Below are 57015 nucleotides of genomic sequence, written 5' to 3'. Positions count from 1 at the left end.
ACCCGCAGCTTCGCCACGGCCCTGCGCTCGGCCCTGCGTGAGGACCCGGACGTGATTCTGGTGGGCGAGATGCGAGATCTGGAAACCATTCGCCTCGCGCTGACAGCAGCCGAAACCGGGCACTTGGTATTCGGTACGCTGCACACCACCTCGGCGGCGAAAACCATCGACCGGATCGTCGACGTGTTTCCGGGGGACGAGAAATCCATGGTGCGCTCGATGTTGTCCGAGTCGTTGCTGGCGGTGGTGTCGCAGACCCTGGTGAAGAAGATCGGCGGCGGGCGCATTGCCGCTCACGAGATCATGCTGGGAACATCGGCGATTCGTAACCTGATTCGCGAAGACAAGGTGGCGCAGATGTACTCGTCCATCCAGTCGGGTGGGTCGTTGGGGATGCAGACGCTGGATATGGGCTTGAAGGATTTGGTGACCAAGGGCTTGGTCAGTCGTGAGCATGCGCGGGAGAAGGCGCGGTCACCGGATGGCTTTTGAGGATTGAAATGCTCAATCGCCACAAGTGCCCGCCTCAGTGGGCGGGCGGTTTCAGATCAGCGCTGAACGACCCGCAACGCGTTCTGTTCTTTCGGCAGAACCCGCTTGGCCACTACGTAGTGCTTTTCCCAATACGGTTTCTTCAAGGTGTCGATGGTCACCGATTTGCCACGACGTGGTGCGTGGATGAAGCGGTCGTTGCCCAGGTAGATGGCAACGTGGTTGACTCGACGGCTCTTGATGTTGAAGAAAATCAGGTCGCCGGGCTTGAGGTCCTTGCGATCGACTTTCTCGCCATGACCGCTGGCCATGGCATTGGACGTACGTGGCAGGTCGAAGGTAGCGTCGTTGAACGCGTACTTCACCAGGCCGCTGCAATCGAAGCCTTTGCTCGGGCTGCTGCCGCCCCAACGGTACGGCGTACCGAGGACGTTGACGGCGCGGCTCAGCACATTGCTGCTTTCCTTGGTGGCCATTGGCGGCACCAGGCTGCTTTTGCTGACCAGCTCAGGAGCGGTTCTGACTGCTTTTTTGCTTTTGCTCGAAGGAGCAGAAGCATGGGATTTTGGGGTGTAACCATTAACGTTTGGAAGACGTTGCTCACGATTGGTGGCGTGGGCGGCCAGTGGCATCAAAAGGCAAATGGTTAGCCATGTCTTGAAAAATGAACGCATTAGGCAAGGCTCGAATAGGTGAACGCGCAACTTTATAACAGCTTTTTCCGCCCTTCCGAGGCCGTTGGTCGATTGAACCTGGAGGTCAACGGAACCAAACAAGCGGCAAACGGACGCAATTGTCGGACAGAAGTCAGGTGGTATAAGGCTTTGACGGAAGTGAAGGTAACATTTGCCGTATGTCGGGTGCCTGTAAAAAAGTCACAAAGAATTCAAGAATATTTATCTATCGTGTGAATCGAGGTCATCCATGAACACCTATCAACCCCCCGTTCCGTATCAGGACACCCACAGCAAAGTGATCGGATATTTGCTGTGGATTTTCGGTTTCACCGGCGCTCACCGGTTTTATTACGGCAAGCCGGTGACCGGGACGATCTGGTTTTTCACCTTCGGATTGCTGGGCATTGGCTGGTTGATCGATCTGTTCCTGATCCCTGCCATGGACCGTGAAGCGGACCTGCGTTTTACCGCCGGGCCAATCGAATACAACGTGGCGTGGATTCTGCTGACGTTCCTGGGTGTGTTCGGCGTGCACCGGATGTATCAGGGCAAGTGGATCAGCGGGTTGCTGTACCTGGTGACGGGCGGGTTGTTCTTCCTGGGGGTTTTGTATGACTTCTGGACGCTGAATGATCAAGTGTCGGTGCGTAACGCGCAAAACAGAGGCGCCTTTCAGTAAGTTGTGGCGAGGGAGCTTGCTCCCGCTGGACTGCGTAGCAGGCCCATCTTGAGGCCGCTGCGCCCCCTGGCGGGAGCAAGCTCCCTCGCCACAGGGTCTTAAGCCTGGTGGCTGATCCGCCCATCCACCAGGGTGTAGCGCACCAAACCCGGCAAACTGTGCCCAATGAACGGGCAGTTCTCGCCCTTGGACAGCCAGGTTTCACCGGCCACGGTCGAGGCTGCCGGGTCGAACAGCACGATGTCCGCCGCGCCGCCTACTGCCAGCTTGCCTGCCGGCAGGCGCAAGGCTTCGGCAGGACCGGCGCCGAGGCGGGCCAGCAGAGTTGGCAAGTCCAGCAAACCGTCTTCCACCAGCGTCATTGCCAATGGTAAAAGCAGCTCGACACTGCTGATGCCCGGCTCGGTCGCGCCGAACGGCGCCAGTTTGGCATCGCGTTCGTGGGGTTGGTGATGGCTGGAAATCGCCGAAACCACGCCCGACTTCACTGCCGCACGCAGACCATCGCGGTCGGCGCGGGTGCGCAGGGGGGGCTGGACGTGATAGAGGCTGCTGAAGTCGATCAGCGCTTCATCGGTCAGGATCAGTTGATACAGCGCCACATCCGCCGTGACCTTCAGGCCACGAGCCTGCGCCTGGGCGATCAGGGCGACGCCGCGAGCGCTGGTCAGCTGGCTGAAGTGCGCGCGTACGCCGCTTTGCTCGACCAGCAACAGGTCGCGAGCCAGGGCCACGGTTTCGGCGGTTTCCGGAATGCCCGGCAGACCGAGGAAACTGGCGGTCGGGCCTTCATGGGCCAGGCCGCCTTCGGCCAGATCATGATCCTGGGAGTTGAAAATCACTGTCAGGTCGAAGGTCGCCGCATATTCCAGTGCCCGGCACAGGGTGCGGGTGTTGCGGAAGCTCTCCAGGCCATTGCCGAAGGCCACGCAACCGGCATCGCGCAACGCGACCAGCTCGGCCAGTTGTTCACCGTCCAGGCCTTTGCTCAGGGCGCCAATCGGGAAGACTTTGGCGTTGCCGGCCTCGCGGGCGCGGTCGAGGATCAGTTCGGCCACGGCCGAAGTGTCCAGCACCGGTTTGGTTTTCGGTGGGCAGCACAGGCTAGTGACACCGCCGGCCGCTGCGGCACGGGTTTCGCTGATGATCGAGCCTTTGCGGCTGTAGCCAGGCTCGCGCAGGGCGACGTTGAGGTCGACCAGGCCCGGGGCGGCCACCAGGCCTGTGGCGTCGATGGTGTCGACTGCGACAAAACCGGCCGGTGCGGCGCCGAGGGCGACGATCTTGCAGGCTTCAATGTGAATATCGGTGACTTGATCCAGGCCGCTGGCCGGGTCGATGACGCGTGCGCCGAGAATGCTGAGCTTCACTGAACGTTCTCCTGCTCGAATTGGCGCTGGGCCGTCTGCCCGCTCATGGCCATGGACAGCACGGCCATGCGAATCGCGATGCCGTAGGTCACTTGATTGAGAATCACCGAGTGCGGACCGTCAGCCACCGCCGACTCGATCTCCACCCCCCGGTTGATCGGCCCCGGGTGCATGACGATGGCATCGGGTTTGGCGCCGGCCAAACGTGCGGTGGTCAGGCCGAACAGGCGGTAGAACTCGCCTTCGCTTGGCAGCAGGCCGCCGGTCATGCGTTCACGCTGCAGGCGCAACATGATCACCACGTCGACGTCTTTCAGGCCTTCGGTCATGTCGGTATAGACCTTCACGCCGTATTGCTCGATGCCGATCGGCAGCAGGGTTTTCGGCGCGATCACGCGGATGTCCGGGCAGCCAAGGGTTTTCAGGGCCAGCATGTTCGAGCGAGCGACCCGCGAGTGCAGGATGTCGCCGACGATGGCCACCGAAAGGTTTTCGAAGCCGCCCTTGTGCCGGCGGATGGTCAGCATGTCGAGCATGCCCTGGGTCGGGTGCGCGTGCCGGCCGTCGCCGCCGTTGATGATCGCCACTTGCGGGCAGACATGTTCGGCGATGAAGTGCGCGGCACCGGAATCACCGTGACGCACAACGAACATGTCGGCGGCCATGGCTTCGAGGTTGCGCAGGGTGTCGAGCAGGGTTTCCCCCTTGCTCGCCGAGGATGTCGACACATTCAGGGTGATCACGTCTGCCGACAGGCGCTGGGCTGCCAGTTCGAAGGTGGTGCGGGTGCGGGTCGAGTTCTCGAAGAACACGTTGCACACGGTCTTGCCGCGCAGCAACGGGACTTTCTTCACGGCCCGGGCGCCGACTTCAAGGAACGAATCGGCAGTGTCGAGGATTTCCGTCAGCAACTCGCGGCGCAGACCGTCGAGCGAGAGGAAGTGGCGCAGCTGGCCCTGATCATTGAGCTGCAGCGGGCGCTTGGTGTCTAGAGGCGTCATCGCGAGGGGGACTCTCAATAGGGCAAATTAAAGGGCAAGGTCTTGCAGTTCGAGGGCAAGCTCCGGGCCGGACAGTTTCACGCGTTCGTGGGCGGCCAGCGACAGGGTCGCGCCGAGCACGTTCGGGCGGATCGGCAGCTCGCCGGCGTCCAGGTCCAGCAGGCACACCAGCGTCACGCTGGCCGGGCGTCCGTAGTCGAACAGTTCGTTCATGGCGGCGCGGATAGTGCGCCCGCTCATCAATACGTCATCGATCAGCACCAGGTGCTGGCCTTCGATTTCGAACGGCAGGGCCGATGGGCGCACTTGCGGGTGCAGGCCGTTCTGGCTGAAATCGTCGCGGTAGAAGGAAACGTCGAGTATGCCAAGAGGTTCCGCGCTGCCCAGCTCTTTGAGCAAGGCCTGGGCGACCCAGACGCCGCCGGTACGGATACCGATGTAGCGCGGTTCGCTGATACCACGGTGTTCCAGGTGTGCCTTGAGATCAGTGGCCATCTGGCTGATCAGTTCGGCGGGATTGGGCAGGCTCATGGTTGCTCCTTCTTGGGCCCGAGGCGGCTTGTGCTTGAGGTGGCTCGGGTTGTTACTGAAAGAGCTGCTTCGCGACTCTTCAGGATTGGGTATATCAGGATTCGAACAGCGCGCCATTTTCGTCGAGCCAGCCTTGCAGCAGCAGGGCGGCGGCGATGGCATCGACCGGGTTGTCGCGGTAACTGCCTTTTTGCCCTCCGCGATCACGTCGTTCACCTTTGGCTTCGAAGGTGGTCAGGCGCTCATCGTGGGTATAGAAGGGCAGGTTGAAGCGGCCGTTGAGGCGGCGGGCGAATTTTTCCGCGCGCAGGCACATGTCACTGGGGGTGCCGTCCATGTTCAACGGCAGGCCGACCACTACAGCGTCGGGCTTCCACTCTTTGATCAGGGCTTCGACCTGATCCCAGTCGGGAATGCCATTCTGCGCTTTCAATGTGCACAGCTCGCGGGCCTGGCCGGTAATCACCTGACCGACCGCGACGCCGATCTGTTTGGTGCCGTAGTCGAATCCGAGAATCAGCCGCAGGGCCATCAGGCGTGCCCCGCCTGGCTGGTCAACAGGCTGAGGTTGACGCCCAGGTGCCTGGCGGCCGCTTCCAGGCGCAGTTCACTGCTGGTGTTGAACAAAATGTCGGCGTCGAACGGGCAGGTCAGCCAGGCGTTTTGCGCCAGTTCGGCTTCCAGCTGCCCGGCTTCCCAGCCGGCATAACCGAGGGCGATCAGGCTTTTCGCTGGGCCCACGCCATCGGCGATGGCGAACAGCACGTCCTGTGACGTCGACAGCGAGAGCTCGCCTTCCAGATCAACGGTCGCCTGAAAGGTTTTCCCCGACGGATGCAGGACAAAGCCGCGATCGGTCTGCACCGGCCCGCCGATGAAGATCGGCACATGCTGGCAGAGGACCGGCGGTTCGATATCGGGGCGTAATTGCTCGAGGATGTCGGCCAGGTTCAGGTCTTGCGGGCGGTTGACCACCAGCCCCATGGCACCGTTGGCCGTGTGCTCGACGATGTAGGTCAAGGTGTGCGCAAAGTTCGGGTCGGCCATGTGAGGCATGGCGATCAGGAATTGATGCTTGAGGTAGCTGGGGCTGACGTTTTTCATGAGCGCTAGTGTGGCGTTGGAGGGGCGAACTGACAAGCTGGGGATGTGTAGGAAATGCCGCAAATGTCGGGAATCGATTCACAACCCTGGGGGATTGGTGATGGTCAATTACTGGAAAGCCTGTCCCCTCGGGCAAACTTCCACGTGCGAATGATTTCCAGCCGGTCGATATCCGACAAATCCCCGGTAAACGGTGCAAACGGCGCCGCCAGCCGCACAATGCGCTGGGCTGCCTGATCCAGCAGTGGCTGGCCGGAAGACTCCAGCACCAGCACTTCATACAGCGAGCCATCGCGGTTGATCGACACCATCAGGCGCAAATTGCCGTAAATCTGTTTACGCCGGGCTTCGTCCGGATAGTTGAGGTTGCCGATGCGCTCGACTTTCTTGCGCCATTCGTCCTTGTACCAGGCACCCTTGTCTTTCATCGTCGAGGCGGCGCTCAGACGGTGGATGCGCGGGCGTTTGGCGTACAGCTGTTGTTCCTGGGCCAGTTCCGCTTCCAGGCTGGCGATGTCGCTGGACAGCTGTTCGGTGTCGAACGTCGGCGCGGCCACCGCAGGTTTGGTGACAGGTTTGGGTTCTTCGGTTTTGGCAGGGGCTTTTTTCGGCTTCGGCGCGACGGTGGTCACGGCAGCCTTGGGCGCGGCTTCCTGCTGTTCAGGCTTGGCCGCTGGCGGTGGCGTGACTTTTTGCACCTTGTTGTCCTGGAAAGGCGCGACCTCGGTGGTCTTGGGGATCGCCTTTTTATCCAGTGTGCCGCTGCCCTGCTGATTCTCCTGAGCGAGGAAGTCAGCCTTTTCAGGCTTCTTTTCGCTTTTGAACGTAGCGAGGGTGATTTCCAGGGTTTTGCTGATCTGTTTGGGCTCGACCACGGCGAACCCGACGCCCAACAGCAGGGCCAAGTGAATCAAAGCCGCCAAAAACAGGGTAAAACCGAGGCGATCGGCCGGGCGCACGCCACGCTGGGCGAGTTCAACAGGCAGATCGGACGGGAGGGTCATGACAAGGAAACCAACATCGCGTTTTCACAGGCCGCGCATGATAACGCAATGTTGGTTTGGCTTTTCAACGTGCCTTGAGCTTCTGATCGATGGCATCCATCAGCATGCCGCCAATGTCGGTGCCGAAGGCATTGTCGATCTCGCGGATGCAGGTCGGGCTGGTGACGTTGATTTCCGTCAGGTGCTCGCCGATCACGTCGAGGCCGACGAACAGCAGGCCTTTTTCGCGCAGGGTCGGGCCGACTTGTGCGGCAATCCAGCGATCTTTGTCGGTCAATGGACGGGCTTCGCCACGGCCACCGGCAGCGAGGTTGCCACGGGTTTCGCCAGCAGCGGGAATGCGCGCCAGGCAGTAATCCACCGGTTCGCCGTCGATCATCAGGATGCGTTTGTCGCCATCGACGATGGCCGGCAGGTAGCCCTGGATCATGATCTGCTGCTGACCGTGCAGGGTCAGGGTTTCGAGAATGACCGACAGGTTCGGGTGGCCGGCGGTGTGACGGAAGATCGAGGAACCGCCCATGCCGTCCAGCGGCTTGAGAATCACGTCGCCATGATGGTCGGCGAATTCGCGCAGTACGTCAGGGCGACGGCTGACGATGGTCGGTGGCGTGCACTGCGGGAACAGCGTGGCGAACAGTTTTTCGTTGCAGTCGCGCAGGCTCTGCGGCTTGTTGACCACCAGTACGCCAGCGCTCTCGGCCTGTTCCAGCAGATAGGTGGAATAGACGAATTCCATGTCGAATGGCGGATCCTTGCGCATCAGGATCACATGCAGATCGCTCAGCAGCGAGTCTTGCTCGGCACCCAATTCGAACCATTTTTCCGGGTTGGCGAACACTTGCAGCGGACGCATCCGCGCCCGAGCCTGACCTTCGGCCTGGTACAGGTCGCGCTGTTCCATATAGAACAGTTCCCAGCCACGTTTCTGCGCGGCCAGCAGCATGGCCAGCGAGCTATCCTTTTTATAGGAGATGCTGGCGATAGGGTCCATGACAATCCCGACGCGAACGCTCATGGGTTTTTCCTCGAAATGGGGGTGGCTTGATAGCGATCAAAAAGTGGCGTCAGAGTGGCGCTGAGCGGGTTCCCGGTCAAGGAAAAACCACCGCGCCGGTCGGCCGATAGATTGGTGCTGGAGACTGTGCTAAAAAGACTGCCTAGTGATGCTGGCCCTTGCGTATCAAGGGTTTCGAGCCTCCGTTAACCGGCAAACGGACAAATTGATTCACAAAGGCGACGGTAGAGCATTTATGGAACAGCACCCCAGCGCCTTGAAGGTCATGGTGATCGACGATTCGAAGACGATTCGCCGCACCGCCGAAACGCTGCTGAAAAACGTGGGTTGTGAGGTCATCACGGCCATCGACGGTTTCGATGCCCTGGCCAAGATCGCCGACAATCATCCCGGCATCATCTTTGTCGACATCATGATGCCGCGCCTGGATGGCTATCAGACCTGCGCTTTAATCAAGAACAACAGTGCTTTCAAGTCCACGCCAGTGATAATGCTGTCGTCCAGGGACGGGCTGTTCGACAAGGCCAAGGGGCGCATCGTCGGCTCCGATCAGTTTTTGACCAAACCTTTCAGCAAGGAAGAACTGCTGAACGCGATCCAGGCCCATGTTCCGGGCTTCGCCGCCGTTTTGCCGCAGTAAGACACCTACAGTGACGCTCGGCCAACGGGCCTTGCGTCGACAAGAATGGGGAAGACCATGGCACGTATTCTGATCGTCGATGATTCGCCGACTGAAATGTACAAATTGACCGGCATGCTGGAAAAGCACGGTCATGAAGTATTGAAAGCTGAAAATGGCGCCGACGGCGTGGCCCTGGCCCGCCAGGAAAAACCCGACGCCGTGCTGATGGACATCGTCATGCCCGGTCTCAACGGATTCCAGGCCACCCGTCAGTTGACCAAAGACCCGGAAACCGGACACATCCCGGTGATCATCATCACCACCAAGGATCAGGACACCGACAAGGTCTGGGGCACGCGCCAAGGCGCCAAGGATTACCTGACCAAACCGGTGGATGAAGAAACCCTGCTTAAAACCCTGAACAACGTGCTGGCCGGTTGATCGTCCGGCCATGACCGAGTCGCTGACGGCTTTTGAACTGCTGCTGCAGATCGACCAGCGCTGTCGCGTGCTGGCGGCGGACTTGCCGTCCCAGCCGACCCGTCAGAACAGTTGGAGCGGCATCGGTTTTCGCCTGGGTGAATACTGGTACGTCGCGCCGATGGGCGAGGTCAGTGAAGTGTTGCACGAGCCGCGCTTCACCCAGGTGCCGGGGGTCAAGCCTTGGGTCAAGGGCGTCGCCAATCTGCGTGGACGCCTGCTGCCGATCATGGACCTGTGTGCCTTCCTTGGACACGAACTGTCGGTGGCGCGCCGCCAGCGGCGGGTGCTGGTGGTGGAGCATCAGGACGTGTTCGCCGGGCTGATGGTCGATGAGGTGTTCGGCCTTCAACACTTCGCCCAGGGGAGTCTGGAGCCTGTTGCCGCCAATGCGGTTCAAGGCCCCATGGCGGCGTTTGTCGAAGGCTGCTTTGAGGGCGAACAGACCTGGTGGGTGTTCAGCCCGTTTGCGCTGGCGCGGTCGCAGGGGTTCATGAATATCGCGGTTTAAACCTGGCTTTTTGTAGGAGCGAGCCTGCTCGCGATGGTGTATCAGCTGCAAATGTGTCGACTGACACTCCATCGCGAGCAGGCTCGCTCCTACAGGGGGCTTCGGCAAGGTTCAAAAGGTGTGGTTTAACAGGCGAAGACCGATGATAAAAGCAAAAACAGGCAAGCCAATGGAAGGGTCGCGCAGTCGGTCGCAGATCATCGTGCTGTTCATCGCGTTGATCATCTTCATCATGCTGTTGTTCGCCAACTTCGCGTACCTCAACACCCAGGCCACCTACGACAAACAGTACATCGGCCACGCCGGTGAGCTGCGCGTGCTGTCCCAGCGCATTGCCAAGAACGCCACCGAAGCCGCCGCCGGCAAGGCTGCGGCGTTCAAGTTGCTCAGCGATGCGCGCAACGATTTTGCTCAGCGCTGGAGCTATCTGAAGAAAGGCGACCCGTCCACCGGCCTGCCTCCCGCACCGGCCACCGTGCGCCCGGAAATGCGCGCCGTGCAGCTGGACTGGGAGCGCCTGCTGAAAAACACCGACGCCATTCTCTCAAGCGAACAGACCGTGCTGTCGCTGCATCAGGTCGCCGCGACCCTGGCCGAAACCGTCCCGCAGTTGCAGGTCGAGTACGAGAAAGTGGTGGAAATCCTCCTGCAACGCGGCGCGCCGGCCACGCAGGTAGCGATGGCCCAGCGTCAATCGTTGTTGGCCGAGCGCATTCTGGGTGCCGTGAACACGGTGCTGTCGGGCGATGAAAGTTCACAGCAGGCGGCCGATGCTTTCGGTCGCGATGCGGCGCGTTTCGGTCAGGTGCTCAACGGCATGCTCCAGGGCAATGCGGCGCTCAAGGTCAGTCAGGTCGAGGACCAGGATGCGCGCGCGCGGTTGAGCGAAATTTCCGAGTTGTTCGAATTCGTTTCCGGCTCGGTGGATGAAATCCTTGAAACCTCACCGGAGCTGTTCAAGGTGCGCGAGTCGGCCACCAACATTTTCAGCCTGTCGCAAACCCTGCTCGATGAAGCTTCGCACCTGGCCAGTGGTTTCGAAAACCTCGCCGGCGGACGCAACACCGACACCATCGGCGGGTATGTGTTGGGCCTGGCGGCACTGATGTCGATCATCCTCATCGGCCTGGTGATGGTGCGTGAAACCAATCGGCAGCTGCGGGAAACCGCCGAGAAGAACGAACGCAACCAGAACGCGATCATGCGGCTGCTCGATGAGATCGAGGACCTGGCCGACGGCGACCTGACCGTGACCGCTTCGGTGACTGAGGACTTCACCGGCACCATCGCCGACTCGATCAACTATTCCGTGGACCAGCTGCGTGATCTGGTGGCCACGATCAACCTCACTGCCGGACAAGTCGCCGCCGCCGTACAGGAAACCCAGGCCACCGCCATGCACCTGGCGCAGGCTTCCGAGCATCAGGCGCAGCAGATTTCCGAAGCGTCCACCGCGATCAACGACATGGCCCAGTCCATCGATCAGGTATCGGCCAACGCCGCTGAATCTTCGGCGGTGGCCGAGCGTTCGGTGGAAATCGCCAACAAGGGCAACGAGGTGGTGCACAACACCATCCACGGCATGGACAACATCCGTGAACAGATCCAGGACACCGCCAAGCGGATCAAGCGCCTGGGCGAGTCGTCCCAGGAAATCGGCGACATCGTCAGCTTGATCGATGACATTGCCGACCAGACCAACATCCTCGCGCTCAACGCGGCGATCCAGGCGTCCATGGCCGGTGACGCCGGGCGCGGTTTCGCAGTGGTCGCGGACGAAGTGCAACGCCTGGCCGAACGCTCATCGGCGGCCACACGCCAGATTGAAACCCTGGTGCGGGCGATTCAGACCGACACCAATGAAGCGGTGATTTCCATGGAGCAGACCACCACCGAAGTGGTGCGTGGTGCCCGTCTGGCGCAGGATGCCGGTGTGGCCCTGGAAGAAATCGAAGGTGTCTCGAAAACCCTGGCGGCACTGATCCAGAGTATTTCCAACGCGGCACAACAACAGACGTCGTCTGCCGGTCAGATTTCCCTGACGATGAACGTGATCCAGCAGATCACCACGCAGACTTCGTCCGGTTCCACCGCCACCGCCGAGAGCATCGGCAACCTGGCGAAAATGGCCAGCCAGTTGCGGCGCTCGGTGTCCGGGTTCACCTTGCCCGCCACCAGGGCGCAGGTGGCGGACAAGGCTTGAACCGGCCCAAGGGGCAGGCATCTTGAAAGAAGTGGGGACTGGAGTGGTTATGGGTGATCGGCACGACTATGTGGCCCTCGAGTGGGTCAAAGGCGAAATTGCCGAAACGCTGAAGCAGGCTCATCACGCGATCGAAACCCGGCTTGATGACCCGCAGGCGACACACGCCCTGAGCGAATGCCTGGCGTGCATCCATCAGGTGCATGGCAGTCTGCAGATGGTCGAATTCTACGGCGCGGCCCTGCTCGCCGAAGAAATGGAACAACTGGTCATGGCGTTGCAAGAAGGCCGCGTCAGTCACCTCGACGAAGCGCTGCACCTGATGCTGCAGGCACTGGGGCAACTGCCGATTTACCTGGACCGCGTGCAAGGCGCCCGCCGCGATTTGCCTTTGGTGGTGCTGCCGTTGATCAACGATTTGCGCAGTGCCCGGGGCGAGAGTCGGTTGTCGGAAACCAGTCTGTTCAGTCCGCAGTTGCCGGACCTGCCGCCTCTGTCTGAAGAAACCCTGGCGCTGCTGGAACCGGCTGAATTGCCAAGCGTGCTGCGCAAGTTGCGGCAAATGTTGCAGATGGCGCTGGTCGGCCTGTTGCGCGAGCAGGATGACGACACTCATCTCGGTTATCTGGCCAAAGTCTTCAGCCGTCTCGAAAGCTTGTGCGCTAACGCGCCGCTGAGCCCGCTGTGGCAGGTCACTTCGGCATTGGTCGAAGGCATGCGCGGTGGCGCCATCGCCAACAGTCCGGCGTTGCGCAGCCTGTTCAAGGATGCTGACAAAGAACTCAAGCGCCTGCTCGAACAGGGCATGCACGGCGTCAATCAGCCACCGCCAGCCGAGTTGCTCAAGAGTTTGCTGTTCTACATTGCCAAGGCCGAACACCCCACCGGGCAGATGCTGACCATGAAAGATCGCTACGGACTGGACGACGCGCTGCCCGACAGCGCGATGGTCGATGAAGAACGTGCACGGCTGGCCGGTCCCGACCGCGATGCGATGCGTTCGGTATTGGCCGCGTTGTGCGAAGAACTGGTGCGGGTCAAGGAGCGCCTCGACCTGTTCGTGCGCAGCGACCGGCAACACGCCTCCGATCTGGAAAGCCTGTTGGCACCCTTGCGACAAATCGCCGATACCCTGGCGGTGCTGGGGTTTGGTCAGCCGCGCAAAGTCATCATTGATCAACTGGCGGTGGTGCTGAGCCTCGCCCAGGGCCAGCGCGAACCCGACGATGCGATCCTCATGGATGTCGCCGGGGCCTTGCTCTATGTGGAAGCCACGCTGGCCGGCATGGTCGGCACGGTGGAGCCCGAAAGCCAGGAAGACAGCCGCCTGCCGACCACCGACCTGACGCAGATCCACCAGATCGTGATCAAGGAAGCCCGCATCTGCCTGCAAGAGGCCAAGGACATGATCGTCGACTACATCGACGCCGACTGGGACCGTCAGCATTTGCAGCCTCTGCCGGCGCTGCTGACCCAGGTGCGTGGCGCGTTGGCGATGATCCCGTTGAGCCGGGCGGCGAGCCTGATCGAAACCTGCAACCATTTCATCCGCGAACACCTGCTGCTTGATCCGGGGCAGCCGGGCTGGCAGGAGCTCGACAGCCTGGCCGACGTCATCACCAGCCTCGAATATTATCTGGAACGCCTGAGCGATGATCCGCAAGCGCTTGGCGAACAGCTGCTCGACATCGCGGAAAAAAGCCTGGCATCGCTCGGCTTCTTCCCTAATGAAGGGGCCGGTGAACAGCAGGTGCCGGTGCTTGACGATGTGCTGAGTCCCGGCGAAGCGCAGGTCATGCAGCAACGCCAGGAGCAGGATGCGCCGGCCATCGTCCAGACTCTCGCCGATGTGCTGGCCAGTCCGGTGTCGGCCCTTAACCCGCCCGCGCTCAGTACGCCCGGCAGCCTGTTGCCGCCGCCGTCTGGTGAAGAGCCGGTGGACGATGAGTTGCGGGAAGTCTTCCTCGAAGAAACCGATGAAGTCCTGGAAGTGCTTCGCGAATACTTGCCGCGCTGGTCGATCAACTCCGACAACCGTTCGGCCCTGAGTGAGTTGCGCCGGGCATTTCATACCCTCAAGGGCAGTGGTCGCATGGTTCGCGCATTGGTCTTGGGCGAGCTGGCCTGGGCGGTGGAAAACCTGCTCAACCGAGTGCTCGAACAGAGTGTTGAGCCAGGTGCCACGGTGCAGCAATTGCTCGGTGATGTGCTCAACCTGTTGCCGGAACTGGTGGCCGAATACGCCGCCAATGCGCAGCGTCAGCGCAACGATGTCGACCAGTTGGCCGCGCGTGCCCATGCCCTGGCCAAGGGGGAGGAGCCGGCCAGTGACGAAGACACCCAGGACGTCTCGGCCCTCGATCCGCTGTTGCTGGAGATCTTTCGCAAAGAAGCCGAAAGCCATTTGAGCAGTCTCAATCGCTATCTCGATCAGGCAGCCGAGCATCTGCCGCTGCCGGCCAGTGACGAGTTGCAGCGAGCCTTGCATACCCTCAAGGGCAGCGCGTCGATGGCGGGGGTGTTGCCGATTGCCGAACTGGCCGCGCCGCTGGATCAACTGGCGCGCGAGTACAAGGCGCATCAGGTGGCGCTGGATCTGGATGAAGTCGACCTGTTGCTGGAAGCCGAAGGCTTGTTCCGACTGGGTTTGCGCCAACTGAGGTCTGATCCGCTGGCGGAAATTCCACACGCCAAAGCATTGATCGAGCGGGCTCAGGCGATGCTGGCCGAGCGTCTGCAAAACCTCTCGAATGCGCCGAGCACCGGGCAGCGGGTCAAGCGTGATCCGCAGCTGATCAACAACTTCCTGGCCCAGGGCATGGACATCCTCCTGGATGCTGAAAGCCTGTTGCAGCGCTGGCAGCAGCATCCCGGCGAACGCCAGGAACTCAGTGCGCTGCTGGACGAGTTGACCACCCTCGGCGAAGGCGCGCACCTGGCCGACCTGCATCCGGTCGACGAACTCTGCGAGGCGTTGCTCGACCTTTATGGCGCCGTGGAAGAAAGCAGTCTGGCAGTCAGCGAAGCGTTCTTTCACGAGGCACAAAGTGCCCACGAAGCGTTGATCAACATGCTCGATGAACTGGCTGCCGGCCAGGAAGTCAGCCCGCAACCGGAGCGGGTGCGCGCCTTGCACGCCTTGCTCGACCAGAGCCTCGATCCATCGGCCATGGGCCTGATTCGCAGTGACGGCAGCCGCACCCTGAGCATCCGCGACTTGTCCGATGCCACCGCCGAACTGGCTCAGAGCACTTTGGCAGACCTGGCACCGACCACTGTGGGAGCTGGTCATCGTTAACGCGCATCGCTGGCAAGCCAGCTCCCCCAGTGGCACGCTGGACGACGAAATTGTCTCCATCTTCCTCGAAGAAGCGGTGGACATCCTCGACAGCGCGAACCAGGCCTTGCAGCGATGGTTGAACGACCCACAAAACGCCGCACCGCTGTCGTCCCTGCAACGTGACCTGCATACCCTCAAGGGCGGCGCACGGATGGCCGAGGTCGAACCGGTCGGTGATCTGGCCCATGAGCTGGAAAGCCTTTACGAAGGGTTGGTGGATCGCCGCTACAGCTACAGCGATGTGCTGGTGCAATTGCTGCAAAACAGTCATGACCGTTTGGCGCAACTGCTTGAGCAATTGCAGAACCATCAAGCACTGGGCGACCCGGGGGAGTTGATCGAGGCGATTCGCGCGTTCCGCCAAGGTCACATGGCTCACGCCGAAGTGATCGAACCTGCGGCCGGCAACGATTTCGCCCATCACGACAGCGAACTGCTGGACATCTTCCTCGAGGAAGGTTTCGACATCATCGAAAGCTCCAGCGCGGCACTGGTGCGCTGGCAGGCTGAGCCTTCGAGTCGTCAGGAAGTGGAAACCCTGTTGCGCGACCTGCACACCCTCAAGGGCGGTGCGCGCATGGTCGAAATCGCGCCGATCGGCGACCTGGCCCATGAGTTGGAGTTTCTCTACGAAGGCTTGTCGAGCGGCGAGCTGAAGCCCACCGGCGCGCTGTTTGAGTTGCTGCAGCGCAGCCACGACCGGCTGGCGCAGATGCTGGATGCCGCCCGTGCCGGTGAGCCGCTGCCGCCGGCCGACCGGCTGCTGGACGCGATCAAGAACTTCAGCCACCCGGCCGTGCCTGCCCCCTCCGCACCAGTCGCACTGCCGGCAGCAAAAACCGAAACGCCAGTGCTGCAACCGGACGCCGGCGCGGACATGGTCAAGGTCTCGGCGGAACTGCTCGACGACCTGGTCAACCTGGCCGGCGAAACCTCGATCTTTCGAGGCCGGATCGAACAGCAAGTCAGCGATGCCCAGGTGGCGCTGAACGAGATGGAAACCACCATCGAGCGGATGCGTGATCAGTTGCGCCGCCTCGACACCGAAACCCAGGGCCGGATCCTCAGCCGTCAGCAGGTCGACGCCGAACGCCTGGGTTATGAAGAATTCGACCCGCTGGAGATGGACCGTCACTCGCAATTGCAGCAACTGTCGCGGGCACTGTTCGAGTCCGCCTCTGACTTGCTGGATCTCAAGGAAACCCTCGACCGGCGCAATCAGGATGCGCAAAACCTGCTGCAACAGCAGGGCCGCATCAACACCGAGTTGCAGGAAGGCCTGATGCGCACGCGCATGGTCCCGTTCGAACGGATGCTGCCGCGCTTGAAGCGCATCGTTCGTCAGGTGGCCGGCGAACTGGGCAAGGACGTCGAGTTCATCGTCGGCAACGCCGAAGGCGAGATGGATCGCAACGTGCTTGAACGCATGGCCGCACCGCTGGAACACATGCTGCGCAATGCCGTGGACCATGGCCTTGAATCCGCCGAAGTGCGGGTCGCCGCGGGGAAACCGGCGCAAGGGCGAATCACCCTGGACTTGTTGCGCGAGGGCGGCGACATCATTTTCGATATTCGCGACGACGGTGCCGGCGTGCCGCTGGACGCCGTGCGGCGCAAGGCGATCAAGCGCGGCCTGCTCGATCAGGACAGCGAAATCAGCGACCGCGACGTCCTGCAATTCATCCTGCAGCCGGGGTTTTCCACGGCCGAGAAAATCACCCAGATTTCCGGGCGCGGTGTCGGCATGGACGTGGTGCACGAAGAAGTGCGGCAACTGGGCGGCACCATGAGTATCGATTCGGTGCCGGGACAAGGTGTGCATTTCCGCATTCGCCTGCCGTTCACGGTTTCGGTCAACCGGGCGTTGATGGTGCACTGTTTTGAAGATCAGTACGCGATCCCGCTGAACACCATCGACGGCATCGTCCGCGTGTTGCCCAACGAACTCGAAGGGCATTTCCGCCTCGATCCGCCCACCTACGAATACGCCGGTCAACGCTACGAGCTGTGCTATCTGGGCGAGCTGCTGAAAACCAGTCCCCGCCCCAAACTCTTGGGCCAGAGCCTGCCGTTGCCGGTGTTGCTGGTTCAATGCAACGATCGGCACATCGCGGTGCAGGTCGACGCCATGGCCGGCACCCGCGAGATCGTGGTGAAGAGCCTTGGGCCGCAATTCGCCGCCGTGCAGGGGGTGTCCGGGGCGACGATTCTCGGGGATGGCCGGGTGGTGTTGATTCTGGATCTGTTGGCGCCGATCCGCGCCATGCAGGCCCGCGTGCCACAACGTCCGGAAAGTCATGAAGTCGAGACCGAACCGCAGCGGCCATTGCTGGTGATGGTGGTCGACGACTCCGTCACGGTGCGCAAGGTCACCAGCCGTTTGCTCGAACGTCACGGCATGAACGTGCTGACCGCCAAGGACGGCGTCGACGCCATGCTGCTGCTGGAAGAGCACATGCCGGACCTGATGCTGCTGGACATCGAAATGCCGCGCATGGACGGCTTCGAAGTGGCGACCCAGGTGCGCAACGATGAGCGCTTGCAGCACTTGCCAATCATCATGATCACCTCGCGCACCGGCCAGAAACACCGCGACCGGGCGATGGCCATCGGTGTCAACGACTACCTCGGCAAGCCGTACCAGGAATCGGTATTGCTTGAAAGCATTGCCCTGTGGAGCAAAACCCATGCTTGAGCGGCTGATCAGCCAGCGCACCAGCCACCTCACCGGCCTGTTGTTGCCTCTGGCCGACCGTAACCTGATCTTGCCCAACGTCGCGGTCGCCGAGCTGATCGACTACCAGCCTGCGGCGTTCGATCTGGACACGCCGCCGTGGTATCTGGGCCGGGTGACGTGGCGCAACCGGCAGATTCCACTGCTCAGTTTCGAGTCGGCCTGCGGGCAGAAAATCGTCATTGGCGAGCGGGCGCGGATCGTCATTCTCAATGCGCTGGGAGGGCGGCCGGCGCTTAAGTTCATTGCGATGCTGGTGCAGGGAATTCCACGCTCGTACAAGCTCGACAGTCAATTGAGCTATGTGGATGTGCCGTTGTGCGGGTTGGAGAAAGCCGCGGTGCAGGTGGCGGATCAAGTCGCCAAGGTCCCGGACTTGTTGGCGCTGGAGGAGTTGCTTGTGAATGCCGGGTTGTCCTGACTGGCCCCTGTGGCGAGGGAGCTTGCTCCCGCTGGGGCGCGGAGCGGCCCTAAATCCAGGCGACCGGGTTGCTTCAGAGACACCTCATGGGCAGATTGACGACTGCTTCGCAGCCGAGCGGGAGCAAGCTCCCTCGCCACATAGGGGTTGTTCGTTACGGTGACCGTAACTATCCACCACTCTGCTTGATTGATGCCCCACACCCAACACTCCTAAGGTAGCTCCACGACAGCGAACCCGTGGAGTGGTCATGACTACAACAATATCCCCCGACGCGCGATGGACGCGGCGGCGCAGCGAAAAGCAGCGGCGTCTCGAGCTGGTGCGAGGTCTTGCCGACGGTGTGGTGCTGCCCACCGACAACATCGTCGCGGCACTCGAGGCGTTGATCCTGCCGGGCGATCGCGTGGTGCTGGAAGGCAATAACCAGAAGCAGGCGGATTTTCTTTCCCGCTCCCTGGCCAAGGCCGACCCCGCCAGGCTCCACGACCTGCACATGATCATGCCCAGTGTCGGTCGCTCCGAGCACCTGGACCTGTTTGAACGCGGCATCGCCCGCAAGCTCGATTTCTCTTTCGCCGGGACCCAGAGCCTGCGCATCAGCCAGCTGCTTGAAGACGGCCTGCTGGAAATCGGCGCGATCCACACCTACATCGAACTCTATGCACGGCTGGTGGTGGACCTGATTCCCAACGTCGTGCTCTCGGCCGGTTTCATGGCCGACCGCGCCGGCAACATCTATACCGGCCCCAGTACCGAAGACACCCCGGCACTGATTGAACCGGCGGCCTTCAGCGACGGCATCGTGATTGTTCAGGTCAACCAGTTGGTGGACGACGTCAGCGATCTGCCACGGGTCGACATTCCGGCCTCGTGGGTCGATTTCGTGGTGGTGGCGGACAAGCCGTTCTATATCGAACCGTTGTTCACCCGCGACCCACGGCACATCAAGCCTGTGCACGTGCTGATGGCGATGATGGCGATCCGCGGCATCTACGAAAAACACAACGTGCAGTCGCTCAATCACGGCATCGGTTTCAACACTGCCGCCATCGAGTTGATCCTGCCGACCTACGGCGAATCCCTTGGATTGAAAGGCAAGATCTGCCGCAACTGGACGCTCAATCCGCACCCGACATTGATCCCGGCGATTGAAAGCGGCTGGGTCGAAAGCGTGCATTGCTTCGGCACCGAACTGGGGATGGAAAACTACATCGCCGCCCGGCCCGACGTGTTCTTTACCGGACGCGACGGCTCCCTGCGTTCCAACCGGATGTTCAGTCAGTTGGCTGGGCAGTACGCGGTCGACCTGTTCATCGGCGCCACGCTGCAAGTCGATGGCGATGGCCATTCCTCCACCGTGACCCGCGGGCGGCTGGCCGGTTTCGGCGGGGCGCCGAACATGGGCCACGACCCGCGCGGTCGTCGTCACGGCACGCCAGCCTGGCTGGATATGCGCCACGCCGACGCCGCCGAACCAATGCTCGAACGCGGCAAGAAACTGGTGGTGCAAATGGTCGAGACCTTCCAGGAGGGCGGCAAACCGACCTTCGTCGAAACCCTCGACGCCGTTGAAGTGGCGAAGAAAAGCGGCATGCCGCTGGCGCCGATCATGATCTACGGCGACGACGTTACCCACCTGCTGACCGAAGAAGGCATCGCCTATTTGTACAAGGCGCGCTCGCTTGAAGAGCGCCAGGCAATGATTGCTGCAGTCGCGGGCGTGACCGCCATCGGCCTGCGTCACAACCCCAAAGACACCGCCCGCATGCGCCGCGAAGGCCTGATCGCCTTGCCCGAAGACCTCGGCATCCGCCGCACCGATGCCACCCGTGAGCTGCTTGCCGCGAAAAGCGTGGCCGATCTGGTCGAGTGGTCCGGTGGCCTCTACAACCCGCCCGCCAAGTTCAGGAGCTGGTAATGCACGCACTCAACCTGCAACCGAAAACCCTGAGCCTGGCCGACCGGCTGGCGGACCTGGCAGTGGACGCGCTGATCGACGAAGCGGACCTGTCGCCGAAACCGGCGTTGGTCGACCGTCGCGGCAATGGTGCCCACACCGATTTGCACCTCGGGCTGATGCACGCCTCGGCGCTGGCCTTGTGGCCGGCGTTCAAGGAAATGGCTGAAGCGGCCATCGAGCTTGGCGAAATCGGTTTGCCGCTGCGCGAAGCCGTGGGCCGTATCGGTCGCGACGGCGAACAAGCGATGCTCGCCACCACCCATGGCGTGAATACCCATCGCGGGGCGATCTGGGCGTTGGGCCTGTTGGTCGCTGCCGCCGCCCTGGAGCCGGACTCCACCGCCGCCAATGCCATTGCGTTGCGCGCGGCGAGGCTGGCCTTGCTCGACGATCGCTACGCACCGCGACCACTCAGCCACGGCGCGCAAGTTGCCCAACGCTACGGGGCGCGGGGTGCCCGTGAAGAAGCGCAACTGGCTTTCCCGGCGGTGATCCAGCGCGCGCTGCCGCAGCTCAAACGCAGCCGCGCCGACGGGCATGGCGAACAGAACGCACGGCTCGATGCCTTGCTCGCGATCATGACGAATCTGGCCGACACCTGCGTGCTGTATCGCGCCGGAGAAGAAGGCCTGCGCACCATGCAACTCGGCGCCCAAGCGGTGCTCGATGCCGGTGGCAGCGCCAGCCTCGCCGGACGTCGTCGCCTGCACGAGCTGGACCAGCAACTCATCGCATTGAACGCCTCGCCCGGCGGTGCTGCCGACCTGCTCGCAGCCTGCCTGTTTATCGACCGTATCGAGTCGGGCGGCGACAGCCTCATTCAGGGAGCGCTTTGATGGAAACTTTATCTTTTGAATTCCCCGCCGGACAGCCGCCACGCGGCCGCACGCTGGTGGGGTGTGTCGGCTCCGGCGATCTCGAAGTGCTGATCGAACCAGGGCAAGCCGGCAAGCTGACCATCACCGTGCAGACTTCGGTCAACGGCAGTGAGCAACGCTGGCAGCACCTGTTTGCACGGATGTTCGACGGCCAGACGCCAGCGGCGATGGACATCGATATCCACGATTTCGGTGCCACCCCCGGCGTGGTACGCCTTCGTCTGGAGCAAGGCTTCGAGGAGATCGGCCATGACTGACAGCGCAGCGTTGCTGACCAAACACAGCTTCGTCGAACTCGGTGCCCGGCAGCGGGCAAAAGCCTTGCTCGATGCCGGCACCTTTCGCGAATTGCTCGACCCGTTTCAGCGGGTCATGTCTCCGTGGTTGTCCCGCCAGGGCGTGGTGCCGCAAGCCGATGACGGTGTGGTGATCGCCAAGGGCAGCGTCGCTGGCCTGCCAGTGGTGATTGCCGCCATCGAAGGCGCTTTCCAGGGCGGCAGCCTCGGTGAAGTCGGCGGGGCAAAAATTGCCGGTGCGCTGGAACTGGCCGCCGAAGACAACCGCAAAGGCCTCCCGACCCGCGCCGTGCTGTTGCTGGAAACCGGTGGTGTGCGTTTGCAGGAAGCCAACCTGGGCCTGGCGGCGATTGCCGATATCCACGCGGCGATTGTCGACTTGCAGCAGTACCAACCTGTGGTCGCAGTGGTGGCAGGCAGCGTCGGTTGCTTCGGCGGCATGTCGATTGCCGCCGGGTTGTGCAGCTACTTGCTGGTGACCCAGGAAGCACGGCTTGGCCTCAACGGTCCGCAGGTGATCGAACAGGAAGCCGGGCTTGAGGAATACGACTCCCGGGATCGTCCGTTCATCTGGAGCCTGACCGGTGGCGAACAGCGTTTTGCCAGTGGCTTGGTGGATCGTTATGTCGCTGATGACGTCGCGCAGATCCAGCAGCAGGTCGGTGAGTTGCTCAAACAAGGCTTGCCGGCACAGCTGCGCAGCCGACAGGCCGACCTGTTCCTGCAACGCTTGGCGTGTCTGAATGCTGAACCGCAAATCGAACCCTCCGTGGTTCGCGACCTGTATCAAGGAGAGCGCTCATGAGTGCGTATTCCCTCAGAGGCTTGAACTGGTTCAACGCCTTGAGCGCCGATGCCAGACCGGTCGCCGGTTTGCCGGCCTCGCTGAAAGTCGCCGATGGTTTATTGGTCGGGCAACCGGTGCGGTTTATCGCCGTGGTGGCCGACCCGGAAAACCGTTTTGTCCGCGCTCGCCATGGTGAGGTCGGTCTGCTCGAAGGCTGGGGTCTGGCCAAGGCGGTGGATGAGGTCATCGCCGCTGACCAGGACAAACCGCAGAAACGCGCCCTGATCGCTATCGTCGATGTGCCGAGTCAGGCCTATGGTCGGCGCGAAGAAGCCCTCGGCATCCATCAAGCCCTGGCCGGTGCGGCGGACAGTTATGCCCGTGCACGTCTGGCGGGTCATGCGGTAATCGGTCTGCTGGTGGGCAAGGCGATGTCCGGGGCATTTCTCGCTCACGGTTATCAAGCCAACCGCTTGATCGCCCTGCGTGATCCGGGGGTGATGGTGCATGCCATGGGCAAGGCCTCGGCGGCGCGGGTGACCTTGCGCAGTGTCGAAGAGCTGGAAAGCCTGGCCGCCAGCGTGCCGCCGATGGCCTATGACATCGACAGCTACGCCAGCCTTGGCTTGCTGTGGGAAACCTTGTCGGTGGAGCAGATCGAACAGCCGACTTCGGCGGATCTGGCGCGGGTGACTGACTGCCTGACGCAAGCGATTGGCGATGTGGCGCACAAGGGCGCCGATCTCAGCGGTCGTCTCGGTGCGACGAACCGTGCGGCATCAAGCAAGGTCCGCCAATTACTGAGAGAGCAGTGGTGAACACATTTCAGGCCCACGACCTGCTCTGGGGCATGACCCCGGCGCAGGTGCCCGCGGACGCGCCTGCGTGGGTGGTCGAGTCGCTCACTGCCGGCCAACCGGTGGTGGTGCGGCGGGCGGTGTCGACGGCGGGTCGGATCGCGGTTGGCGTGCGTGGCCGTTTGCGTGAGCAGCGTTTTGCGACGTCGATGGCGATTGCCGCGATCACCCGTCGCGTCACGCCGGAAGAACTCTGCCACATCGACACTGAACGTCACTTGCCGGCCCTTGAAGCCTTGGTTCAATTGCGTCCTGCTCTGGATGCCTGTGGTTGGGCCTGGGGTGTCAGTGGCAGTGCCGGGTTCGAACTGGCCAGCGGTTTTGCAGCCCTTCATCAGGGCAGCGACCTGGACCTGATCCTGCGCACGCCGCAACCGCTGGCTCGGGATCAGGCGCGTGAGCTGCTGGCGTTGCTGGGTGCAGCGCCCTGCGTGGTCGACATGCAACTGCAGACGCCGTTGGGTGGTGTCGCCTTGCGCGAATGGGCTGGCACTTCGCATCGGGTCCTGTTGAAAAACACCCGCGAAGCCTGTCTGGTGTCGAACCCGTGGACTGCGCAGGAGCAAGCAGCGTGAGCAGCTTGCTGGTGTTCCCGGGGCAAGGCGCGCAGCAGCCGGGCATGCTTCAGCGTTTGCCTGCGCATACCTTGAGCGAGGCAAGCGACGTACTCGGTGAAGACGTGTTGCTGCTCGATTCTGTCGAGGCACTGCGGTCGACAAGGGCGGTGCAGCTTTGCCTGTTGATCGCTGGCGTGGCGGCTTCACGGCAGTTGGCGATGGCTCCGGATTACGTCGCCGGGCTTTCCATCGGCGCCTATCCGGCAGCGGTGGTGGCCGGTGCCCTGGAATTCAGCGATGCGCTGCAGCTGGTCAGCCTGCGCGGTGAACTGATGCAGCGGGCGTATCCACAGGGCTACGGCATGACCGCGATCATCGGTCTGGACCTGGCCACCGTGGAAGGGTTGCTGGCACAGGTTCACAGCGTCGACACACCGGTTTACCTGGCCAACATCAACGCCGATAACCAGTTGGTGATTGCCGGCAGTGACGGCGCGATGAGCACCGTGGCCGAGCTGGCAAGAACTTGCGGGGCAGGGCTGGCCAAGCGTCTGGCAGTGAGCGTGCCATCGCACTGTCCGCTGCTGGACACGCCTGCGAAAACCCTTGCCGAAGCCTTCGCCAGGGTGCCGCTGCAAACACCCGGGATCGGCTACCTGAGCGGCAGCCGTGCGCGGCCAGTGACCCGGGTCGATGCCCTGCGCGACGACCTCGCCTTCAACATGTGCCGTGTGGTGGATTGGCGCGGCACCGTGCAAAGCGCTTACGAGCGTGGCGTGCGTCTACAGATCGAACTGCCGCCCGGTGCGGTGCTGACCGGGCTGGCGCGCCGGGTGTTCGAGCAAGGCACCGTGATTGCCTTCGACGGTGCGCGCCTCGATACCCTGCAGGCGCTGATGCGTGAGGAGGGAAGCCGCCAATCCTAGACCACCCGACTTAAGGCTTCGAACAACAAAAACAACATTCGACGATGCACTTTGAGGACAACAACAATGATTATCTACGGTGTGGCATTTCTCGGCTTTTGTACCCTGGTGGGTATTTTCATTGGCGAGCTGCTCGGCAAACTGATTGGCGTACCGGCCAACGTCGGCGGCGTCGGGATTGCGATGCTGCTGCTGATTGGCCTGGGCAGCTATCTCAATAAAAACGGTTGGTTCAAAGGCAAGACCGAGCAGGGCGTGGAGTTCTGGAGTGCGGTCTATATTCCGATTGTCGTCGCCATGGCGGCCCAGCAAAACGTGTATGGCGCGCTCAAGGGTGGGCCGATGGCGATCCTGGCGGGGACGGCGGCAGTGGTCATCGCCTTTGCCTTGGTACCGGTACTGGTGCGTATCGGCAATAAACAGCCGGTGTCTGGCAATCCTGCGAAGACAGTAGGGTGATCGCCATGTACGAATCGATGATAAAGGTGATTACCGGTTACGGGCTGATCAGTGGCTTTCTGATTGTCGGCGTGACCATGTGGGTGTCCTACTGGATTTCCAATACGTTCACCAAAGGTCGCCTGCATGGCTCGGCCATTGCCATTCTTCTGGGGCTGCTTCTGTCCTATGTTGGCGGTGCGTTGACCGGAGGCCAGAAAGGCGTGGTGGACATTCCGTTGTTGTCCGGGATCGGTCTGCTGGGCGGGGCGATGCTGCGGGATTTTGCCATCGTGGCAACGGCATTTGGCGTCAGTGTCGATGAGCTCAAGCGTGCCGGGTTAGTCGGCGTGCTGGCATTGTTCGTCGGTGTCGGCACGTCATTCATCGCGGGTGTCGCGGTGGCGATGGCGTTCGGTTACACCGATGCGGTGAGCCTGACCACCATCGGTGCCGGTGCGGTGACCTACATTGTCGGCCCGGTGACCGGCGCGGCCATCGGTGCCAGTTCCGAAGTCATGGCGCTGTCGATTGCGGCGGGATTGATCAAGGCGATTCTGGTGATGGTGATGACACCGTTCGTGGCGCCGCTGATCGGTTTGAACAACCCGCGTAGCGCAGTGATCTTCGGGGGATTGATGGGTACTTCCAGTGGTGTGGCCGGCGGGTTGGCGGCGACTGATCCGAAACTGGTGCCTTATGGTTGCCTGACAGCGGCGTTTTACACGGCGCTGGGTTGTCTGCTCGGGCCTTCGCTGCTGTATTTGATTGTTCGCGGGATTTTTGGCTGATGAGCTAATGCTTTTGTGGCGAGGGGGCTTGCTCCCGCTCGGGGGCGAAGCGCCCGCAAAAATGGGTCTGCTGCGCAGCCCAGCGGGAGCAAGCCCCCTCGCCACAAGGTCTCAGACTTGCCGATTGGCATACATCCGACATTCCGCCAGCAACGCCAGCAGATTCGGGTCGCGCTCCTTGGCCTTCAGGAACACCACGCCAATGTGCTGCTGCAACCGATACTTTTCCTGCAACGGAATCAGCTTCACCCGGTTCTCGTACACCGCCGCAATCCTCCCCGGCAGCAGCGCATAACCCACGCCCGAGCTGACCATGCTCAACAGCGTGAAGATGTCGTTGACCTGCATGGCCACCTTCGGCTCGAACCCCGCCTGCTCGAATACCCGCTTGCCATCCTGGTGCGTGGCAAAGCCCTGGGTCAGGGTGATGAAGGTTTCATCGCGGACCTCGGCGAGGTCGACTTCAGTCCGTTGTGCGAACTTCGAATCGGCCGGTGTGGCGAGGAAAATGTCGTCGGAGAACAGCGGGATGTGTGCCAGGTCCGGGTCGATGATGCTGTCGTCCAGGGACACCAGGATCGCGTCGACTTCCATGTTTTTGAGCTTGTACAGCAGGTCGAAATTCGAGCCGAGAATCAGATCGATGTTCAGCTCGCTGCGACGGATTTTCAGGCCCATGATCAGTTGCGGCACGGTCTTCACCGTCAACGAATACAGCGAACCCAGTTTGAAGCGCTCGGCGGAAAAGCCGGCGGCTTCGCGGGTCAGGCGCACACTTTCGACGACGTCCTGAATCAGCTTTTGCGCCCGCTCCTCCAGCACATAAGCACTCTCCAGCGGCGTCAGGTTGCGGCCTTCGTGCTTGAACAGCGGGCAGCGCAGGGCGCTTTCCAGCGAGTGGATGGCACGGTGAACGCTGACGTTGCTGGTCTGCAACTCGACGGCGGCCCGGGCCAGGTTACCGGTGCGCATGAAGGCCAGGAACACCTCGAGTTTTTTCAGGGTCAACTCTTCATCGATCAGCATGGCGCGGACTCTTATTGGAATGACCCGATTGTGCCCAATTCAACCGGGCGCGTCGTTCGGAAACATTGCGCTTTTACGCTTGAAGCCTGAGCCTTGCGCATTGCGGTAAAGCATCTTGAGGTAAGCAAGACATGTATCACGGGGAAAGATTGAACGCCTGGACGCATTTGGTCGGGGCAGTAGCCGCGATGGTCGGGGTGGTATGGATGTTGGTGATCGCCAGCATGGACGGCAGCCCATGGAAAATCGTCAGCGTGGCGATCTACGGTTTTACCTTGATGTCGCTCTACAGCGCTTCGACCGTGTACCACAGCGTGCGCGGGCGCAAGAAAGCGATCATGCAGAAGGTCGATCACTTTTCAATTTACCTGTTGATTGCCGGCAGCTACACGCCGTTCTGTCTGGTGACCCTGCGTGGGCCTTGGGGCTGGACGTTGTTCGGGATCGTCTGGGGGCTGGCGCTGATCGGCATCCTGCAAGAGATCAAGCCACGTTCGGAGGCGCGGATTCTGTCGATCGTGATTTACGCGGTGATGGGCTGGATCGTGTTGGTGGCAGTCAAGCCATTGCTGGCGGCATTGGGCAGCGCCGGGTTTGCCTGGCTGGCGACGGGTGGTGTGTTGTACACCGTGGGGATTATCTTTTTTGCCCTCGATCATCGCCTGCGCCATGCCCATGGGATCTGGCATTTGTTTGTGATCGCGGGGAGTTTGCTGCACTTTGTGGCGATCTTCTTCTACGTTTTGTAAATCGAGTCGCGGCCAATCGCTGGCAAGCCAGCTCCCACAGGATTGTGGTTGGAACACGGATAATGTGTTCGACAAAAAACCTGTAGGAGCTGGGTTGCCAGCGATAGGGCCTTAGAAGTCCCCCCACAACTGTTGAGCAACCGCCAACGCCACCACCGGCGCGGTCTCGGTCCGCAGCACCCGCGGACCAAGCCGGGCGGCATGAAAACCGTTGGCCTTGGCCTGTTCGACTTCGGCATCCGACAATCCGCCTTCAGGGCCGATCAGGAAGGCCAATGTCGCAGGCTTGGCATGACTCACCAGCGGCTCAGCCACCGGATGCAAGACAAGCTTCAACTCAGCCTGCGTCTGCTTCAACCAATCCGCCAACAACAGCGGTGGATGAATCACCGGTACCCGAGAACGCCCGCACTGTTCGCACGCGCTGATCGCCACCTGACGCCAATGCAGCAGGCGCTTGTCGGCGCGCTCGTCCTTGAGCCGGACTTCGCAGCGATCGCTGAAAATCGGCGTGATTTCAGTGACACCCAGTTCAGTGGCTTTCTGAATCGCCCAATCCATGCGCTCGCCACGGGACAAGCCCTGGCCGAGGTGGATCTGCAACGGCGATTCGACCTGGCCGGCGAAGCTTTCATCGATCTGCACCACCACGCGCTTCTTGCCGACTTCGAGCAGCCTGGCGCGAAATTCCTGGCCCGAGCCGTCGAACAACTGCAACGCATCGCCCTCGGCCATGCGCAGCACGCGGCTGATGTAGTGGGCCTGGGCTTCGGGCAATTCGTGTTCGCCGGTGCTCAGGGGGGCGTCGATGAAGAAGCGGGACAATCTCATGTTGGTTCTCTGAAAGTATGTAAAGCGTCTGAAGGTCGTGCCGACCTTATCGCTGGAAGCCAGCTCCTGCAGGATTCGGTTTGCAGCAAAGGGTGTGTGCGACATCTAACTGGTAGGCGCCTGGCTTGCCAGCGAAGGCGGCAGTCCAGGCACCCACGAAATCAAGTGAAGTCGATCAGCCCGGATCACGGAAACCGGGGTGAAAGTCCTTCGGCACCGACACGCTAGTGCTGTCGCGAGTGGCGATGTCGATCCCTTCGCTCGCCACTTCGGCCAGGAAGTCGATCTGTTCAGGGGTAATGACGTACGGCGGAAGGAAATACACCACGCTGCCCAACGGCCGCAGCAAGGCACCACGCTCCAGCGCATGCTGGAACACCTTCAGGCCGCGACGTTCCTGCCACGGATAAGCTTCTTTGGTCGCCTTGTCCTTGACCATCTCGATTGCCAGCACCATGCCGGTCTGGCGCACTTCAGAGACGTTCGGGTGATCGACCAGATGCGCGGTGGAGGAGGCCATGCGCTGGGCCAGGGCCTTGTTGTTCTCGATGACGTTGTCTTCTTCGAAGATGTCCAGCGTCGCCAACGCCGCCGCGCACGCCAGCGGGTTGCCGGTGTAGCTGTGCGAGTGCAGGAACGCGCGCAGGGTCGGGTAGTCGTCGTAGAAGGCGCTGTAGACCTCGTCGGTGGTGATGCACGCCGCCAGCGGCAGGTAACCGCCGGTCAGGGCCTTGGACAGGCAGAGAAAATCCGGGCGGATGCCGGCCTGTTCGCAGGCGAACATGGTCCCGGTGCGACCGAAGCCGACGGCGATTTCGTCGTGAATCAGGTGCACGCCGTAGCGATCGCAGGCTTCGCGCAGCAGCTTGAGGTACACCGGGTGGTACATGCGCATGCCGCCGGCGCCCTGGATCAACGGCTCGACGATGACGGCAGCGACGCTGTCGTGGTTCTCTGCCAGGGTCTGTTCCATCGCCGCGAACATGTTGCGCGAGTGTTCTTCCCAGCTCATGCCGTCGGGACGCAGGTAGCAATCCGGGCTCGGCACCTTGATGGTGTCCAGCAACAGCGCTTTGTAGGTTTCGGTGAACAGCGGCACGTCGCCCACCGACATCGCCGCCATGGTTTCGCCGTGGTAGCTGTTGGTCAGGGTGACAAAACGTTTCTTGTTCGGCTGGCCGCGGTTGAGCCAGTAGTGAAAGCTCATTTTCAGCGCGACTTCGATGCAGGACGACCCGTTATCGGCGTAGAAGCATCGGGTCAGGCCTTCCGGCGTCATCTTTACCAGGCGTTCGGACAGCTCGATCACCGGTTGATGACTGAAACCGGCAAGGATCACGTGTTCCAGTTGATCGACCTGGTCCTTGATGCGCTGGTTGATCCGCGGATTGGTGTGGCCGAACACGTTGACCCACCAGGAACTGACCGCGTCGAGGTAGCGCTTGCCTTCGAAATCCTCCAGCCAGACGCCTTCACCGCGCTTGATCGGGATCAGCGGCAGTTGCTCGTGATCTTTCATCTGGGTGCAGGGATGCCACAACACCGCGAGATCGCGTTGCATCCACTGATTATTCAGGCCCATTTCTTCTCTCCTCGAGGCGGTCCGCGGCAGGCGCGAACAAACAATCGCGCAAGCCTATGCAATGCTCGCCACCGGGACAACCCATTGTGTCGATTGAGCTACTTTGTATAGGCCGATAGACGTTGCTGGCGGGCGTCTGAAGCCTGACGTATCCTTCGCGGTTCTTGAGTCGTCTGGCTCGCAAAACCGCTATTTTTGTGTATTTCCGGAGTTCGCTGAATGTCTGTCGGTTGGCTGCGCGCCTGTGCGCTGGTGATGTTGGGGCTGTTCAGCGTGTCTGCGCTGGCCAAGGATAAAACCGCGATCGTGATCGGCGGCGGGGTCTCGGGCCTCACGGCGGCGTATGAGCTGCAGAACAAAGGCTGGCAGGTCACGCTGCTGGAAGCCAAATCGAGCCTGGGCGGTCGTTCCGGCATGGCCACCAGCGAGTGGATCGGCAACGACAAGACTCAACCGGTGCTGAACAAATACCTATCGACCTTCAAACTGAGCACCACGCCGGCCCCTGAGTTCGTGCGGACTCCAGGCTACTTGATCGACGGCGTGTATTACACCGCTGCCGATCTGGCCACCAAGGATCCGACCACTGCCGAAGCGCTCAAACGCTACGAAAAGACCGTCGACGACCTCGCGCGCTCGATCGACGACCCACTGAACCCGTCGGCCAACAGCACCCTGCACGCCCTGGACCAGATCAACGTCTCCAACTGGCTGGATCGCCTGAGCCTGCCGGCCACTGCCCGTCAGTTGGTGAACCAGCAGATTCGTACCCGTTACGACGAACCTTCGCGCATCTCGCTGCTGTACTTCGCGCAGCAGAGCCGCGTATATCGTGGCGTGTCCGACCGTGACCTGCGTGCGTCGCGTCTGGTCGGTGGCAGTCCGGTGCTGGCCCAGGCCTTCGTCAAACAACTGAAAACCATCAAGACCAGCTCGCCTGTCTCGGCGATTGTCCAGGACAAGGACAGCGTCACCGTCAAAGTCGGCAGCGTCGGCTATCAGGCGGACTACGTGGTGCTGGCCGTGCCATTGCGCGCCCTGAACAAGATCCAGATGACTCCGGCGCTGGACGCCCAGCACCTGGCGGCTATCAAGGGCACCAACTACGGTTGGCGCGACCAGATCATGCTGAAGTTCAAAACGCCGGTATGGGAGCCCAAGGCTCGCATGTCCGGTGAAATCTACAGCAACACCGGTCTGGGCATGCTGTGGATCGAACCGGCCTTGAAGGGCGGCGCCAACGTGGTGATCAACCTGTCCGGCGACAACGCGCGGGTGATGCAGGCGTTCGGCGACAAGCAGATGGTTGACCAGGTGCTGATTCGCCTGCACGCGTTTTATCCACAGGCGCGTGGCTCGTTCACCGGTTATGAAATCCGTCGCTACAGCACCGACCCCTCGATGGGCGGCGCTTACCTGGCCTTTGGCCCGGGCCAGATCAGCAAGTTCTGGCGCCTGTGGGAACGCCCGATTCAACGCGTAGCCTTTGCTGGCGAACACACTGACGCCCTGTACCCGGGCACTCTGGAAGGTGCGTTGCGTACCGGTCAGCGCGCGGCCAGCCAGGTTGAAGATCTGGCGGCCGGCAAGTCGTTTGACCCGGTGAAGGCCGCTCCAGTGGCTGCCGCCGCTGCAGCCGGCGCGGTGGCGGCGAAGAAGGGTAACTTCTTCACCAACCTGTTCGGCGGCTCGGATGACGAGAAAAAGCCAGAACCGGTCAAGGCGCCAGAGCCTGTTGCTCCGCCAGCTCCGGCGCCTGCTCCAGCCCCGGTCGCTGCCCCGGCACCGGTTGCAGCGCCGAAGCCTGCAACCCCGGTGAAAGCCGAGCCTGCGAAGAAGGCCCCGGCTAAAACCCCAGCCAAACCGGCGGCCAAAGCCGAGGCCAAAAAAGCGCCGGCCAAGGCTCCGGCAAAGAAGGCCGAGCCGGCGAAGAAGCCATCGGCCAAACCGGCGGCGACTACTGAGACCAAGGCTCAGTAAAGCCCCGGTGTAAAAAAAAACGCGGCTCAGGGCCGCGTTTTTTTACGCCTGAAAAAATCGAGAGCGAAATCGAATAAACCTTTTGATACAGGTGTTCTCTATTTTGTATTCATTTTTTTTCACAATTTCGGCTTTAATCTTTCCTTAACTTGCTTGCTCCAGGCTCTTGATCGCATTTCTCGATATTTCAGAGCGAAATTTTCGGCTTTAATTCGATAGATAAATCGATAGTCTTGGGCCAGCACTTACAGGATCTAGGCAATGCAGCTACGTAACTCTACTTCCCGCTACGGCTGGGTCAGCATTTTCATGCACTGGGGCGTGGCGCTGGTGGTCTTTGGCCTGTTCGCGCTTGGGCTGTGGATGGTCGGGCTCGACTACTACAGCAGCTGGCGCAAAGACGCGCCGGACCTGCACAAGAGTATCGGCCTGGTGTTGCTGGGTGTGATGGTGCTGCGGGTGTTGTGGCGTTTTATCAGTCCGCCGCCACCGACCCTGTCCAGCTACAGCCGCATGACGCGCCTCGGCGCCAAGTTCGGCCATGGCTTTCTGTATCTCAGTCTGTTTGCTGTGATAGTTGCCGGTTACCTGATTTCCACCGCAGACGGTGTCGGTATTCCGGTGTTTGGTTTGTTTGAAGTGCCTGCGCTGGTCTCCGGACTGCCGGACCAGGCAGATACCGCTGGCGTGATTCACTTCTACCTGGCATGGGTGTTGGTAATTTTTTCCGGCCTCCATGCGTTGGCAGCATTGAAGCACCACTTTATCGACCGTGATGTGACCCTCAAGCGCATGCTGGGTCGCAAAGCCTGAAATTCAACCTCGACTCCAAAGGAAAACAAAGCATGTTGAAAAAGACTCTGGCCGCTCTGGCAATCGGTTCGGCCCTGTTGTCCGCCGGTAACGTAATGGCCGCTGACTACGTCGTCGACAAAGAAGGCCAGCACGCCTTCGTTGACTTCAAGATCAGCCACCTGGGCTACAGCTTCATCACCGGTACTTTCAAGGACATCGACGGCAAGTTCAGCTTCGACGCTGCCAAGCCTGAAGACAGCAAGATCGAGTTCAACGTGAATACCGCCAGCGTGTTCACCAATCATGCCGAGCGCGATAAGCACATCGCCAGTGGTGATTTCCTCAACGCAGGCAAGTTCGCCAAAGCCACCTTCGTTTCCACCAGCGTCAAATCCACCGGCAAGAACGCCGCTGGTAAAGACACTGCCGACGTGGCTGGCGACCTGACCATCGCAGGCGTGACCAAGCCAGTCGTGGTCAAGGCCACTTTCCTGGGTGAAGGCAAGGATCCATGGGGCGGCTACCGTGCCGGTTTCGAAGGCACCACCACCATCAAGCGTTCCGATTTCGGCAAGCAGAAAGACCTGGGCCCAGCGTCCGATGCAGTTGAGCTGTACGTATCCTTTGAAGGTGTGAAGGCGAAGTAATGCTGAGAATGTAGGAGCCGGCTTGCTGGCGATAGCGTTTTTTGCAACACAGCAGAAACCGAGTCGCCCCAATCACCAGCAAACCGGCTCCTGCAGCCCATAAAAAAATGCCCCGGTTCTCACGAGCCGGGGCATTTTTTATGGCAGCAATAACTCAGCGATTGCGGGTCAGCAACGCCGGTTTTTCACCACGAGGACGGCTTGGCAGTTGATCGAGCTGCTCAGGTGTCGGGAAGCGGTCAGCCTTCGACTCCTTGTGCATGATCTTCGGCGCCGGACCACGCGGGTTCTGCACGGCCGGTTCCGAACGCGGCTGGTCGTCACGGGCCGGGCGACGGTTGCGCGAGTCTTCGCGACGGGCCTGGCCGTCACGTGGTGCGCCGTTGCGTGGGCCACTGCGCTTGGCAGGTGGTGTGCCGGTGCTGGCGCCATCGCTGTTGCGTGGACCGTTCTGACGACCCTGTGGCTTGCCGCCGCGTGGTGCGCCCGAGCCCGCTGCCGCGCCTTGTGCCGGAGCACCCGGACGGCGGCCACGGCCTTGAGCCGGTTTTTGTTGCGGCACGTAGTCGACGCGGTTGCCGAAGTTATCGATATCGTCGTCCAGGAACTCGTCTGGAGCACGGTCAGCGGCAGCGCGCGGCGGCTGGCTTGGTTGACGCTGTTCACGGGCCGGGGTGCCTTCGCGTGGCTTTTGCTGACGGGCTGGACGCTCGCCGCGTTCGCCCGATGCCGGTTTTTCCTTGCCTTTGTCCTTGCCCTTGTCTTTACGACCGCCACCGCCACCACCGCCGTTCGGACCGTCGCCGCGCGGGCCACGTGGATTGCGCGGGTTGCGCATGTCCGGACGCTCGCGTGCTTCAGGCTTCTCAGCTTCTACGGCGCTGGCATCGAAGCCCATCAGGTCGCCGTCGGCGATTTTCTGCCTGGTCATGCGTTCGATGCTTTTCAGCAGTTTCTCTTCGTCCGGGGCTACCAGCGAAATCGCCTCGCCCGAACGACCGGCACGGCCGGTACGGCCGATGCGGTGCACGTAGTCTTCATCGACATTCGGCAGCTCGAAGTTGACCACGTGAGGCAACTGGTCGATGTCCAGACCGCGAGCGGCGATGTCGGTGGCTACCAGGATGCGCACGGTGCCGGCCTTGAAGTCGGCCAGGGCTTTGGTGCGGGCGTTCTGGCTCTTGTTACCGTGGATCGCGACGGCGCTCAGGCCGTGTTTGTCCAGATACTCGGCCAGGCGGTTGGCGCCGTGTTTGGTGCGGGTGAACACCAGCACCTGTTCCCACGCGCCTGCGGTGATCAGATGCGCCAGCAGCGCACGCTTGTGGCTGGCAGGCAGGCGGAACACACGCTGTTCGATACGCTCGACCGTGGTGTTCGGCGGCGTGACTTCGATGCGTTCCGGGTTGTGCAGCAGCTTGCCGGCGAGGTCGGTGATGTCTTTGGAGAAGGTAGCGGAGAACAACAGGTTCTGGCGTTTGGCCGGCAGACGGGCCAGGACTTTCTTCACGTCATGGACAAAGCCCATGTCGAGCATGCGGTCAGCTTCGTCCAGCACGAGGATTTCCACGTGGGACAGGTCAACGCTGCCTTGGCCGGCCAGGTCGAGCAAACGACCAGGGCAAGCGACGAGTACGTCTACGCCACGGGACATGGCCTGAACCTGCGGGTTCATGCCGACGCCGCCGAAGATGCAGGCGCTGACGAACTTCAGGTCACGGGCATAGACCTTGAAGCTCTCATGCACTTGCGCCGCGAGTTCGCGAGTAGGGGTCAGGACCAGTACACGCGGTTGGCGCGGGCCGTGACGCTGGGATTTGTCCGGGTGACCGTTGGGGAACAACCGTTCCAGGATCGGAAGGGCGAAGCCGCCGGTTTTACCGGTACCTGTCTGTGCCGCAACCATCAGGTCGCGACCTTGCAACACGGCGGGAATGGCCCGCTGTTGCACCGGAGTAGGCTCGGTATAGCCCGCTGCCTCGATGGCGCGGACTAAAGCCTCGGAGAGACCGAGGGAAGCAAAGGACATGAGTAATCCTGTTCTAAGTTAGGGCTTGGCCCAATGGGAGTCTTGCCTGGCGCGAATAGCGTTTAAGAGGAACGCAATCCCGTCCGGTCCTGCTTCGGTCACGAAGGCTCGTCTGGAGCGCTCGCGCGGGCTGAAAAGCTGCGCTGTAGCGGGGTCGAGATACCTTTACGATTCCGAGCGTCCGGGCGTGAGCCTGGCGGGAACGCCGGAGTATAACAGAGCAATCACTGCGCGCCGCTTTCCTGCTGCTCAACGGTTTTTGCGGTGGTGGCCGTGGTCTTTACGGAGTTCAGGGCGTTCGGCGGTGCCGCGCCATAGCGGGCACTGAGCTCCGCGTAGGCCGGCTCGCGTTTGAAGCGCTTGAGTTCGGCACCAAAGCGCTGCACCAGCAAGTCCATGCCGGCATTGCGGCGCACCGCCAGAAACTGGCTCTGCTGGCTGATAATGGCCGGGTTTTCGGTGATCTTGTCGCGGATGTTCAGTTCATCGAGCAGATGCTGGCCGACCCGGCGGTCGGTGATCAACAGGTCGATCCGGCCGCGTATCAGCTTGCCGAAATTCGCTTCATGGCTGGGAGCCGGTTCGCGAGTGAACAGCGTCGACTCCCGGAAATCCTTGCTGTACAGGTAACCCGGCGAGGTGCCGATGGTCAGGCCGCGCAGTTCGTCGAGGGTGCGAAATGGATGAGGTCGGTCGTTGGCGTAGAACATCACGAACTGCACTTGCGACAACGGTTCGCTGGGGTAGAGCAGGGTCGCATCGCGTTCATCGCTGTGGAAAATGTCCAGCGCGCCATCCGCCTGGCCCGTTTCCAGCATCGACAGGCAGCGTTTCCATGGCAGGAATTGCCACTCCACTTCGATGCCCAGGCGCTTGAAGACAATGGCGGTGGTTTCGTAGTCCAGGCCCAGGGATTTGCCGTTCTCCTCGTACACGTAAGGAGCCCAGGGTTCGGTGACAATGCGCAGCTTCTCGCCTCGAGCGGCAAAGCTCAGGCAAGTGAAAACGAGCAGGGCGAATAACTGCGTGATCAAGGGCATGGGCTGAGATTACGACGAGAAACGCGAAAGAGCCAGAAACTGCCGGCAGATGCTCTAACTCCGTGGATTGGCGCACATATACGGTACGTTGAAAACAAAAAGATCGCAGTCTTCGGCAGGCCCCTGCAGGAGGTCATCATGCAGGAGCCTGCCGAAGGCTGCGATCCTTTGATCTTGCGGTGCTTAACGCGGCAACTTCAGATTGTTCCACACCGCCAGACTCGCTTCAGCCTGGTTCAGTGTGTAGAAGTGCAGGCCCGGTGCGCCACCTTCCAGCAGGCGATCGCACATCTCGGTGATAACCTGCTCGCCGAAACGCTGAATGCTCTGGGTGTCGTCGCCGTACGCTTCCAGTTGCTTGCGGATCCAGCGCGGGATTTCCGCACCGCAGGCATCGGAAAAGCGCGCCAGCTTGCTGTAGTTGGTGATCGGCATGATCCCCGGAACGATCGGGATATTCACGCCCAACGCCCGCACACGCTCGACAAAATAGAAGTAGCTGTCGGCGTTGAAGAAGTACTGAGTGATCGCACTGTCGGCACCGGCGTTGGCCTTGCGCACGAAATTGGCGATATCGTCTTCGAAGTTGCGCGCTTGCGGATGCATTTCCGGGTAAGCGGCGACTTCGATGTGGAAATGCTCGCCGGTCTCTTCACGAATGAATTCAACCAGGTCGTTGGCGTGACGCATTTCGCCGCTGGCCATGCCCATGCCGGAAGGCAGGTCACCGCGCAGGGCAACGATACGCTTGATGCCGGCCGCCTTGTACTGGCTCAGCAGGCCGCGCAGGTCGTCCTTGCTGTCGCCTACGCAGGACAGATGCGGAGCGGCAGGAACTTTGACTTCGCTTTCCAGCTGCAAAACGGTGTTCAGCGTGCGATCACGGGTCGAACCGCCAGCGCCGTAGGTGCAGGAGAAGAAATCAGGGTTGTAAGTGGCCAACTGGCGAGCAGTGGCAAGCAGCTTTTCATGCCCAGCGTCGGTCTTCGTAGGGAAGAACTCGAAGCTGTAGCGACGATCTTGGGACATGGTCATATCCTTGGAAACGCGTAAGCCTGTGGGGCCATGTTGTCCGCAATTGCCAGCAAGCCGGCTCCTACAAGATTGACGTCGTATGGGTTATTCGCATACGACCGCTCCCTTGCAGGAGCCGGCTCGCTGGCGAAACAGGCGACGCGGTGTATCAGAACACCGCATCCCCGGTCCGCGAATCAGTAGCGGTAAGCGTGCGGCTTGAACGGACCTTCGACGGTCACGCCGATGTAGTCGGCCTGGGTCTTGGTCAGTTGAGTCACGACGCCGCCGAAGCCACGGACCATTTCCAGGGCCACTTCTTCGTCGAGTTTTTTCGGCAGTACTTCAACGGTCAGACGCTCGGCTTTCTGGGCTGGCGACAGGTCGGCGTACTTCTGGCCGAACAGGAAGATCTGTGCCAGAACCTGGTTGGCGAACGAACCGTCCATGATGCGGCTCGGGTGGCCAGTGGCGTTGCCCAGGTTAACCAGACGGCCTTCAGCCAGCAGGATCAGGTAGTCGTCGTTCTGGGCATCGAATGCGCCAGCGCCGGTACGGTGGATCTTGTGAACCTGTGGCTTGACTTCTTCCCATGCCCAGTTCTTGCGCATGAAAGCGGTGTCGATTTCGTTGTCGAAGTGGCCGATGTTGCAGACAACAGCGCGCTTCTTCAGGGCTTTGAGCATGTTCGAGTCGCAAACATTGACGTTGCCGGTGGTGGTCACGATCAGGTCGATCTTGCCCAGCAGTGCTTTGTCGATGCTGGCTTCGGTGCCGTTGTTGATACCGTCGATGAACGGCGATACCACTTCGAAACCGTCCATGCAGGCTTGCATGGCGCAGATCGGGTCGACTTCGGAGACTTTAACGATCATGCCTTCCTGACGCAGGGACTGAGCGGAGCCCTTGCCCACGTCGCCGTAACCGATGACCAGTGCTTGCTTGCCGGACAGCAGGTGGTCAGTACCGCGCTTGATCGCATCGTTCAGGCTGTGACGGCAGCCGTACTTGTTGTCGTTCTTGCTCTTGGTGACCGAGTCGTTGACGTTGATGGCCGGGATTTTCAGCTCGCCCTTGGCCAGCATGTCCAGCAGGCGGTGTACGCCGGTGGTGGTTTCTTCGGTCACGCCGTGGACGCGATCCAGAACCTGCGGGTATTTCTTGTGCAGCAGCTCGGTCAGGTCGCCGCCGTCGTCGAGAATCATGTTGGCATCCCAAGGCGCGCCATCTTTGAGGATGGTTTGCTCCAGGCACCACTCGTATTCTTCTTCGGTTTCACCTTTCCAGGCGAAAACCGGGATACCGGCAGCGGCGATGGCAGCAGCAGCCTGGTCTTGAGTCGAGAAAATGTTGCAGGACGACCAGCGTACTTCGGCACCCAGGGCAACCAGGGTTTCGATCAGCACGGCAGTCTGAATGGTCATGTGGATGCAGCCGAGGATCTTCGCGCCCTTGAGTGGCTGCTCGGCGGAATACTTGCTACGCAGACCCATCAGTGCCGGCATTTCGGATTCGGCGATGATGGTTTCGCGACGGCCCCAGGCAGCCAGGGACATGTCGGCAACTTTGTAGTCGTTAAAATCTGCAGGCGTGATAACAGCGCTCATGAAGAGCCTCCATTCGTAATGTATGCGAATGGGCGCCGTTGTGCGTTTAGTGTCCGGCCATGGAAGGTCGGGCAACGCCCCATCCGAGCCTGACAGGTCTAGCCTGCTGCAGCGCCCCTCGGACAGGTGGCGGGAAAACGGTATCAATGGATCGTTACCGTTTTGAAACGGAGGCGATTATAGCGGGCTATGCTGATCTTCCAAAGCCTTTCTGTTGGTCAATGTCCGAACGGTAATCGAGGCCATAGGCGATGCCTGATAGAGCTCTAGGTCGGGCTCTGCCATGATGGTCAGCATCATTCGGCAAGACGCTCAGGAGTGACCATGAATTTCCACACCCGCAAATGGGTTAAACCCGAAGACCTCAACCCCAACGGTACGCTGTTCGGTGGCAGCCTGTTGCGCTGGCTCGACGAAGAAGCGGCGATCTACGCCATCGTCCAGTTGGGTAACCAGCGTGTGGTGACCAAGTACATTTCCGAAATCAACTTCGTCAGCGCCTCGCGCCAGGGCGACATCATCGAGCTGGGCATCACCGCCACCGAGTTCGGTCGCACCTCGATCACCCTCAAGTGCGAAGTGAGGAACAAGATCAGCCGCAAAAGCATCCTGACGGTGGAGAAGATTGTCTTCGTCAACCTGGGGGAGGACGGGCTGCCAGCGCCGCACGGCCGGACTGAGATCAAGTACGTCAAAGACCAGTTCAAGGATGAAGGCGCCGTCGAATAATTTGAAGTTGACGAACGGAATCTGAGCCGCGCGGGTCGTAACTACATCGCACACCAGCGGTTCAGGAATCCCATGGACACTAAAAAAGACGGCAAGACCCCCGACCTCTCGGCTAAAGAACAGCACGAGGTCGAAAAAAACCAGCCGCCACGCGCGGCGGTGTTGCACGAAATCATCCGTACCCAGGGCGATCAGGAACTGGAGCGAAGCGTCGCTGCACTTTGGTGGTCGGCATTGGCCGCCGGTCTGACCATGGGGCTTTCGTTGATGGGCATGGGTTTGCTCAACTCTCGACTGCCGGACGGCGAAGGGTTCAAGGTGATCGCCAGTTTCGGCTATTGCGCCGGATTTCTCGCGGTGATTCTTGCGCGTCAGCAACTCTTCACCGAAAACACCCTGACCGCCGTGCTGCCGATCATGAGCAAGCCCACGCCTGGAAACTTCGGTCGCTTGCTGCGGCTGTGGGCGGTGGTTCTGGTGGGCAACCTCTGCGGCACCTTGTTGGTGGCTTACGTCATGCTGGAGTTGCCTATTTTCGACAGCAAGACCGACGTAGCCTTTCTCGACATCGGTCGCAAGGTCATGGAAAACGACGTCAGTCAGATGTTCGCCAAGGGCATCATCTCAGGCTGGATGATCGCGACCATGGTCTGGATGATCCCGTCCATGGAGAGTGCCAAGATGTGGATCATCATCCTCATCACCTATCTCATGGCCTTAGGGGATTTCACGCACATCGTGGTCGGTTCGCTGGAGGTCGGTTATCTGGTGTTTGCCGGTGAGCTGCCGTGGAAAGATTTTTGGCTGGTGTTTGCCGGGCCGACACTGGCGGGGAACATTGTGGGTGGCAGCTTTATCTTCGCGTTGATCAGTCATGCGCAGATTCGCAGTGAAAGCGGTGCACCGAAAGACGATGGCGGCAAGACCGGCCCGGACTCTGCCAATAAAACCAATGGACGGTAAAATCGAGCGAGACAATAGGTGGTTGCTCGCCCGACTCGGTCCGGCGTTACGTTTACTGAGCGGGAATCAGCCATGCCCGTGCTTGAGTGATCGTGGTCGAGTTGAATGGACCCGACGAACTCAGAAGGCTGCGCGAGATATATTGATCAGCAATCCGATTGAGTACAGCGTTAAAGCCCGCGGGATTCGTCGACTCGCGTAATTCGAGTATTGCCTTGTTTAACAGCTTGACGTTCGAATCAGGCTGGCCATGACGGTATAGAGAGGGATAGATCACTTCACGGATGAAGTTTTCGGCCTTGGTCTTGATATCACGCACGCCCATTTCCTCGATCGCCCGAGTCATCACCACGGATTTGGGGCCTGCCAGCCGGGCATCCATGCGTTTAACGGTTTGTAGCAGCTCCATGTAATCTGCAGCGTTTCCATGGTTTAGTTTATTTGCCAGCCATTCAATTTTCCCCGACCTGTCGGCGAGTTGATCAAGACGGTCGATGGCAACTTTCAGTGGAGCAGTAAGGTCGAGCTTGTCGGAGCCGGTGGCTTTCGCTTCGATCAGGGCCTGGGTCAACTCGGCCAATGTCTGATGAGCCGCTTGGCGGAACTGGATGACTTCTGCGCAACCCGGATCGTTTTGCAGCTCATTCGCCGCCGCGTCGAATAATCGGTCATCGAGGGCGAGCAGGGCGCCGCCGATTGAATTGAACGTGTAGGTTTCGCTGCTCTCACGGCGCCGCAGGTGTTCACCCACCGCACCTTCCAGTTTTTGCTGCAAGTGGTTCTTGTGTTCCAGCGGCATGCTGAAGTTGACGGTGCCGTTTAACGTCGTCGTAAAGTCTCCTTCTGTTGTCTTCAATGGAACGATGACTGTTTGCTTATCAAAGGCTTTAATGCCGCTCGCTTCTAGTGCGTCCCGCGCCGCGTAGTTCACACCGACGAATCTATCGGTGATGTTCGAGCCCAGTGTTCCACGATCTTTTTTTGTGCCGCCATTGCCGCTCTCGAACTTGAGAATCAACTGATCGTGTTCGGGAATCGAGCTCATCGGAAATTGCAATTCGTAAAGGTCCACGACCGGGGTGTTGAGCATGATTCCGCCGTCCTGGAAGGCGGTCAGCTCTGCGTCAGTCTGGAAGGGCAATCCCTGTTCCGAAGGCTGCTGGAAGACAACGGGCAGCGAGCCTGAAATATGGGCGGCGCGGGCCACGTCCATCTCCGGAGTCAGGCTGGCGTTGAACACCACCATTTGTGGCCGGCCGTCGAGCATGGCGGTTCCGGTGATATGCAGTAGTTTGATTTCCGGCATCTCCTTGCTCAGTGTCGCCAGATCACCGAATGTCACATAGCCATTGGTTTTTATGTGTTCTACGCAGTCTCTGCTTTGCTGCGAAAGCTGTCGTTGTGGGTCGCCAGAGGCCTGTTTGAAGCGCGACTGAACCGACTCCACCATTTTCTCGTGAAGCAGTTCTTCCAATGGTGCGGCTTTGGACTGAAGACGAGGCATCAGATCGAACAACAGTCGTCCTATGTTGCCAGTCTTTCCCGGGATCTTGGCGATGCCTTTGCCAATCGCTGAACTGACTTGCTGTATCGGTCCCAGAATCTTGTTGTGACTGTCGAGCAGCGCTACGAGGTTAGTCTCGTCCGACATCTTGTCGAAGTCTGCGTGAGTCATGCCGCTGGCCAGAAAAGCTGCCGAAATAGCGCCGGCCGATGAGCCGGAAATGCTTTTTACTTTGCCCAGCGCCCCATGATCTTCCATTGCTTTGACCATCCCTGCGAACGCCACGCCCTTTGCACCGCCGCCGCTAAGTACCAGGTGTTCGATGGCGGGGCGCTTGAGGTCCATTTCGACCACCCCATCTGAAAACTGCCGGATCGTCAGCTCCCGGTCGCCCAGGGATTGCACCAGTATTTCAGAACTGCCTTGGCCGATTCGAATGTTATCCCGCTTGAAATCACTCCAATCACTGGGGTTCGGTGCTGTCGGTGTGCGACCTCCCTGGATGGCTGAAGAGCGGGGTGTGGGCATTGCCGTGTTGAAATTGATCATGGATGCCTCTTCCTTTGAGAACGATTGCGGTAGTCGTACTTTAGGAGACTCGAGGACGCTCGGGTGCGTGGTGAAATGAGTTGAGACACATGGCTGAAACCGCGTCGGGAAGTGGCGGGGCAAGGCTGAAAGGCCCTGGAGTGGGTCTTTCAGCCGGGCATCAAAAGCGCGGTGTAAGGGGCAGAGGAAACTTCATACGACTCGCGTCCGAATTGGCCGGGTCTTTCATTCCGGTTTTCTCGTCGCGATTTAACCGACCATTTCTGGCACAGCGGCATTGCGCCGTTGCAGATAAATGAAAAACAGGGCCGTCAGCACGGTCAGGCCGCTGACCAGGGCGCCGGTCCAGGGCAGGTCCGCGAGGTCTGCGCCGCTGGCTACGACCAATCCGCCAATCCAGGCGCCCGCCGCATTGCCGAGGTTGAAGGCGCTTTGGTTCAGCGTCGAGCCAAGGTTCGGTGCTTCATGGGCTTGATCGATGATCAGCAGTTGCAGGATCGGGCACAGGGCGAACGCGAAAATGCCCCATAGCACCAGCGTGATCGCTGCCGGGACAACCGAATGGCTGGTCTGGCTGAACGCGGCCAGGACCACCACCACGGCCAAGGCCATGCCGACCAGTGAAGGCAACAGGCGACTGTCAGCCAAGCGTCCGCCGAGCATGCTGCCCGCGGTCAGGCCCACGCCGAACAACAGCAGCATGATCGTCACGCCATGGGGACTGACGCCGGTGATGTCCTGGAGGATCGGCGCGATGTAGGTGAACACGCTGAACAGGCTGGTCGAAGCCAATACGCTCATGCCCAGGGCCAACAGCACGTTGGCCTTGCCCAGCACTTTGAATTCGCTGGCGAGATTGGCTTTGTCCATCGCGATGTTTTTCGGCAACCAGACCCATTGTGCAATGGCGGCGATGACACCGATGACCGACACCGCCCAGAACGTCGAGCGCCAGCCGGCGTATTGCCCAAGTGCGGTCCCCAGGGGGACGCCCAGTACATTGGCGAGAGTCAGGCCGGTGAACATCATGGCAATCGCCTGGGCGCGTTTGTTCGGTGCGACCAGGCCGGCGGCGACAACCGAACCAATGCCGAAGAACGCTCCATGACACAGCGCCGTCACCACCCTGGCGGCCATCAGCGTGGCGTAATTCGGTGCCAGGGCGCAGAGCATGTTGCCGAGAATGAACATCAGCGTCATGCCCAGCAGCGTGGCTTTGCGTGGCATGTTGGCGGTGCCGACCGCGAGGATAGGCGCGCCGAACACTACGCCCAGGGCGTAGCCGGTGATCAGCAGCCCGGCGTGGGGAATGCTCACGGCCAGGTCGCGGGCGACATCGGGGAGCAGGCCCATGATGACGAATTCAGTGGTGCCGATGCCGAACGCGGCAACAGCGAGGGCAAGCAAAGCGAGTGGCATGCGCAAGGTCTCTGTCGGTAGTCTTGACGCTTTGATCAGGCATACGCATGCCGGGGGCTGTTCTCGATGAGAACAGGCCAAGGCAGTTTTTATTGGAATTGGTCTGTGTGCGGCTGAGTGTGGCGTGGTCGCTTGCAGTATAAACAGCCACTGACATATGGCGAATCAATTCTCTACCAAAAAGGAGTGTGCCGTGCTTGCGACGGCTTTGGTGTTGGTGGCGGCGCTGTTGCACGCGGCGTGGAATACCCTGATCAAATTCAGTGCCGAACGACTGTTGGTCGTGGCCTGCATGGACAGCGTGGCTCTGTTGTTTGTCGTGGTGATGTTGCCGTTCGTGGCGTTGCCGCCGCTGGATATCTGGCCGTGGATTCTGGCCTCGGCGGCATTTGAGTTGCTCTACCGCTATTTACTTATCCAGGCGTATCGGGTCGGTGACCTCGGGCTGGTCTATCCGCTGATGCGCGGGCTGTCACCCCTGGTGGTGCTGGCGCTGACGCTGATCTTTGCGGGTGAGGTGCTGACCAACCAGCAGATCTTCGGGATCCTGTTGATCCCGCTCGGCATGCTGTGCCTGCTTTGGCAGGGCGGCGGCGGTGCCCGTCTGCCGTGGTCGATGCTGCCGGTGGTGGTGTTGATCGGCCTGTGCATCGGTTGTTACACCTTCATCGACGGGCAGGCGCTGCGGCGTTGGTCACACCCGCTGGATTACCTGGTCTGGGTGACTCTGCTCAGCGCCTGGCCGTTTCCCTTGTTGGCCTGGGTGCGGAAACGGCCGGCGTTCAGGTTGTTCTGGCGCGAGCAGTGGCGGCTGGGGTTGGCTGTCGGTTTTTGCGTGTTGTTCAGCTACGCTCTGGTGCTGTGGGCCATGCAGTTGGGGTCGATTGCAGAAGCGGCGGCGCTGCGCGAGATCAGCGTGATACTGGTCGTGCTGTTTGGCATGCGCTACCTGAAAGAACCTTTTGGCGGACCGCGCCTCTTAGCTTGTGGGCTGGTGTTGATCGGCATATTGGTCATGAAATTCTGACCACTCTGAAACGTGAAAAAGGGACTGTTTAATGAATGTTGCTCTGTGGTGCATTTTGATCGCGATTTTCCTGCCCTACATCTGCACGGGCATCGCCAAGGCCAGTGGCGGGTATCGTCTGAGTGACAACCATGACCCCCGGGATTTTCTCGAGTCACTCAATGGTTTGGCCCGGCGCGCGCATGCGGCGCAACTGAACAGTTTTGAAGTGACTCCGGCGTTCGCGGCGGCAGTGATCGTTGCGCACCTGGTGGGCAATGCGGAATTGGTGACGATCAATGTGTTGGCGGTGCTGTTCATCACCAGTCGGCTGTTGTACATCATTTGCTATCTGGCGGACTGGGCGATTTTGCGCTCGTTGGTGTGGTTTGTGGGGATGGGCTTGATCGTCAGCTTTTTTGTGGTGTCGGTCTGAAAGAGCGGCGCTGAAAACGTAGACCCATAGGAGCCGGCTTGCCGGCTCCTGCAGATCTCACGGGTTCACGGGTTATTTTTCTGCATCCGGGACCTGCGGCACTTGTGGCAACGCCGCGCCCTTTGGCCACAGCATCCAGATCTGCCCCTGTTGCTTCATGTCCCCAGCCAGTTGCCCGGCGGCCTCGCCAGTGCCCCAGAACAGGTCCGCACGCACTTCGCCGGCAATCGCACCGCCGGTGTCCTGTGCCGCCACCGGCCGAACCAGCGCAGTGCCGTCCGGCTTGGTGGTGGATAACCACAGCAGGCTGCCCAGCGGAATCACTTTGCGATCCACTGCGGCGCTGTAGCCAGCCGTCAGCGGTACGTTGAGCGAGCCGCGCGGGCCTTCATTGCTGTCCGGATTACGGGTGAAGAACACGTAGCTCGGGTTGCTGCCGAGCAGTTCCGGGATGCGTGAAGGATTGGCTTTCGCCCAGTCGCTGATCGCGCCCATGGTCACGTCTTCTTTCTTCAGCTCGCCTTGCTCCACCAGCCAGCGGCCGATGGGGCGATACGGGTGGCCGTTCTGGTCGGCGTAAGCGATGCGCAGTTGACGACCACTGTCGAGCTGGATGCGACCGGAACCCTGGATTTGCAGGAATTGCAGGTTCATCGGATCGGTCAGCCAGGCCACTACGGGAGCCTTGACCCCTTGGGATTCGATTGTCGCGGCATCGTCGTACGGTTTGAGTACGCGGCCTTCGAGTCGACCGCGCAGTCGCTTGCCTTTGAGTTCCGGGTAAATGCTGTCGAGGGACACGATGATCATGTCTTCCGGGACGCCATACACCGGCACATTGGCAACGCTGGTTTGGGTCAGGCTGCCGGGGTAGACCGGTTCGTAGTAACCGGTGATCAAACCGTTGGGATTGTCATTGGCAGCGCGCAGGCCGTAGACATCGAGGTTCTGCTTGAGAAAGCCGCGAATCTCACTGGCGGTTTGCGGCACATTGGCGGCCGCCGCGCAGGTGCCGCCCCACACCGGATCCGCCTTGAGCCGGTTGCACGCGCTGCGCCACGAACCGAAACCGGCGACGAGGTCGCTGTCGGACACTGCCGGCAAGGCTTCCCATGTGGCACTGGAGTAAGTGGCCAACGCATGGGTTTTCGGTTGTTGCTTGTCGCCACCGGTGCAGCCTGCGAGCAGGGCCACCATCGGCAGGGTCCAGGTCAAACTGTGGCGCCATGCCTTGAAACGGCTGTTCATGGAGTGATTCCTTTGCCGGTTGCCTGAGAGCTCCATGCGCTCATACAACCCGTATTGATAATAGGGCTATTGGTGTTTGCCGAGGACGCGGGGATACTGGCCGCCGTTTCCTGTGACCTGAAGCCACCATGACTCTTAAAAGACTTTCTGTTGTATTGCTGGCCTGCCTGACGTTGTCCGCTTGTGGCGGTGTCGACCCCAATTCGCCGCTGGGTCAGCGCAAGGCCATTTTCAAGCAAATGCTCAAGACCGGCGAAGACCTGGGTGGCATGCTGCGTGGCCGTATTCCATTCGACGGGGCGAAATTCGCGGACGGCGCGGTGAAGCTCGACGCGTTGTCCCATGAGCCGTGGAAGCACTTTCCACAAGTGCGTGAAGAAGACCATACCAGCGCTACGAGCGATGTCTGGGAAAAACAGGCCCGCTTTCAGGAAATGGCTCGCACCCTCGAAGCCGCCACCGGTGAACTGGTGATTGCCAGCAAGGTCCAGCCCTACAAGGCCAGTAACCTGGGGCCGGCGGTGCAAAGGGTCGAAGACGCCTGTAGTGCCTGCCATAAAGAGTTTCGGGATCATTGATTGACACAATTGTGGCGAGGGAGCTTGCTCCCTCGCCACACAATGCGCTTCACGCCATCAGCCCGGAGCGTCTTACTTATCCAGCTCGTCCACGGCTTCCTGCAACTCCTTGCGGGACTCGGCGAGTTTGTCCTTACGCTTGTTGATCTTCTCGGGGTCGCCTTTTTTCATGGCCTTGTCGAGGTCGGCCTGACGCTGGCTGACTTCGTGCTTGGCTTCGAGCACCTTGTTTTCCCGTTCCTTTTTCAGCGAGGCGTCGGTGCAGTGGGCAGTGACTTCGCTGAGGGCTTTTTCCAGGCCGGCCTGCTGGTCGGCATTGCCGTGGGATTTGGCCAGCTCGATCTGGTTGATGATGCCTTGTTTCTTGGCCGCGCAGCCGGTCAGGCCTGGCGCGTCTTCGGCGGCCATCAATGGCGCGGCCATTACGCTGCAAAGGGTCAACAGGGCCAGCGGTGAAAGAAATTTCATAAAAACTCCATGTGAAAAGGCAATCTTGTCGATGCGGCGACGGCTTGTTTGAGCCCATCGGTACTATTGGGTTCCCGGTTCGGCGGGTGTCGGCGGTTGCTTGAACCCGTCAATGCCTGCCTCACCCAGTGTTGCGCTCAAAGCCAGGACCTGCGGGTCGCGGAAAAATGCACTTAACTGCGCCGCGCGCCCCGGGCCGATGCCCGGTTCGGCCTGCCATTGTTGAATGTCTCGTTGTGCCAGTGCCTGCCATGACCCGCCCAGCTGCGCCTGCCCTGTAGGCGGTAGCCCCAAGGCTTTCAGCCAGCGGGCGAATGGTCTTTGCCGGGCAGCGTGAAAACTGTTCATCAGTCGAGCAGCACTGCGCTCGCCGAAACCATCAATGTTAGCAAGCTCTTGAACATCAAGGGTCAACCAATCCAGAAGACTGTTCAGGCGACCTGTTGCAAGAAGTTTTTCCCATGTACCGGGACCGACGTGGGGCAGGGCCAGACCCTGTTTGCTGCTGAGCCAGGTGAGGCGTGCGAGAAATTGTTGCTCACAGCCTGGTGACGGCAGCCAGCAACTCAATGAATGAAAGTCCTGCACCTGCGGCACGAGGACTTCCGCCCGTTCGCTGCTGCGTATTACCACACGGTCGAGCCTCGGTATGGTCAGGCCGGCCAGGCTGATGGCGACCTGATCCCCGGGGCGGATGTCCATTGCCTGCCAGCGTTGCAAAGAACTCACGCTGACGCGCTGGATTTGTCGGTCATCAAGCATTACCGGCGAAAGCTCCAGTACGGGGGTGATCCGCCCGGTCCGGCCAATCTTGAAGCTCACTTTGCGTACCTCGGCCAGGGCCTGGGCGAAGGGATATTTCCAGGCGACGCTCCAGTCAGGCGGTTTGGCCTGCCAACGCTCGGCAGAGGGACGTTTGCCCTGGCGCAAGACGATTCCGTCGCTGGCAAAGGGCAGGGGCGAGCGGTACCAGCGCTCACGCCAGCGTTCGGCGGCGGAGAAGGCGTCGATCGCCTGGTTAAAAACCGCGGTATCCGCAAAGCCCAGCTCATGGAGCTTGGCGATGCGATCCGGCAAGTGCGCAGGGCCTTCAGGCCACTCCCAGACAAACAGGCCGACTCTGGCGGCTTGTTCGGCGCTCAACCGTTTGCGAGCCATCAAGCCGGCGACCGTGGCGCGTGCGTTGAGGCTGCCGGCCCGGGACTGCACGTGATCGGTCAGGCGCCAGTAGAGTTCGCCTTGCACCAACAGGTCCAGCGGTTGGGGTAGTTGTTGGGGGATAGCGGGCATCTGGCGTGCTGATGAGGTCCAGTCCTGGCCCTGGGTGCCGTCGCCGCGACTGATGGCCTGGGTCAGCAAGCCCTGGCGATAAATCAGGGTCACTGCCACGCCGTCCACTTTGGGTTGTGCCCAGACATCCGTACGGCCGCGCAGCCAGTTTTCGACAGCTTGCGCATCGCTCAATTTGTCCAGGCCGGTATGGGCGACGGGGTGCGCGAGCGTGCCGCGCGCAGTGCGTAGCGGGTTTGCGGTGGCGCTCACATTGAAGCACTGGCGCCATTCATTGAGCCGTGCACGGGACTGATCGTAGAGTTCGTCGGCGACCAGGGAGCGACCTTGGCGGTGATAGTTGTCGTCCCAGAGGTCTATTTGCTTTTGCAGTGCGGTGATTTCGTTTGAGACACGATCGGGGAGCCAGTCGGGGCATTGGGCGGCGCCCGCACTCAAGCTGGCAAAACCCAGTAAAAAAATGAAAAACAGGCGCAGGTCAAAAGGCATCGTGAGCTTCCTTGCTCAATGAGATGCCTGAAGATTAGGAAGGATTTGCGAGGTTGCCCGGGCGGGTGTTTTTCAGTGTGTTTCGATACTGGAAGGTCGGAAGATCGTCTGAGCGCGGCCCGTCGCTCCTCTGTGGCCACCGACAAAAAAGCCCCGCACGGCGAGCCGTGCGGGGCTATTGCTACCGCCAGGGAAGACTTACAGGCCGGCTGCGGAGCGCAGGTCGTCGGCGCGGTCGGTTTTTTCCCAGGTGAACGTGGTGAAGGTGTCGTCACCCACAGTCTTGGTAGCCGGGGTGCGACCGAAGTGGCCGTACGCAGCGGTTTCCTGGTACATCGGGTGCAGCAGGTCGAGCATGGTGGTGATCGCGTATGGACGCAGGTCAAACACTTCGCGGACCAGTTTGACGATCTTTTCGTCGCTGATCTTGCCGGTACCGAAGGTGTTCAACGAGATCGAAGTCGGCTGAGCAACACCGATCGCGTAGGAAACCTGGATCTCGCAGCGCTCGGCCAGGCCGGCAGCAACGATGTTCTTGGCCACGTAACGACCGGCGTAGGCGGCCGAACGGTCAACCTTCGATGGATCCTTACCGGAGAACGCGCCGCCACCATGGCGAGCCATGCCGCCGTAGCTGTCGACAATGATCTTGCGACCGGTCAGGCCGCAGTCGCCCACCGGGCCACCGATGATGAACTGGCCAGTCGGGTTGATGTGGAACTGGGTGTCCTTGGACAGCAGTTCGGCAGGCAGCACGTGCTTGACGATCAGCTCCATCACGCCTTCGCGCAGGTCGTTGTACGACACGTCCGGGTTGTGCTGGGTCGACAGAACAACGGCGTCGATACCGACTACCTTGCCGCCTTCGTAACGGCAGGTCACTTGCGACTTGGCATCCGGACGCAGCCATGGCAGCAGGCCGGATTTGCGGGCTTCGGCTTGCCTTTGAACAAGCTGGTGCGAGAAGGTGATCGGTGCCGGCATCAGCACGTCGGTTTCGTTGCTGGCGTAGCCGAACATCAGGCCCTGGTCGCCGGCGCCCTGATCTTCAGGCTTGGCACGGTCGACACCCTGGTTGATGTCAGGGGACTGCTTGCCAATGATGTTCATCACGCCGCAGGTCGCGCCGTCGAAGCCAACGTCGGAGCTGTTGTAGCCGATGTCGGTGATCACGTCACGAACGATCTGCTCCAGGTCAACCCAGGCCGTGGTGGTGACTTCGCCGGCGATGATGGCAACGCCCGTTTTCACCAGAGTCTCGCACGCCACACGGGCGAACTTGTCTTCAGCAATGATGGCGTCCAGCACCGCATCAGAAATCTGGTCGGCGATTTTGTCCGGATGCCCTTCAGACACGGACTCGGAGGTGAAAAGGGAGTATTCGCTCATCTCGATGTTTTCCTGAATTTACCGATGGTGAGTGTCGCCAGGCGGTCGCTGAAAATGGCGGACCTGAATCTGGAAACCATTACGTAAGCCTACATACAGGCTTTCCCCGGGAACGAGTCCCGCAGCGGTGGCCCAGCGGGCCAGATCGTCCTGTTCAAACCCCAGCCAGAGATCACCGCAGGCCTCCTTGGCCCAACTCTGGTTGTGGCTACATAACTCTGTTACTAACAGGCTGCCGCCTGGTTGCAGCAATTTGGCCATGTGCTTGAGCGCATCGGCCGGTGCGGCAAAATGGTGCAGCACCATGTTCAATACAACGCAATCAGCCTTGAGGCTGACGCCGTTCAAAGCATCGGCGAGTTGCAGGCTGACGTTCGTCAGCGATTCGCGCTCACAGACCTCGCGTGCCAGCTCAAGCATCGCCGGGCTGTTATCCACAGCGGTGACCTGGGAGAAGCGACTCGACAGTTCCGGTAGAAATGCACCGTCACCGGGGCCGACTTCGATGGCCGTGCTGGCTTCACCGAAACCCAGCTTGTCGAGCAACGCCAGCACGCTGTCGCGGTACTGCGGCAGGCCGGCGATCAAGTCTTGCTGGGCGCGAAATTTCTCCGCAACCCGGGCGAAAAAGTCCTGGCTGGCCGCAGCCCGTTGCCCGTGTACCTGGGCGATCCGTGCCTGCACTTCGATCGGCAAACTCAGCTCATCCACTTCTTCGAGCAAGGCTGCGTGCAATTTGCCGCCCAGCAGCTCGGTGTGGGGCAGGGCGCGACGGTAAAAAATCGCGTTGCCTTCACGGCGGGTCGCCACCAGGTCGGCCTGGGCCAGTACCTTGAGGTGGTGACTCATGCCTGACTGGCCAATGCCGAAGATTTGAGCCAGTTCCAGTACGCCAAACGAATCGTTGGCCAGCGCGCGCAAAACATTCAGGCGTAGAGGATCGCCGCCGGCCTTGCACAGGGCCGCCAGCTCATCGCAATCGTCATGTCGAATGGAAGGCATGCGTAAATTCATAAGGCCGGCAGTCTAGTCACGCACTGGACGCATCGCAAGAGCAATATCAAAAAGTTTTGATATTGCACGATAGATGGCACTTCTTAACGTTAGCGTCAGTCAACAAACGAGCGGCGGAAAGGTTTCACCACGCGAAACCCTGGTAATCCAATGGAAAAACGCCTCCAGATGACTATCTGTCATTGCCCCGAGGCGTCCGTGTGAGGGAAAATGCTCGCCTTTTTTCCGTTTCATTTTTATCACTCTCGATTCAGAACCCGCAGGAGAACAGCGATGCCTAGCCGTCGTGAGCGTGCCAACGCCATTCGTGCCCTCAGCATGGATGCCGTGCAAAAAGCCAACAGCGGCCATCCCGGTGCCCCTATGGGTATGGCAGATATCGCCGAAGTGCTTTGGCGCGACTACCTCAAGCACAACCCGAGCAATCCATCGTTCGCTGACCGTGACCGCTTCGTGCTGTCCAACGGTCACGGCTCGATGTTGATCTATTCGCTGCTGCACCTGACCGGCTACGACCTGTCGATCGAAGACCTGAAGCAGTTCCGCCAGCTGCACAGCCGCACCCCGGGTCACCCGGAGCTCGGTTACACCCCGGGCGTTGAAACCACCACCGGCCCGCTGGGCCAGGGCCTGGCCAACGCCGTGGGTTTTGCCCTGGCTGAAAAAGTCCTGGCGGCGCAGTTCAACCGTCCTGGCCACAACATCGTCGATCACCACACCTACGTGTTCCTGGGTGATGGCTGCATGATGGAAGGCATTTCCCACGAAGTTGCTTCTCTGGCCGGTACTTTGGGCCTGGGCAAACTGATTGCCTTCTACGATGACAACGGCATTTCCATCGACGGCGAAGTCGAGGGCTGGTTCACCGATGACACGCCGAAGCGCTTTGAGTCCTACAACTGGCAAGTGATCCGCAACGTCGACGGTCACGACCCGGAAGAGATCAAGACCGCGATCGAGACTGCGCGCAAAAGCGAGCAGCCGACCCTGATCTGCTGCAAAACCACCATCGGCTTCGGTTCGCCGAACAAGCAAGGCAAGGAAGACTGCCACGGCGCCCCACTGGGTGACGCGGAAATCGCCCTGACCCGCGCTGCGCTGAAGTGGAACCACGGCCCGTTCGAAATCCCGGCCGACATCTACGCCGAGTGGGACGCCAAGGAAGCCGGCCGCGCGGTCGAAGCCGAGTGGGACCAGCGTTTCGCTGCCTACTCCGCCGCCTTCCCGAGCGAAGCCAACGAACTGGTGCGTCGCCTGAGCGGCGAACTGCCGGCCGACTTCTCCGAGAAGGCTGATGCCTACATCGCCGAAGTCGCGGCCAAGGGCGAAACCATCGCCAGCCGTAAAGCCAGCCAGAACGCCCTGAACGCGTTCGGCCCGCTGCTGCCTGAGTTCCTTGGCGGTTCGGCTGACCTGGCCGGTTCCAACCTGACCCTGTGGAAAGGTTGCAAAGGTGTCACCGCCGAAGACGCCAGCGGCAACTACATGTATTACGGCGTGCGCGAATTCGGCATGACCGCGATCATGAACGGCGTTGCCCTGCACGGCGGCCTGGTGCCTTACGGCGCGACCTTCCTGATGTTCATGGAATACGCTCGCAACGCGGTGCGCATGTCGGCCCTGATGAAGCAGCGTGTGATCCACGTCTACACCCACGACTCCATCGGTCTGGGCGAAGACGGCCCGACTCACCAGCCAATCGAGCAACTGGCCAGCCTGCGCTGCACGCCGAACCTCGACACCTGGCGTCCAGCTGATGCCGTTGAATCGGCCGTGGCCTGGAAAAACGCGCTGGAGCGCAAGGACGGTCCTTCGGCCTTGATCTTCTCGCGCCAGAACCTGCAGCATCAAACCCGCAGCGCCCTGCAAATTGCAGACATCAGCCGCGGTGGTTATGTGTTGAAGGACTGCCCAGGCGAGCCTGAGCTGATCCTGATTGCCACCGGTTCGGAAGTGGGTCTGGCTGTTCAGGCTTTCGACAAGCTGACCGAGCAAGGCCGCAACGTGCGTGTGGTTTCCATGCCGTGCACCAGCGTGTTCGATGCCCAGGACGCCGGCTACAAGCAATCGGTTCTGCCGTTGCAGGTCAGCGCCCGTATCGCCATCGAAGCCGCTCACGCGGACTACTGGTACAAGTACGTGGGCCTGGAAGGTCGCGTCATCGGCATGACCACCTACGGCGAGTCGGCGCCTGCGCCTGCCTTGTTCGAAGAGTTCGGCTTCACCCTGGAAAACATTTTGGGTCAGGCTGAAGAGCTGCTGGAAGACTGATCCAGAAGATGTGTCGTCTGATCTGACGCCATCGCTGGCAAGCCAGCTCCCACAGGAATCTCCAGTGAACACAGATCTTGTGAACACCAGAAAACCTGTGGGAGCGGGCTTGCCCGCGATAGCGGTAGTTCAGGCGATGCTGCACTATCGGATTCACCACGGTAATCGAGAACCCCATGCCTCAACCGCGTCCCTACAAAGTTGCACTCAACGGCTACGGCCGGATTGGTCGTTGCGTCTTGCGTGCGTTGTTCGAGCGAGGCTCGTCGGCCGGGTTTGAAATTGTCGCGATCAACGATCTGGCCGACATGGCCAGCATCGAATACCTGACACGCTTCGACTCCACTCACGGGCGTTTCCCCGGGGAAGTGAAGGTCGACGGCGATTGTCTGCATATTAATGGCGACTGCGTGAAGGTCCTGCGCAGTGCCACCCCCGAAGGCATCGATTGGGCGTCGTTGGACGTCGATCTGGTGCTGGAGTGCTCCGGCGCTTATCACACCCGTGAAGACGGCCAGCGCTTCCTCGACGCCGGCGCGCCACGGGTGCTGTTTTCCCAGCCGATGGCCAGCGAGGCGGATGTCGACGCCACCATCGTCTATGGCGTGAACCAGGATTGCCTGACCGGCGACGAGCTGCTGGTGTCCAACGCGTCCTGCACCACCAATTGCGGCGTGCCGCTGTTGCGTCTGCTGGATCAGGCGATTGGCCTGGAGTACGTGTCAATCACCACCATCCACTCGGCGATGAACGATCAGCCGGTGATCGATGCCTATCACCACGAAGACCTGCGCCGTACCCGCTCGGCGTTTCAGTCGGTGATTCCGGTGTCCACTGGTCTGGCGCGCGGCATCGAGCGCCTGTTGCCGGAACTTGCCGGACGAATTCAGGCCAAAGCGGTACGTGTGCCGACGGTCAACGTGTCCTGCCTCGACATGACGATGCAGACGGTGAGCGACACCGACGCCACCGAGGTCAACCGGATCCTGCGCGAGGCGGCTACCAGCGGCCCGCTCAAAGGCCTGTTGGCCTATACCGAGCTTCCCCATGCAAGCTGTGATTTCAACCACGACCCACATTCGGCGATCGTCGACGCCAGTCAGACCCGTGTTTCCGGCCCAAGGCTGGTGAACATCCTGGCCTGGTTCGACAACGAATGGGGTTTTGCCAACCGAATGCTGGACGTTGCAGATCACTATCTGCAAACAGCGACTTCAAAAAAACCTGCTCTCTAAGATCAGCTACTCAGGAAATGCGACCCATGACCGTGTTGAAGATGTCCGACCTCGATCTGCAAGGTAAGCGCGTATTGATCCGCGAAGACCTCAACGTCCCAGTCAAGGACGGTGTTGTCACCAGCGATGCGCGAATCCTGGCTTCGCTGCCGACCATCAAGCTGGCCCTGGAAAAAGGCGCGGCCGTGATGGTCTGCTCGCACCTTGGCCGTCCGACCGAAGGCGAGTTCTCGGCCGAGAACAGCCTCAAGCCAGTCGCCGACTACCTGAGCAAGGCCCTGGGCCGTGAAGTGCCGCTGGTGACCGATTACCTGGGCGGTGTTGACGTCAAGGCCGGCGACATCGTGCTGTTTGAAAACGTGCGCTTCAACAAAGGCGAGAAGAAGAACGCCGACGACCTGGCCAAGCAATACGCCGCCCTGTGCGACGTATTCGTGATGGACGCTTTCGGCACCGCTCACCGTGCCGAGGGTTCGACCCACGGCGTGGCCAAGTTCGCCAAAGTCGCCGCGGCCGGTCCGCTGCTGGCGGCCGAGCTGGACGCACTGGGCAAGGCCCTCGGCGCCCCTGCCCAGCCTATGGCCGCCATTGTTGCCGGTTCCAAGGTCTCGACCAAACTCGACGTGCTGAACAGCCTGAGCCAGATCTGCAACCAGTTGATCGTCGGCGGCGGCATTGCCAACACTTTCCTGGCCGCTGCCGGTCACCCGGTCGGCAAATCGCTGTACGAGCCGGACCTGCTGGACACCGCTCGCGCCATCGCCGCCAAAGTCAGCGTGCCATTGCCGGTGGACGTGGTGGTTGCCAAGGAATTCGCCGAAAGCGCAGCAGCGACCGTCAAACTGATCGCTGACGTCGCTGCCGACGACATGATCCTCGACATCGGCCCGCAGACCGCTGCCCACTTCGCCGAGCTGCTGAAATCGTCGAAAACCATCCTGTGGAACGGCCCGGTCGGCGTGTTCGAATTCGACCAGTTCGGTAACGGCACCAAAGTGTTGGCCCAGGCCATTGCCGACAGCGCGGCGTTCTCCATCGCTGGCGGCGGCGACACGCTGGCAGCCATCGATAAGTATGGCGTTGCCGAGCAGATCTCCTACATTTCTACCGGCGGCGGCGCGTTCCTCGAATTCGTCGAAGGCAAAGTGTTGCCAGCCGTTGAAGTCCTGGAAAGCCGGGCCAAGGCCTGAGGCCGCCCGTTTGACCAGGCAAGGGAGTGTTTTTATGGTCAAGTCGTTAGCGTTGTTGATCGTCGCGGGTTCGCTGGCGGCTTGCGGGAGTAACCCGACAGCCACCCCGGAGCCTGCGCCGACTGCGCCCCAGAACGGTTGCTACCAGGCCGACTGGCAGGCGGAAACCAATCCGGTGCTCAACAAGCGCTCAGGGCCTGATGGTCTGGACAAATACGAGACACAGACCCCCGCCAAGGAACATGGTTGTCCTTGAC

51 protein-coding genes, 1 pseudogene and 1 riboswitch (1 of these 53 only partly in view) are annotated in these 57015 nt (G+C 60.7%); of the genes and pseudogenes, 30 read left to right on the top strand and 22 right to left on the bottom strand.

The window, feature by feature from the left end:
- Nucleotides 1–492, top strand: the 3' portion of a protein-coding gene (locus M5G20_RS09330; RefSeq protein WP_273918912.1) for a type IV pilus twitching motility protein PilT. 543 nt of this gene lie to the left of the window's left edge; only the last 492 of its 1035 coding nucleotides appear in the window; its start codon lies beyond the left edge, outside the window; it ends in the stop codon at nucleotides 490–492.
- A gap of 56 nt (nucleotides 493–548) precedes the next feature.
- On the opposite strand, the gene M5G20_RS09325 is transcribed toward M5G20_RS09330, so the two are convergent.
- A complete protein-coding gene (locus M5G20_RS09325; RefSeq protein WP_273918911.1) occupies nucleotides 549–1166 on the bottom strand; it encodes a C40 family peptidase in 618 nt (205 codons plus the stop codon).
- A gap of 250 nt (nucleotides 1167–1416) precedes the next feature.
- On the opposite strand from M5G20_RS09325, the gene M5G20_RS09320 reads away from it, so the two are divergent.
- Entirely contained in the window at nucleotides 1417–1848 is a 432-nt protein-coding gene (locus M5G20_RS09320) for an NINE protein (RefSeq protein ID WP_273918910.1), read from the top strand.
- 98 nt (nucleotides 1849–1946) lie between these two features.
- Here M5G20_RS09320 and M5G20_RS09315 read toward each other — a convergent pair whose 3' ends face one another.
- From M5G20_RS09315 to gshB, 7 genes are all read right to left on the bottom strand, one after another.
- On the bottom strand, nucleotides 1947–3218 hold the full coding sequence (locus M5G20_RS09315; protein WP_150734162.1) for a dihydroorotase: 1272 nt from the start codon (nucleotides 3216–3218) through the stop codon (nucleotides 1947–1949).
- Complete coding sequence (locus M5G20_RS09310; protein ID WP_020797380.1) at nucleotides 3215–4219, bottom strand: aspartate carbamoyltransferase catalytic subunit; 1005 nt, start codon at nucleotides 4217–4219, stop codon at nucleotides 3215–3217. Before M5G20_RS09310 ends, M5G20_RS09315 begins: the two co-directional genes overlap by 4 nt.
- Nucleotides 4220–4246: 27 nt before the next feature.
- Nucleotides 4247–4750, bottom strand: coding sequence for a bifunctional pyr operon transcriptional regulator/uracil phosphoribosyltransferase PyrR (gene pyrR, locus M5G20_RS09305; RefSeq protein WP_273918909.1), 504 nt, complete (start codon nucleotides 4748–4750; stop codon nucleotides 4247–4249).
- A 94-nt stretch (nucleotides 4751–4844) separates the two neighbouring features.
- Nucleotides 4845–5282, bottom strand: a complete 438-nt coding sequence (gene ruvX / locus M5G20_RS09300) for a Holliday junction resolvase RuvX (RefSeq protein WP_150734164.1) — start codon at nucleotides 5280–5282, stop codon at nucleotides 4845–4847.
- Entirely contained in the window at nucleotides 5282–5854 is a 573-nt protein-coding gene (locus M5G20_RS09295; RefSeq protein WP_150734165.1) for a YqgE/AlgH family protein, read from the bottom strand. The genes ruvX and M5G20_RS09295 overlap by 1 nt, the downstream gene beginning before the upstream one ends.
- A gap of 104 nt (nucleotides 5855–5958) precedes the next feature.
- Nucleotides 5959–6858 (bottom strand): energy transducer TonB, encoded by a 900-nt coding sequence (locus tag M5G20_RS09290; RefSeq protein ID WP_273918908.1) that lies wholly within the window; start codon nucleotides 6856–6858, stop codon nucleotides 5959–5961.
- A gap of 64 nt (nucleotides 6859–6922) precedes the next feature.
- Nucleotides 6923–7876, bottom strand: a complete 954-nt coding sequence (gene gshB, locus M5G20_RS09285; RefSeq protein ID WP_150734167.1) for a glutathione synthase — start codon at nucleotides 7874–7876, stop codon at nucleotides 6923–6925.
- Nucleotides 7877–8111: 235 nt separating this feature from the next.
- On the opposite strand from gshB, the gene pilG reads away from it, so the two are divergent.
- The 15 genes and pseudogenes from pilG (at nucleotide 8112) to madM (ending at nucleotide 25680) form a co-directional block, all read left to right on the top strand.
- A complete protein-coding gene (gene pilG / locus M5G20_RS09280) occupies nucleotides 8112–8516 on the top strand; it encodes a twitching motility response regulator PilG (RefSeq protein ID WP_273918907.1) in 405 nt (134 codons plus the stop codon).
- A gap of 57 nt (nucleotides 8517–8573) precedes the next feature.
- Complete coding sequence (gene pilH, locus M5G20_RS09275) at nucleotides 8574–8939, top strand: twitching motility response regulator PilH (protein ID WP_075946300.1); 366 nt, start codon at nucleotides 8574–8576, stop codon at nucleotides 8937–8939.
- 10 nt (nucleotides 8940–8949) lie between these two features.
- Nucleotides 8950–9489: a chemotaxis protein CheW gene (locus M5G20_RS09270; RefSeq protein WP_273918906.1), complete on the top strand. Its 540-nt coding sequence runs from the start codon at nucleotides 8950–8952 to the stop codon at nucleotides 9487–9489.
- A gap of 142 nt (nucleotides 9490–9631) precedes the next feature.
- Nucleotides 9632–11692, top strand: a complete 2061-nt coding sequence (locus M5G20_RS09265; RefSeq protein WP_443218299.1) for a methyl-accepting chemotaxis protein — start codon at nucleotides 9632–9634, stop codon at nucleotides 11690–11692.
- A gap of 49 nt (nucleotides 11693–11741) precedes the next feature.
- A pseudogene (locus tag M5G20_RS09260) lies at nucleotides 11742–17727 on the top strand (Hpt domain-containing protein).
- Nucleotides 17720–18187, top strand: a complete 468-nt coding sequence (locus tag M5G20_RS09255) for a chemotaxis protein CheW (protein ID WP_150734171.1) — start codon at nucleotides 17720–17722, stop codon at nucleotides 18185–18187. Before M5G20_RS09260 ends, M5G20_RS09255 begins: the two are co-directional and overlap by 8 nt.
- Nucleotides 18188–18437: 250 nt before the next feature.
- Entirely contained in the window at nucleotides 18438–20108 is a 1671-nt protein-coding gene (mdcA, locus tag M5G20_RS09250) for a malonate decarboxylase subunit alpha (protein WP_273918905.1), read from the top strand.
- Nucleotides 20108–20986: a triphosphoribosyl-dephospho-CoA synthase gene (locus M5G20_RS09245; protein WP_273918904.1), complete on the top strand. Its 879-nt coding sequence runs from the start codon at nucleotides 20108–20110 to the stop codon at nucleotides 20984–20986. Before mdcA ends, M5G20_RS09245 begins: the two co-directional genes overlap by 1 nt.
- Nucleotides 20986–21285: a malonate decarboxylase subunit delta gene (locus M5G20_RS09240; RefSeq protein ID WP_150734174.1), complete on the top strand. Its 300-nt coding sequence runs from the start codon at nucleotides 20986–20988 to the stop codon at nucleotides 21283–21285. Before M5G20_RS09245 ends, M5G20_RS09240 begins: the two co-directional genes overlap by 1 nt.
- On the top strand, nucleotides 21278–22129 hold the full coding sequence (locus M5G20_RS09235) for a biotin-independent malonate decarboxylase subunit beta (protein WP_273918903.1): 852 nt from the start codon (nucleotides 21278–21280) through the stop codon (nucleotides 22127–22129). Before M5G20_RS09240 ends, M5G20_RS09235 begins: the two co-directional genes overlap by 8 nt.
- On the top strand, nucleotides 22126–22929 hold the full coding sequence (gene mdcE / locus M5G20_RS09230) for a biotin-independent malonate decarboxylase subunit gamma (RefSeq protein WP_273918902.1): 804 nt from the start codon (nucleotides 22126–22128) through the stop codon (nucleotides 22927–22929). The genes M5G20_RS09235 and mdcE overlap by 4 nt, the downstream gene beginning before the upstream one ends.
- Nucleotides 22923–23543, top strand: coding sequence for a malonate decarboxylase holo-ACP synthase (locus tag M5G20_RS09225; protein ID WP_273918901.1), 621 nt, complete (start codon nucleotides 22923–22925; stop codon nucleotides 23541–23543). The genes mdcE and M5G20_RS09225 overlap by 7 nt, the downstream gene beginning before the upstream one ends.
- Nucleotides 23540–24451, top strand: a complete 912-nt coding sequence (mdcH, locus tag M5G20_RS09220) for a malonate decarboxylase subunit epsilon (protein WP_273918900.1) — start codon at nucleotides 23540–23542, stop codon at nucleotides 24449–24451. Before M5G20_RS09225 ends, mdcH begins: the two co-directional genes overlap by 4 nt.
- A gap of 66 nt (nucleotides 24452–24517) precedes the next feature.
- On the top strand, nucleotides 24518–24910 hold the full coding sequence (gene madL / locus M5G20_RS09215; protein WP_273918899.1) for a malonate transporter subunit MadL: 393 nt from the start codon (nucleotides 24518–24520) through the stop codon (nucleotides 24908–24910).
- A gap of 5 nt (nucleotides 24911–24915) precedes the next feature.
- Entirely contained in the window at nucleotides 24916–25680 is a 765-nt protein-coding gene (madM, locus tag M5G20_RS09210; RefSeq protein WP_273918898.1) for a malonate transporter subunit MadM, read from the top strand.
- A gap of 111 nt (nucleotides 25681–25791) precedes the next feature.
- Here the strand turns inward: madM and M5G20_RS09205 are convergent, their stop codons facing one another.
- The gene (locus M5G20_RS09205; protein WP_273918897.1) at nucleotides 25792–26706 is read right to left on the bottom strand and encodes a LysR family transcriptional regulator; all 915 of its coding nucleotides are present in this window, start codon (nucleotides 26704–26706) and stop codon (nucleotides 25792–25794) included.
- Between the two features lie 131 nt (nucleotides 26707–26837).
- On the opposite strand from M5G20_RS09205, the gene trhA reads away from it, so the two are divergent.
- Nucleotides 26838–27455, top strand: coding sequence for a PAQR family membrane homeostasis protein TrhA (gene trhA / locus M5G20_RS09200; RefSeq protein WP_273918896.1), 618 nt, complete (start codon nucleotides 26838–26840; stop codon nucleotides 27453–27455).
- 111 nt (nucleotides 27456–27566) lie between these two features.
- Here trhA and M5G20_RS09195 read toward each other — a convergent pair whose 3' ends face one another.
- Both M5G20_RS09195 and M5G20_RS09190 read right to left on the bottom strand, forming a co-directional pair.
- Complete coding sequence (locus M5G20_RS09195) at nucleotides 27567–28286, bottom strand: 16S rRNA (uracil(1498)-N(3))-methyltransferase (protein WP_150734182.1); 720 nt, start codon at nucleotides 28284–28286, stop codon at nucleotides 27567–27569.
- 175 nt (nucleotides 28287–28461) lie between these two features.
- Nucleotides 28462–29868 (bottom strand): adenosylmethionine--8-amino-7-oxononanoate transaminase, encoded by a 1407-nt coding sequence (locus M5G20_RS09190; RefSeq protein WP_273918895.1) that lies wholly within the window; start codon nucleotides 29866–29868, stop codon nucleotides 28462–28464.
- A gap of 219 nt (nucleotides 29869–30087) precedes the next feature.
- Between M5G20_RS09190 and M5G20_RS09185 the strand changes: the two genes are divergently transcribed.
- From M5G20_RS09185 to M5G20_RS09175, 3 genes are all read left to right on the top strand, one after another.
- Nucleotides 30088–31848 carry a flavin monoamine oxidase family protein gene (locus tag M5G20_RS09185; RefSeq protein WP_273918894.1) on the top strand — a complete coding sequence of 587 codons (1761 nt, stop codon included), beginning with the start codon at nucleotides 30088–30090 and terminating at the stop codon, nucleotides 31846–31848.
- Between the two features lie 261 nt (nucleotides 31849–32109).
- Nucleotides 32110–32661 (top strand): cytochrome b, encoded by a 552-nt coding sequence (locus M5G20_RS09180; RefSeq protein WP_273918893.1) that lies wholly within the window; start codon nucleotides 32110–32112, stop codon nucleotides 32659–32661.
- A 32-nt stretch (nucleotides 32662–32693) separates the two neighbouring features.
- Nucleotides 32694–33290, top strand: coding sequence for a YceI family protein (locus M5G20_RS09175; RefSeq protein WP_248692246.1), 597 nt, complete (start codon nucleotides 32694–32696; stop codon nucleotides 33288–33290).
- A gap of 154 nt (nucleotides 33291–33444) precedes the next feature.
- Here the strand turns inward: M5G20_RS09175 and M5G20_RS09170 are convergent, their stop codons facing one another.
- The 4 genes from M5G20_RS09170 to ahcY form a co-directional block, all read right to left on the bottom strand.
- Nucleotides 33445–35319 carry a DEAD/DEAH box helicase gene (locus M5G20_RS09170; protein WP_273918892.1) on the bottom strand — a complete coding sequence of 625 codons (1875 nt, stop codon included), beginning with the start codon at nucleotides 35317–35319 and terminating at the stop codon, nucleotides 33445–33447.
- Nucleotides 35320–35543: 224 nt separating this feature from the next.
- Nucleotides 35544–36359, bottom strand: coding sequence for a substrate-binding periplasmic protein (locus M5G20_RS09165; protein ID WP_273918891.1), 816 nt, complete (start codon nucleotides 36357–36359; stop codon nucleotides 35544–35546).
- Nucleotides 36360–36542: 183 nt separating this feature from the next.
- Nucleotides 36543–37388: a methylenetetrahydrofolate reductase [NAD(P)H] gene (metF, locus tag M5G20_RS09160; protein WP_273918890.1), complete on the bottom strand. Its 846-nt coding sequence runs from the start codon at nucleotides 37386–37388 to the stop codon at nucleotides 36543–36545.
- A gap of 182 nt (nucleotides 37389–37570) precedes the next feature.
- A complete protein-coding gene (gene ahcY / locus M5G20_RS09155) occupies nucleotides 37571–38980 on the bottom strand; it encodes an adenosylhomocysteinase (RefSeq protein WP_212626339.1) in 1410 nt (469 codons plus the stop codon).
- A gap of 23 nt (nucleotides 38981–39003) precedes the next feature.
- Nucleotides 39004–39106: riboswitch (S-adenosyl-L-homocysteine riboswitch) on the bottom strand.
- Between the two features lie 198 nt (nucleotides 39107–39304).
- Here ahcY and M5G20_RS09150 point away from each other — a divergent pair.
- Nucleotides 39305–39709, top strand: coding sequence for an acyl-CoA thioesterase (locus M5G20_RS09150; protein WP_273918889.1), 405 nt, complete (start codon nucleotides 39305–39307; stop codon nucleotides 39707–39709).
- Between the two features lie 72 nt (nucleotides 39710–39781).
- Nucleotides 39782–40672 (top strand): formate/nitrite transporter family protein, encoded by an 891-nt coding sequence (locus M5G20_RS09145; RefSeq protein WP_273918888.1) that lies wholly within the window; start codon nucleotides 39782–39784, stop codon nucleotides 40670–40672.
- Between the two features lie 52 nt (nucleotides 40673–40724).
- Here the strand turns inward: M5G20_RS09145 and M5G20_RS09140 are convergent, their stop codons facing one another.
- A complete protein-coding gene (locus tag M5G20_RS09140; RefSeq protein ID WP_273918887.1) occupies nucleotides 40725–42725 on the bottom strand; it encodes a patatin-like phospholipase family protein in 2001 nt (666 codons plus the stop codon).
- 249 nt (nucleotides 42726–42974) lie between these two features.
- Nucleotides 42975–44144, bottom strand: a complete 1170-nt coding sequence (locus M5G20_RS09135) for an MFS transporter (protein WP_273918886.1) — start codon at nucleotides 44142–44144, stop codon at nucleotides 42975–42977.
- A 193-nt stretch (nucleotides 44145–44337) separates the two neighbouring features.
- Here M5G20_RS09135 and M5G20_RS09130 point away from each other — a divergent pair, with 193 nt between their 5' ends.
- Both M5G20_RS09130 and M5G20_RS09125 read left to right on the top strand, forming a co-directional pair.
- Entirely contained in the window at nucleotides 44338–45171 is an 834-nt protein-coding gene (locus M5G20_RS09130; protein ID WP_273918885.1) for an EamA family transporter, read from the top strand.
- 31 nt (nucleotides 45172–45202) lie between these two features.
- A complete protein-coding gene (locus tag M5G20_RS09125) occupies nucleotides 45203–45586 on the top strand; it encodes an MAPEG family protein (protein ID WP_075946270.1) in 384 nt (127 codons plus the stop codon).
- Between the two features lie 72 nt (nucleotides 45587–45658).
- On the opposite strand, the gene mltA is transcribed toward M5G20_RS09125, so the two are convergent.
- A complete protein-coding gene (gene mltA / locus M5G20_RS09120) occupies nucleotides 45659–46834 on the bottom strand; it encodes a murein transglycosylase A (protein WP_273918884.1) in 1176 nt (391 codons plus the stop codon).
- Nucleotides 46835–46962: 128 nt separating this feature from the next.
- Between mltA and M5G20_RS09115 the strand changes: the two genes are divergently transcribed.
- Nucleotides 46963–47412, top strand: coding sequence for a c-type cytochrome (locus M5G20_RS09115; RefSeq protein WP_273918883.1), 450 nt, complete (start codon nucleotides 46963–46965; stop codon nucleotides 47410–47412).
- Between the two features lie 72 nt (nucleotides 47413–47484).
- On the opposite strand, the gene M5G20_RS09110 is transcribed toward M5G20_RS09115, so the two are convergent.
- From M5G20_RS09110 to M5G20_RS09095, 4 genes are all read right to left on the bottom strand, one after another.
- The gene (locus M5G20_RS09110) at nucleotides 47485–47880 is read right to left on the bottom strand and encodes a DUF1090 domain-containing protein (protein WP_075946267.1); all 396 of its coding nucleotides are present in this window, start codon (nucleotides 47878–47880) and stop codon (nucleotides 47485–47487) included.
- 63 nt (nucleotides 47881–47943) lie between these two features.
- Nucleotides 47944–49659 (bottom strand): NAD-dependent DNA ligase LigB, encoded by a 1716-nt coding sequence (gene ligB / locus M5G20_RS09105; protein ID WP_273918882.1) that lies wholly within the window; start codon nucleotides 49657–49659, stop codon nucleotides 47944–47946.
- Nucleotides 49660–49857: 198 nt separating this feature from the next.
- Entirely contained in the window at nucleotides 49858–51048 is a 1191-nt protein-coding gene (gene metK / locus M5G20_RS09100; protein WP_273918881.1) for a methionine adenosyltransferase, read from the bottom strand.
- A gap of 18 nt (nucleotides 51049–51066) precedes the next feature.
- The gene (locus tag M5G20_RS09095; protein WP_273918880.1) at nucleotides 51067–52062 is read right to left on the bottom strand and encodes an ArsR/SmtB family transcription factor; all 996 of its coding nucleotides are present in this window, start codon (nucleotides 52060–52062) and stop codon (nucleotides 51067–51069) included.
- A gap of 273 nt (nucleotides 52063–52335) precedes the next feature.
- On the opposite strand from M5G20_RS09095, the gene tkt reads away from it, so the two are divergent.
- The 4 genes from tkt (at nucleotide 52336) to M5G20_RS09075 (ending at nucleotide 57014) form a co-directional block, all read left to right on the top strand.
- Entirely contained in the window at nucleotides 52336–54333 is a 1998-nt protein-coding gene (gene tkt, locus M5G20_RS09090) for a transketolase (RefSeq protein WP_273918879.1), read from the top strand.
- 176 nt (nucleotides 54334–54509) lie between these two features.
- The gene (epd, locus tag M5G20_RS09085; RefSeq protein ID WP_273918878.1) at nucleotides 54510–55568 is read left to right on the top strand and encodes an erythrose-4-phosphate dehydrogenase; all 1059 of its coding nucleotides are present in this window, start codon (nucleotides 54510–54512) and stop codon (nucleotides 55566–55568) included.
- A 26-nt stretch (nucleotides 55569–55594) separates the two neighbouring features.
- Nucleotides 55595–56758 carry a phosphoglycerate kinase gene (locus M5G20_RS09080; RefSeq protein WP_150734202.1) on the top strand — a complete coding sequence of 388 codons (1164 nt, stop codon included), beginning with the start codon at nucleotides 55595–55597 and terminating at the stop codon, nucleotides 56756–56758.
- Between the two features lie 34 nt (nucleotides 56759–56792).
- Nucleotides 56793–57014, top strand: a complete 222-nt coding sequence (locus M5G20_RS09075) for a hypothetical protein (protein WP_273918877.1) — start codon at nucleotides 56793–56795, stop codon at nucleotides 57012–57014.
- The last annotated feature ends 1 nt before the right edge of the window (nucleotide 57015 follow it).

It is taken from the genome of Pseudomonas sp. TNT2022 ID1044, assembly GCF_028656895.1.
Lineage (GTDB): Bacteria > Pseudomonadota > Gammaproteobacteria > Pseudomonadales > Pseudomonadaceae > Aquipseudomonas > Aquipseudomonas reinekei.
The sequence above is the reverse complement of the archived record's forward strand: the minus strand, read 5'-3'. Positions and strand labels throughout refer to the sequence as shown.

Bases quoted from the DNA above. Each gene is read 5' to 3' on its own strand.
- M5G20_RS09325 (WP_273918911.1), bottom strand. From the start codon at position 1,166: ATGCGTTCATTTTTCAAGACATGGCTAACCATTTGCCTTTTGATGCCA.
- M5G20_RS09320 (WP_273918910.1), top strand. From the start codon at position 1,417: ATGAACACCTATCAACCCCCCGTTCCGTATCAGGACACCCACAGCAAA.
- M5G20_RS09310 (WP_020797380.1), bottom strand. From the start codon at position 4,219: ATGACGCCTCTAGACACCAAGCGCCCGCTGCAGCTCAATGATCAGGGC.
- pyrR (WP_273918909.1), bottom strand. From the start codon at position 4,750: ATGAGCCTGCCCAATCCCGCCGAACTGATCAGCCAGATGGCCACTGAT.
- ruvX (WP_150734164.1), bottom strand. From the start codon at position 5,282: ATGGCCCTGCGGCTGATTCTCGGATTCGACTACGGCACCAAACAGATC.
- M5G20_RS09295 (WP_150734165.1), bottom strand. From the start codon at position 5,854: ATGAAAAACGTCAGCCCCAGCTACCTCAAGCATCAATTCCTGATCGCC.
- M5G20_RS09290 (WP_273918908.1), bottom strand. From the start codon at position 6,858: ATGACCCTCCCGTCCGATCTGCCTGTTGAACTCGCCCAGCGTGGCGTG.
- gshB (WP_150734167.1), bottom strand. From the start codon at position 7,876: ATGAGCGTTCGCGTCGGGATTGTCATGGACCCTATCGCCAGCATCTCC.
- pilG (WP_273918907.1), top strand. From the start codon at position 8,112: ATGGAACAGCACCCCAGCGCCTTGAAGGTCATGGTGATCGACGATTCG.
- pilH (WP_075946300.1), top strand. From the start codon at position 8,574: ATGGCACGTATTCTGATCGTCGATGATTCGCCGACTGAAATGTACAAA.
- M5G20_RS09270 (WP_273918906.1), top strand. From the start codon at position 8,950: ATGACCGAGTCGCTGACGGCTTTTGAACTGCTGCTGCAGATCGACCAG.
- M5G20_RS09265 (WP_443218299.1), top strand. From the start codon at position 9,632: ATGATAAAAGCAAAAACAGGCAAGCCAATGGAAGGGTCGCGCAGTCGG.
- M5G20_RS09255 (WP_150734171.1), top strand. From the start codon at position 17,720: ATGCTTGAGCGGCTGATCAGCCAGCGCACCAGCCACCTCACCGGCCTG.
- mdcA (WP_273918905.1), top strand. From the start codon at position 18,438: ATGACTACAACAATATCCCCCGACGCGCGATGGACGCGGCGGCGCAGC.
- M5G20_RS09245 (WP_273918904.1), top strand. From the start codon at position 20,108: ATGCACGCACTCAACCTGCAACCGAAAACCCTGAGCCTGGCCGACCGG.
- M5G20_RS09240 (WP_150734174.1), top strand. From the start codon at position 20,986: ATGGAAACTTTATCTTTTGAATTCCCCGCCGGACAGCCGCCACGCGGC.
- M5G20_RS09235 (WP_273918903.1), top strand. From the start codon at position 21,278: ATGACTGACAGCGCAGCGTTGCTGACCAAACACAGCTTCGTCGAACTC.
- mdcE (WP_273918902.1), top strand. From the start codon at position 22,126: ATGAGTGCGTATTCCCTCAGAGGCTTGAACTGGTTCAACGCCTTGAGC.
- madL (WP_273918899.1), top strand. From the start codon at position 24,518: ATGATTATCTACGGTGTGGCATTTCTCGGCTTTTGTACCCTGGTGGGT.
- madM (WP_273918898.1), top strand. From the start codon at position 24,916: ATGTACGAATCGATGATAAAGGTGATTACCGGTTACGGGCTGATCAGT.
- M5G20_RS09205 (WP_273918897.1), bottom strand. From the start codon at position 26,706: ATGCTGATCGATGAAGAGTTGACCCTGAAAAAACTCGAGGTGTTCCTG.
- trhA (WP_273918896.1), top strand. From the start codon at position 26,838: ATGTATCACGGGGAAAGATTGAACGCCTGGACGCATTTGGTCGGGGCA.
- M5G20_RS09195 (WP_150734182.1), bottom strand. From the start codon at position 28,286: ATGAGATTGTCCCGCTTCTTCATCGACGCCCCCCTGAGCACCGGCGAA.
- M5G20_RS09190 (WP_273918895.1), bottom strand. From the start codon at position 29,868: ATGGGCCTGAATAATCAGTGGATGCAACGCGATCTCGCGGTGTTGTGG.
- M5G20_RS09185 (WP_273918894.1), top strand. From the start codon at position 30,088: ATGTCTGTCGGTTGGCTGCGCGCCTGTGCGCTGGTGATGTTGGGGCTG.
- M5G20_RS09180 (WP_273918893.1), top strand. From the start codon at position 32,110: ATGCAGCTACGTAACTCTACTTCCCGCTACGGCTGGGTCAGCATTTTC.
- M5G20_RS09175 (WP_248692246.1), top strand. From the start codon at position 32,694: ATGTTGAAAAAGACTCTGGCCGCTCTGGCAATCGGTTCGGCCCTGTTG.
- M5G20_RS09170 (WP_273918892.1), bottom strand. From the start codon at position 35,319: ATGTCCTTTGCTTCCCTCGGTCTCTCCGAGGCTTTAGTCCGCGCCATC.
- M5G20_RS09165 (WP_273918891.1), bottom strand. From the start codon at position 36,359: ATGCCCTTGATCACGCAGTTATTCGCCCTGCTCGTTTTCACTTGCCTG.
- metF (WP_273918890.1), bottom strand. From the start codon at position 37,388: ATGTCCCAAGATCGTCGCTACAGCTTCGAGTTCTTCCCTACGAAGACC.
- ahcY (WP_212626339.1), bottom strand. From the start codon at position 38,980: ATGAGCGCTGTTATCACGCCTGCAGATTTTAACGACTACAAAGTTGCC.
- M5G20_RS09150 (WP_273918889.1), top strand. From the start codon at position 39,305: ATGAATTTCCACACCCGCAAATGGGTTAAACCCGAAGACCTCAACCCC.
- M5G20_RS09145 (WP_273918888.1), top strand. From the start codon at position 39,782: ATGGACACTAAAAAAGACGGCAAGACCCCCGACCTCTCGGCTAAAGAA.
- M5G20_RS09140 (WP_273918887.1), bottom strand. From the start codon at position 42,725: ATGATCAATTTCAACACGGCAATGCCCACACCCCGCTCTTCAGCCATC.
- M5G20_RS09135 (WP_273918886.1), bottom strand. From the start codon at position 44,144: ATGCCACTCGCTTTGCTTGCCCTCGCTGTTGCCGCGTTCGGCATCGGC.
- M5G20_RS09125 (WP_075946270.1), top strand. From the start codon at position 45,203: ATGAATGTTGCTCTGTGGTGCATTTTGATCGCGATTTTCCTGCCCTAC.
- mltA (WP_273918884.1), bottom strand. From the start codon at position 46,834: ATGAACAGCCGTTTCAAGGCATGGCGCCACAGTTTGACCTGGACCCTG.
- M5G20_RS09115 (WP_273918883.1), top strand. From the start codon at position 46,963: ATGACTCTTAAAAGACTTTCTGTTGTATTGCTGGCCTGCCTGACGTTG.
- M5G20_RS09110 (WP_075946267.1), bottom strand. From the start codon at position 47,880: ATGAAATTTCTTTCACCGCTGGCCCTGTTGACCCTTTGCAGCGTAATG.
- ligB (WP_273918882.1), bottom strand. From the start codon at position 49,659: ATGCCTTTTGACCTGCGCCTGTTTTTCATTTTTTTACTGGGTTTTGCC.
- metK (WP_273918881.1), bottom strand. From the start codon at position 51,048: ATGAGCGAATACTCCCTTTTCACCTCCGAGTCCGTGTCTGAAGGGCAT.
- M5G20_RS09095 (WP_273918880.1), bottom strand. From the start codon at position 52,062: ATGAATTTACGCATGCCTTCCATTCGACATGACGATTGCGATGAGCTG.
- tkt (WP_273918879.1), top strand. From the start codon at position 52,336: ATGCCTAGCCGTCGTGAGCGTGCCAACGCCATTCGTGCCCTCAGCATG.
- epd (WP_273918878.1), top strand. From the start codon at position 54,510: ATGCCTCAACCGCGTCCCTACAAAGTTGCACTCAACGGCTACGGCCGG.
- M5G20_RS09080 (WP_150734202.1), top strand. From the start codon at position 55,595: ATGACCGTGTTGAAGATGTCCGACCTCGATCTGCAAGGTAAGCGCGTA.
- M5G20_RS09075 (WP_273918877.1), top strand. From the start codon at position 56,793: ATGGTCAAGTCGTTAGCGTTGTTGATCGTCGCGGGTTCGCTGGCGGCT.